Source organism: Petralouisia sp. (assembly GCF_056822245.1).
This window is the reverse complement of the sequence record NZ_JBQIOP010000008.1, coordinates 57,672-107,669: the sequence shown is the minus strand read 5'-3', so window position 1 is coordinate 107,669 and position 49,998 is coordinate 57,672. Positions and strand designations below refer to the sequence as shown.

Annotated in this window: 47 protein-coding genes; 38 read left to right on the top strand and 9 right to left on the bottom strand. The window is 45.6% G+C overall.

All coding sequences use genetic code 11. From position 1 onward, the window contains the following. Positions 1–54: 54 nt before the first annotated feature. The 9 genes from ACTO17_RS05135 (at position 55) to gatB (ending at position 12,630) form a co-directional block, all read left to right on the top strand. Positions 55–1,950 (top strand): retron Eco8 family effector endonuclease, encoded by a 1,896-nt coding sequence (locus tag ACTO17_RS05135; RefSeq protein ID WP_482557131.1) that lies wholly within the window; start codon positions 55–57, stop codon positions 1,948–1,950. A gap of 347 nt (positions 1,951–2,297) precedes the next feature. After that, a complete protein-coding gene (locus ACTO17_RS05130) occupies positions 2,298–3,413 on the top strand; it encodes a reverse transcriptase family protein (protein WP_482557130.1) in 1,116 nt (371 codons plus the stop codon). A 2-nt stretch (positions 3,414–3,415) separates the two neighbouring features. Next, the gene (locus ACTO17_RS05125; protein ID WP_482557129.1) at positions 3,416–4,366 is read left to right on the top strand and encodes a DUF6602 domain-containing protein; all 951 of its coding nucleotides are present in this window, start codon (positions 3,416–3,418) and stop codon (positions 4,364–4,366) included. Continuing rightward, the gene (locus ACTO17_RS05120; protein ID WP_482557128.1) at positions 4,363–5,268 is read left to right on the top strand and encodes an SDR family oxidoreductase; all 906 of its coding nucleotides are present in this window, start codon (positions 4,363–4,365) and stop codon (positions 5,266–5,268) included. Before ACTO17_RS05125 ends, ACTO17_RS05120 begins: the two co-directional genes overlap by 4 nt. Positions 5,269–5,336: 68 nt before the next feature. Next, complete coding sequence (locus ACTO17_RS05115; protein ID WP_482557127.1) at positions 5,337–7,157, top strand: methyl-accepting chemotaxis protein; 1,821 nt, start codon at positions 5,337–5,339, stop codon at positions 7,155–7,157. Positions 7,158–7,610: 453 nt separating this feature from the next. Beyond that, complete coding sequence (gene aspS, locus ACTO17_RS05110; protein WP_172535194.1) at positions 7,611–9,356, top strand: aspartate--tRNA ligase; 1,746 nt, start codon at positions 7,611–7,613, stop codon at positions 9,354–9,356. Positions 9,357–9,367: 11 nt separating this feature from the next. After that, a complete protein-coding gene (gatC, locus tag ACTO17_RS05105; protein WP_172535193.1) occupies positions 9,368–9,715 on the top strand; it encodes an Asp-tRNA(Asn)/Glu-tRNA(Gln) amidotransferase subunit GatC in 348 nt (115 codons plus the stop codon). Between the two features lie 15 nt (positions 9,716–9,730). Next, the gene (gene gatA, locus ACTO17_RS05100) at positions 9,731–11,203 is read left to right on the top strand and encodes an Asp-tRNA(Asn)/Glu-tRNA(Gln) amidotransferase subunit GatA (RefSeq protein ID WP_482557126.1); all 1,473 of its coding nucleotides are present in this window, start codon (positions 9,731–9,733) and stop codon (positions 11,201–11,203) included. After that, entirely contained in the window at positions 11,200–12,630 is a 1,431-nt protein-coding gene (gatB, locus tag ACTO17_RS05095) for an Asp-tRNA(Asn)/Glu-tRNA(Gln) amidotransferase subunit GatB (RefSeq protein ID WP_482557125.1), read from the top strand. The genes gatA and gatB overlap by 4 nt, the downstream gene beginning before the upstream one ends. Positions 12,631–13,074: 444 nt before the next feature. On the opposite strand, the gene ACTO17_RS05090 is transcribed toward gatB, so the two are convergent. Further along, complete coding sequence (locus tag ACTO17_RS05090) at positions 13,075–14,352, bottom strand: IS110 family RNA-guided transposase (RefSeq protein ID WP_172538587.1); 1,278 nt, start codon at positions 14,350–14,352, stop codon at positions 13,075–13,077. 519 nt (positions 14,353–14,871) lie between these two features. On the opposite strand from ACTO17_RS05090, the gene ACTO17_RS05085 reads away from it, so the two are divergent. The 5 genes from ACTO17_RS05085 to ACTO17_RS05065 are packed head-to-tail and all read left to right on the top strand — an operon-like array spanning position 14,872 to position 18,195. Further along, a complete protein-coding gene (locus ACTO17_RS05085) occupies positions 14,872–15,315 on the top strand; it encodes a C-glycoside deglycosidase beta subunit domain-containing protein (protein ID WP_172538391.1) in 444 nt (147 codons plus the stop codon). Between the two features lie 44 nt (positions 15,316–15,359). Further along, positions 15,360–16,346 (top strand): sugar phosphate isomerase/epimerase family protein, encoded by a 987-nt coding sequence (locus ACTO17_RS05080; RefSeq protein WP_482557124.1) that lies wholly within the window; start codon positions 15,360–15,362, stop codon positions 16,344–16,346. Between the two features lie 14 nt (positions 16,347–16,360). Next, positions 16,361–17,314, top strand: coding sequence for a sugar phosphate isomerase/epimerase family protein (locus ACTO17_RS05075; protein WP_172538387.1), 954 nt, complete (start codon positions 16,361–16,363; stop codon positions 17,312–17,314). A gap of 16 nt (positions 17,315–17,330) precedes the next feature. Next, complete coding sequence (locus tag ACTO17_RS05070; protein WP_482557123.1) at positions 17,331–17,795, top strand: alcohol dehydrogenase catalytic domain-containing protein; 465 nt, start codon at positions 17,331–17,333, stop codon at positions 17,793–17,795. Positions 17,796–17,799: 4 nt separating this feature from the next. Beyond that, positions 17,800–18,195: a zinc-binding dehydrogenase gene (locus tag ACTO17_RS05065; protein WP_482557122.1), complete on the top strand. Its 396-nt coding sequence runs from the start codon at positions 17,800–17,802 to the stop codon at positions 18,193–18,195. 92 nt (positions 18,196–18,287) lie between these two features. Here the strand turns inward: ACTO17_RS05065 and ACTO17_RS05060 are convergent, their stop codons facing one another. Beyond that, positions 18,288–19,619, bottom strand: coding sequence for an MATE family efflux transporter (locus tag ACTO17_RS05060; RefSeq protein ID WP_482557121.1), 1,332 nt, complete (start codon positions 19,617–19,619; stop codon positions 18,288–18,290). 264 nt (positions 19,620–19,883) lie between these two features. After that, positions 19,884–20,867 (bottom strand): alpha/beta hydrolase, encoded by a 984-nt coding sequence (locus tag ACTO17_RS05055; protein ID WP_482557120.1) that lies wholly within the window; start codon positions 20,865–20,867, stop codon positions 19,884–19,886. Between the two features lie 336 nt (positions 20,868–21,203). Between ACTO17_RS05055 and ACTO17_RS05050 the strand changes: the two genes are divergently transcribed. From ACTO17_RS05050 to ACTO17_RS05035, 4 genes are all read left to right on the top strand, one after another. Beyond that, complete coding sequence (locus ACTO17_RS05050; RefSeq protein WP_172538949.1) at positions 21,204–21,737, top strand: TetR/AcrR family transcriptional regulator; 534 nt, start codon at positions 21,204–21,206, stop codon at positions 21,735–21,737. A 17-nt stretch (positions 21,738–21,754) separates the two neighbouring features. Continuing rightward, the gene (locus ACTO17_RS05045; protein WP_482557119.1) at positions 21,755–22,420 is read left to right on the top strand and encodes a nitroreductase family protein; all 666 of its coding nucleotides are present in this window, start codon (positions 21,755–21,757) and stop codon (positions 22,418–22,420) included. 34 nt (positions 22,421–22,454) lie between these two features. Next, the gene (locus ACTO17_RS05040) at positions 22,455–22,838 is read left to right on the top strand and encodes a VOC family protein (protein WP_482557118.1); all 384 of its coding nucleotides are present in this window, start codon (positions 22,455–22,457) and stop codon (positions 22,836–22,838) included. Between the two features lie 722 nt (positions 22,839–23,560). After that, complete coding sequence (locus tag ACTO17_RS05035) at positions 23,561–24,748, top strand: SIS domain-containing protein (RefSeq protein WP_482557117.1); 1,188 nt, start codon at positions 23,561–23,563, stop codon at positions 24,746–24,748. 132 nt (positions 24,749–24,880) lie between these two features. Here ACTO17_RS05035 and ACTO17_RS05030 read toward each other — a convergent pair whose 3' ends face one another. Then, the gene (locus tag ACTO17_RS05030) at positions 24,881–26,368 is read right to left on the bottom strand and encodes a hypothetical protein (RefSeq protein WP_482557116.1); all 1,488 of its coding nucleotides are present in this window, start codon (positions 26,366–26,368) and stop codon (positions 24,881–24,883) included. 181 nt (positions 26,369–26,549) lie between these two features. Here ACTO17_RS05030 and ACTO17_RS05025 point away from each other — a divergent pair, with 181 nt between their 5' ends. The 7 genes from ACTO17_RS05025 to ACTO17_RS04995 all read left to right on the top strand — a co-directional run bounded on the left by ACTO17_RS05025 (position 26,550) and on the right by ACTO17_RS04995 (position 32,058). Further along, positions 26,550–26,963 carry a PTS sugar transporter subunit IIA gene (locus ACTO17_RS05025; protein ID WP_172539033.1) on the top strand — a complete coding sequence of 138 codons (414 nt, stop codon included), beginning with the start codon at positions 26,550–26,552 and terminating at the stop codon, positions 26,961–26,963. Positions 26,964–27,041: 78 nt separating this feature from the next. Beyond that, the gene (locus ACTO17_RS05020; RefSeq protein ID WP_172539034.1) at positions 27,042–27,509 is read left to right on the top strand and encodes a PTS sugar transporter subunit IIB; all 468 of its coding nucleotides are present in this window, start codon (positions 27,042–27,044) and stop codon (positions 27,507–27,509) included. Between the two features lie 25 nt (positions 27,510–27,534). Beyond that, positions 27,535–28,320 (top strand): PTS mannose/fructose/sorbose/N-acetylgalactosamine transporter subunit IIC, encoded by a 786-nt coding sequence (locus ACTO17_RS05015; protein WP_172539035.1) that lies wholly within the window; start codon positions 27,535–27,537, stop codon positions 28,318–28,320. Next, a complete protein-coding gene (locus ACTO17_RS05010; protein ID WP_482557115.1) occupies positions 28,310–29,143 on the top strand; it encodes a PTS system mannose/fructose/sorbose family transporter subunit IID in 834 nt (277 codons plus the stop codon). Before ACTO17_RS05015 ends, ACTO17_RS05010 begins: the two co-directional genes overlap by 11 nt. 79 nt (positions 29,144–29,222) lie before the next feature. After that, complete coding sequence (locus tag ACTO17_RS05005; RefSeq protein WP_172539037.1) at positions 29,223–30,236, top strand: SIS domain-containing protein; 1,014 nt, start codon at positions 29,223–29,225, stop codon at positions 30,234–30,236. Positions 30,237–30,509: 273 nt separating this feature from the next. Continuing rightward, the gene (locus ACTO17_RS05000) at positions 30,510–31,289 is read left to right on the top strand and encodes a GntR family transcriptional regulator (protein WP_172539038.1); all 780 of its coding nucleotides are present in this window, start codon (positions 30,510–30,512) and stop codon (positions 31,287–31,289) included. 34 nt (positions 31,290–31,323) lie between these two features. After that, positions 31,324–32,058, top strand: coding sequence for a GntR family transcriptional regulator (locus tag ACTO17_RS04995; protein ID WP_172539039.1), 735 nt, complete (start codon positions 31,324–31,326; stop codon positions 32,056–32,058). 166 nt (positions 32,059–32,224) lie between these two features. On the opposite strand, the gene ACTO17_RS04990 is transcribed toward ACTO17_RS04995, so the two are convergent. From ACTO17_RS04990 to ACTO17_RS04980, 3 genes are all read right to left on the bottom strand, one after another. Then, positions 32,225–32,485 carry a DUF2164 family protein gene (locus tag ACTO17_RS04990; protein ID WP_482557114.1) on the bottom strand — a complete coding sequence of 87 codons (261 nt, stop codon included), beginning with the start codon at positions 32,483–32,485 and terminating at the stop codon, positions 32,225–32,227. 38 nt (positions 32,486–32,523) lie between these two features. Further along, a complete protein-coding gene (locus ACTO17_RS04985; protein WP_482557113.1) occupies positions 32,524–33,324 on the bottom strand; it encodes an MBL fold metallo-hydrolase in 801 nt (266 codons plus the stop codon). A 94-nt stretch (positions 33,325–33,418) separates the two neighbouring features. Continuing rightward, entirely contained in the window at positions 33,419–33,934 is a 516-nt protein-coding gene (locus ACTO17_RS04980; protein WP_482557112.1) for a flavin reductase, read from the bottom strand. Between the two features lie 270 nt (positions 33,935–34,204). On the opposite strand from ACTO17_RS04980, the gene ACTO17_RS04975 reads away from it, so the two are divergent. From ACTO17_RS04975 to ACTO17_RS04915, 13 genes are all read left to right on the top strand, one after another. Then, positions 34,205–35,269: a branched-chain amino acid aminotransferase gene (locus ACTO17_RS04975; RefSeq protein WP_172539043.1), complete on the top strand. Its 1,065-nt coding sequence runs from the start codon at positions 34,205–34,207 to the stop codon at positions 35,267–35,269. Between the two features lie 33 nt (positions 35,270–35,302). Further along, complete coding sequence (locus ACTO17_RS04970; protein ID WP_482557111.1) at positions 35,303–35,923, top strand: NUDIX hydrolase N-terminal domain-containing protein; 621 nt, start codon at positions 35,303–35,305, stop codon at positions 35,921–35,923. Positions 35,924–36,207: 284 nt separating this feature from the next. After that, positions 36,208–36,402 (top strand): hypothetical protein, encoded by a 195-nt coding sequence (locus ACTO17_RS04965; RefSeq protein ID WP_172539045.1) that lies wholly within the window; start codon positions 36,208–36,210, stop codon positions 36,400–36,402. A 122-nt stretch (positions 36,403–36,524) separates the two neighbouring features. Continuing rightward, the gene (locus ACTO17_RS04960) at positions 36,525–37,796 is read left to right on the top strand and encodes a peptidoglycan-binding protein (protein ID WP_482557110.1); all 1,272 of its coding nucleotides are present in this window, start codon (positions 36,525–36,527) and stop codon (positions 37,794–37,796) included. A 110-nt stretch (positions 37,797–37,906) separates the two neighbouring features. After that, positions 37,907–38,446, top strand: coding sequence for a rubrerythrin (gene rbr / locus ACTO17_RS04955; RefSeq protein WP_482557109.1), 540 nt, complete (start codon positions 37,907–37,909; stop codon positions 38,444–38,446). Positions 38,447–38,741: 295 nt separating this feature from the next. Continuing rightward, complete coding sequence (locus tag ACTO17_RS04950) at positions 38,742–39,482, top strand: MurR/RpiR family transcriptional regulator (RefSeq protein ID WP_482557108.1); 741 nt, start codon at positions 38,742–38,744, stop codon at positions 39,480–39,482. Between the two features lie 123 nt (positions 39,483–39,605). Beyond that, entirely contained in the window at positions 39,606–40,526 is a 921-nt protein-coding gene (locus ACTO17_RS04945; RefSeq protein ID WP_172538135.1) for a 1-phosphofructokinase family hexose kinase, read from the top strand. A gap of 4 nt (positions 40,527–40,530) precedes the next feature. Further along, a complete protein-coding gene (locus ACTO17_RS04940) occupies positions 40,531–42,426 on the top strand; it encodes a fructose-specific PTS transporter subunit EIIC (protein ID WP_482557107.1) in 1,896 nt (631 codons plus the stop codon). A gap of 20 nt (positions 42,427–42,446) precedes the next feature. Continuing rightward, positions 42,447–43,298, top strand: a complete 852-nt coding sequence (gene fba / locus ACTO17_RS04935) for a class II fructose-1,6-bisphosphate aldolase (protein ID WP_172536695.1) — start codon at positions 42,447–42,449, stop codon at positions 43,296–43,298. Positions 43,299–43,615: 317 nt separating this feature from the next. Then, complete coding sequence (locus ACTO17_RS04930; RefSeq protein ID WP_482557106.1) at positions 43,616–45,619, top strand: methyl-accepting chemotaxis protein; 2,004 nt, start codon at positions 43,616–43,618, stop codon at positions 45,617–45,619. Positions 45,620–45,631: 12 nt separating this feature from the next. Then, positions 45,632–46,600, top strand: a complete 969-nt coding sequence (locus ACTO17_RS04925) for a sugar ABC transporter substrate-binding protein (protein ID WP_482557105.1) — start codon at positions 45,632–45,634, stop codon at positions 46,598–46,600. Between the two features lie 23 nt (positions 46,601–46,623). After that, the gene (locus ACTO17_RS04920) at positions 46,624–47,505 is read left to right on the top strand and encodes an aldose 1-epimerase family protein (RefSeq protein WP_482557104.1); all 882 of its coding nucleotides are present in this window, start codon (positions 46,624–46,626) and stop codon (positions 47,503–47,505) included. Positions 47,506–47,586: 81 nt separating this feature from the next. Continuing rightward, positions 47,587–47,955, top strand: a complete 369-nt coding sequence (locus ACTO17_RS04915; protein WP_482557103.1) for a desulfoferrodoxin family protein — start codon at positions 47,587–47,589, stop codon at positions 47,953–47,955. Between the two features lie 89 nt (positions 47,956–48,044). Here the strand turns inward: ACTO17_RS04915 and ACTO17_RS04910 are convergent, their stop codons facing one another. Together ACTO17_RS04910 and ACTO17_RS04905 are read right to left on the bottom strand one after the other, a co-directional pair. Further along, positions 48,045–49,166, bottom strand: a complete 1,122-nt coding sequence (locus ACTO17_RS04910) for an EpsG family protein (protein WP_482557102.1) — start codon at positions 49,164–49,166, stop codon at positions 48,045–48,047. 220 nt (positions 49,167–49,386) lie between these two features. Further along, on the bottom strand, positions 49,387–49,980 hold the full coding sequence (locus ACTO17_RS04905) for a hypothetical protein (protein ID WP_482557101.1): 594 nt from the start codon (positions 49,978–49,980) through the stop codon (positions 49,387–49,389). Positions 49,981–49,998 lie beyond the last annotated feature (18 nt).

Below are 49,998 nucleotides of genomic sequence, written 5' to 3'. Positions count from 1 at the left end.
GTATGGAATCACTTCTTTCGTATATTTTAGTGTGCAAACTTATTATACACCCAAGTGTCTCATACGGCATTTTTTTCTATAAAAACTTGTAAAGTGGTGTATTTTTATGAAAATATGATTACCCAACGGCCTTCTTACCGGGTTTTTGACGAGAATAATCCGTTAAATGATCAGGTAGAAATTACGATGGTTTATGACATGAGAGAGATATTGATCCGAAGCAGGAAAAACCGGAAAGAGGGGAAGGATGCATATCTATCTTATTACAAAATGATAGAAAGCATTCAGCAGAATGGAGAAGCAGTTTTAACGATGAAGCAGATAAAAGGCGGAAGAATTACCTGGAATCTGGCAAGTGACAAGAGGAAAGCGCTTTATCATTTATATCCGTTGTACCGGCTGGATGCAAGAGAAATTAATTTGGTGGACTGGGAAGAGCTTTGGGGCTATATTGGAGACTTGCTGAAACCGCAGGCGCAGGTGGGAAAAGAACTGCAAATACATGTTGCTGAAGAAATAGAGAAAAATGAAAGGCTTGGCAGAAGGTTGCAGCAATTAGAAGGCATTTTTGAAAAGCTGCAGATAGAACCTGTCAAATATTCGTTGGGTGAATTTTCTGAAAATCTTGCGAAAATGTATTATAATGGCGCCGAGTTTTCTTATACAGGCCATAAATTGGACGGTTTTTCCAATGGAACCAATAGTTTTAATTATATCAGCCTGTTACTGTATGTACTGAGCGCTATGAGAAGAGCCAAAATGAAAGAGCCGGTGCTATTGATGGATGAACCGGAGATTTCCCTGCATTTTCATATGATAGACGAATTGGCAGACGTGCTGTTTGAGTGTGCAGACGATATTGTAGTTTTGGCTGCAACCCATTCTCCAAGACTTGTAAAAAATGTTTTGGTAAAAGAACAAGATAACTCTTCCATTTATCAGGTGTATAAGCGGGGGGATTATTCCAGGCTGTGTCTGCTCAGCATGTTTGCAAAAGAGGAAAAAAGAGAAAGATATTTTCTCACAGAGCATCATGCCAATGCATTTTTTGCCAGGATTCTGATTTTAGTGGAAGGGGAAACAGAACTGGAATTGCTGCAGAACCCTTATTTGAGACAATTATTTCCGGTATTGAAACAGGCGGAAATTATTAAAGGCATGAGCGATAAAGTGATATACCGAATTGTGGATACAACAACCAGGCATTATAATGTTCCTATGGCATCGTTGCTTGATATGGACAAGATATTGGAATGGGATGCGACGCGAAAAAGGATGGACTGGAAAAAGGATTATCAATTTGCAGACAAAGAGAGTTACTATTATGGTGAAAAAAGAATCGAAACAGTGAAAAGAAGGAAACGGATCGATGCTATGTGCAAAAAATGCTGTTTTGCCAGCCGCCGGCCTTTTTACGCTTCGAATGACAGGAATTATCAGGAACTGCTGAAAGAGATTAAAGAATATTATGCAAATTATAGTATTTTTCCGGTAGAGACTACGATTGAGGGTGTGCTAATCAATGTGAACAATTATCAGCAGATTATTCAGTATTTAGAGCAGACAGGTAAGTGGAAATCTGTGGAAAATGCATTTCAGTTGTTGTATAATGTTAATGACAAGGTGAATTTTTTGCGGCTTCTGTTTCACGGAAAAAGCGACTTTCTCTTAAAAACAAAACAGATCATGAAGAAAAATACGGATATTTATCCGGAATTGAAGGCTGCTTTAGAAAATAATGGAATCCGCAAGACAAATTGGGTGAGTGAATGGCTGAATTATTATTTTTCCGGAAGGACAGGAATCCCTTTGTCAGAACTGAATAGAAGAAGTTTTGAAAAATGGTGCAGCGATACAAAACATTGGAAAGAGTTGCGGATACGGTTCAGTTTTGATTTTGAAGAACTGTCGCAATTTTTAAATATGGTTTTAAAATTACAGGCGTATTGAGCTTTTGGCGATGCCAAGAACATATTTCTCAATGGATCTGTTTTTGAAATAATAAAATATTGTTGACAAATCATTTGGTTTACGGGTGTAAAAATATTAAAACGTATAAAAACAGGCAGGCAGCAATCTGACCTTTCCCGGTAAAAGGCAGAGCCCTGAGGGAGTTACATACCAGAGAGCCAGGGTGTTTTGAAAGTGTTTGATGAGAGCATATATGGTTCATCGTATTCGGATTCGGCAGAGCCGAACGCGCATTACTTCTAACGAATTTTGGAGAGAGTGCCTGCCTGTTTTTATTATAGATTTTGGAAAAACAAAGGATGTAAATGTTGAAATAAGGGGAGATTATGGTACTATATTCTTATGAATATTTTTTGGATAAAATACTGGAATCCACCCAGGAAGAAGTGGAGAAGGCGAAGAGAGAAAAAATATTTGTCTGCTCAGAAATGAAATTGCCGAAACAGTCTGGGTTTCGAAACATTGTTTCAGTGGAGAAAGACAGTATAATGAAGAAATTACAAAAGAACCTTCAGAAGAATTTTTTGGACAAACTGCCGGTATGTCCCAGTGCAAAAGGATTTGTAAAAGGTAATTCCTATATGGATTTTTTGGAAGAACATATAGGGCACGAATATTTTTTGCGAATGGACATTCATAATTTTTTTGATTCCATTGCGGAGGGATTGTTGGATGAAAACCTGAAAAATTTTGTACGGGATGAGGAAGAGATGAGTCCGGATTTGGAAGAACTTGAATCCGGTGCGAAAGGTTCCCGAATTCGGGAGGATATAATAGAGCTCTGCACCTGGCAGGGAAGAGTGCCGCAGGGTTTTTTAACGTCTCCTTCCATATCGAATTTAGTTTTTCGGAGATTGGATCAGCGCATCCGTAAATATTGCAGGGCTTACCAAAAGGAACAGAAACGGGAAATATTTTATACCAGATATGCGGATGATCTGCTGTTTTCTTCTCAGGGTTTTGACTTTAAAAGAAATAAAAATTTTAAACGGATGATTTGCCATATTCTGGAAGATTACGGATTTTCCTGTAATGAGAATAAAACAATCTATCAGAACGGGCAGATTTCATTGACAGGCTATGTGATACGAAAAGATGTGCATTTATCCAGAAAAAAGCTCCGGAATATCAATGAGGTGCTTTATCAGTTCCGTGAAATCATTGAATGCGATGAAAGAGTCAGAAGTGAGAAAATAAAAGCAAATTTGCAGATGATTCTTCAGAACCTGAATCAAAAGAAAATGAAGAAATCAAATGGAGATCCGATATATTTTGCGGATGGGAACAGACTCATACATTATGTGGCTGGTTACCGTTCTTTTTTTATTCAGATTGCAAGGACAGAGCATGGAAATACAGGGTATGATAAACGGATGCAAAGAAAAATACATAAGTTGGAAATAATATTAGAAAATCTTTCTAAAGTGATGGAAGGAATGTAAAGATGGCGGATGAAAGAATCAAAAAATACTGGTCCAGGGAAATGGATGCTTTATTGGAAACTTACGAGCAATTTCAAACGCTGCTTCCATCTGAGAAAGACTGTGGGGCGGCCCACAGGGGAGAGGACGGCAGGTATGTGGAACATTTGGTTCGGGAATATCTGAGACGTTATCTGCCGAAAGATTTGGAAGTGTTGACAGGTTTTATCCTGCGGCCCGCAGTTTTATGCGGGAAAAATAATAGATCCAGAAAAAAGGATGAACATCAAATATCCGGGCAGTTGGACATTATTGTATATGATACTGCTCATTATCCTGTGTATCAGCGTTTTGGAGAAAGTATCATTGCATTGCCGGAAGGGGTTGCGGCGATTTTTTCCGTGAAAAAATACCTGCGTCCGGAATATATAGAACCGGAGGCCGAAAGTATTCTGCATGCAGCGAGGCTGTGTCCTCACAAGTTAGGAAATGGCAAAATGGCAAAAAGTCCTTTTACCGCTTTAATTTCCATAAAAGATAAATATGGAGAACAGAATCAGATACCTTTGACAAAAGAGGAAAAAGGGAAAAAAACGTACGAGAAGCTGTCCATGGTCTACCAAAAAAGAGAAAAACTCTGTTATGATGAAATGCTGGATTTTGTGGGTTCTCTTACAGAATGGGGGTTATATAAGGATTACTTTGGGGGAAAGAAAGAAGCCAAATATTTGTTTTTTGAATATGATGCGGAGAAACGTTCATTTGGATTTCAACTGATGATACAAAAGATTTTGGATGTATATTATCAGAATACTTCAAACCTTATAGTCAGGCCGGGATTTGTAGATAATCGAAAAGAGCAGTTTCACAAAAGTTTTGGCCCAATTTCTTACCAGTGCAGGGAAATAGATCTGTCACGGCGAACCAAACGAAATAAAAAGGCGCCAACTATCCAAACAGGAGGTCAAAAATGAAAAAACTGCTGATTACCGGAGCATCCGGTTTTCTGGGAAATAGAATCGCTGATTTTTATGCCAAAACCTGTGAAATTATTGCGCCGGCTCACAGGGAACTGGACATTACAGACAAAGATAATACAGCTTTGGTATTAAAAAAATACCGGCCGGATGTTGTAATTCACTGCGCAGCCATGTCTGATGTGGGCATGTGTGAAAAAGCGCCCAAACAGTCCTGGAACATCAATGTGACAGGCAGTATTAATCTTGCCAAAGCCGCCGGGGCTGTCAATGCAAAATGCATTCTCTGCAGTTCTGATCAGGTGTATTTTTCCGGTTTGAAATCCCACCGGAATCCGGAGCATTGTCCCACCCACCGGGAAGATGAAAAGCTTTGTCCCGGCAATTTATATGGACAGGAAAAATTAAAGGCAGAACAGGAATGCCTGAATCTCAATCCGGACTGCGTGCTGCTGCGGCTGTCCTGGATGTATGATGCAAAAACAAAACGAAAAGATGAACACGGCGATTTCTTCCGAACGCTTCTGCCTCAGATCGCAGGCGCAGAAATGATAAAGTTTCCCATTTATGACAGGCGGGGCATTACAGATGTCCATGAAGTGGTGCAGAATCTGGAGAAAACATTTGAACTTCCGGGAGGCGTCTATAATTTTGGCTCTCCCAATGAGAAAAATACTTATGGAACTGTCCGTCAGGTATTTGCCAATACAGGTTTGGACACAGGCAGACTGGGAAAAAATGAAGAGGCCTTTTGCGAAAATTCCCGAAATCTGGCCATGTGCCAGGACAAAATAAATCAAAACGGCATATTTTTTTCTCATACGGCCGAAGGGTTATCCCAAAATCTTGCCTGGGCATTGAAAAACGGCAGTGCGAATTCAAAGACGCTGTTTCATTGACTTCGGCTGAAAATTGTGTATAATGGAAGTATTACATAGGAAAGGTGAAAAGTGGAAGGTGGGGTTACATGAAAGAAAAATCAGCTGAAAAAGCAAAAAAAACAAAGGGATACCGCAGTTTAACAGTGATGTTGGTTTCCATCATCTGTATTATGGTTTCCATCCCGACGATCGGCCTGGCAGTTTTGGGGGTCCATTATTTGAAACAGTCCATGGAGGAATCGGCGGAATTGTATGAGGAAACCATGAATGACGGTTATTCCATGGAGATTAAGTCTCAGGTACAGGGGGCCATGTCTCTGGTGCAGAGCTATTATGACAGATGCCAGAACGGGGAATTTACAGAAGAAGAAGCGAAGCAAAGAGCCGCTGAGGCTGTTCGCCATATGCGTTACAGGGACGATGATTCAGGATATATCTGGATTGACGGAGAGGATCACGTATTGGTGATGCATCCGGTTCTTACCGAGCAGGAAGGTACAGATCGGTATGATTTAACCGACCAGAACGGCATAAAAGTAACCCAGAGTGTAGTATCCACCGCGAAAGCCGGGGGCGGTTATAATGAGTTTTATTTTACCAAATCAGACGGAGTGACAGTTGCGCCTAAGATTGCTTATACAGAAATGTTTGAGCCCTGGGGCTGGGCAATTGCCACCGGGAACTATGTGGATGAAATGAATGAAAAGATTGACAGCAGAAAAGATGCGATTCAGAAAGAATTTGCTGATATGCTGACGCTTTACGGAATTGCCGCAGTGGTGATGCTTCTGTTGGCTTTGATAATTTCTGCCCTGAGCGGGACGCGGATTACCAAAGGGATTACGCTTGTGGAAGGGCATCTCCGCCAGGTGGCTACCGGAGACCTGAGCTTTACCATCAGTCCCGCCTTGCAGAAACGGGGAGATGAAATCGGTGAGATGGCCCGTTCTCTGGAAAATGTCCGCCAATCCCTGGCAAATATGATTGGCAGCGTACTCCAGACAGGGGAAACACTGAACCAGAGCAGCGAGAAATTCAGCGAGAAATTCGGATACATATCAGAGAGCATTCAAAATACCAACCAGGCTATTGACGATCTGGCTCAGGGAGCTACCAACAGTGCCAATGAAACAGAGACAATGAATGAAAAGATCACAGAGCTGGGCGGCGTCATTGAAGTTGAAAAAAGCGGCGTACAGAAGCTGGAAGAGGCAGTATCCGCCATGGCAGAGCATTCTGCCGGGGCCTCTGAGAGCATTCAGGAACTGAACCGCATTACCAAAATGACGATAGAAGCCATTGATGTGGTATCAGAACAGACCAACCGGAACAACGATTCTGCGGCTGATATCAATAAGACCATTGAGATTATCAAGGGTCTGGCGGCTCAGACCAACCTGCTTTCTTTGAATGCCAGCATTGAAGCGGCCAGAGCAGGAGAAGCCGGCAGAGGATTTGCAGTTGTGGCAGAGGAAATCAGGAATCTTTCAGAAGAATCTTCCGGCAATGCCCAGGAGATTGAAGGCATTGTAAAAGAACTTGTGGAAAATGTGGAGATTTCTGTCAGCAAGATGCAGGAAGTAACGAACAATGTGCAGAAGCAGCAGAAATGTCTGAAAGAGACAAGGGCGGCATTCGAGAGCCTAAAACGGGAAGTTGCCATGGTGGAGGAAGTGACAAAGGAAATCGGCGGCCAGACAGAGATTTTGAATTCCCTGAAGAAGATTGTTACAGATTCTGCCAACAGCCTGGCCAGCGTAGTGGAACAAAATGCGGCGTCCACGCAGGAAACCAGTGCAAGTATGATGCTTTTGTCCCAGACCATCGACGAATGTACCGAGGATACCCAGGGACTGGTGGAATTGAGCCGCAGGCAGAATGATCAGGCAAGCAAGTTCCAGCTGTAAAAATTAAAATTTTTCTTGCCAAATGGAATAATATGTGCTAATATAACCCATGACTAAGAACGTTAACAAAGTAAAGCAATGAAGGAGACTCTTGTTTTCAGAGGCTGACAGGAATACGGCGTCACCGACTGAGAGCGCCGTTTGGAAGAGAAAACAAAGGGAACACTCTGGAGCAGACTGGCTGAACATGCAAGTAGGTCAGTACGTTTATGCGCGTTAAGCATGGGAACTGAAGAACAGAGCAGCTGTTCCAGTTCTTAAGAGATGGGAACGAGCAGAATTCTGTATCTGCAGTAAATCCGTTCTCAATGCGGGTGGCACCGTGGATCAAAAGAGAGATTCGCCCCGGAATACGTTAGTATTCCGGGGCTTTTTGTATCCCGGTAATGAAGAAAGGCCTTTTGGCTTTTTATATTTTGAGTATCAAATATCAGCAGCGAAGGAGTGGGAATTATGAGTATTAGTTACAGAGAAGTCACGTTGGATCAGGTAAGTGAGCAGGATATTGGAAAAACATTGCGGGTAGCCGGGTGGGTGGAAAATATCAGGGATCACGGCGGAGTGTCTTTCATTGATTTGCGGGATATGTATGCGGTGATGCAGGTTGTAATCCGAAATGGAGAGCTTCTGGAAGGAATCCGCAGGGAACAGGCCGTATCCATTCAGGGATTCGTTGAAAAGCGGGACGAGGATACCTATAACCCCAAAATTCCCACCGGCACCATTGAACTGGAGGCAAAAGAAATCCAGGTTTTGGGCCAGGTATACGCTCCCCTTCCCTTTGAGATTATGGCCAGTAAGGAGGTCAGGGAAGATGTGCGGCTGAAATACCGCTATCTGGATCTGCGGAACCGGAAAGTAAGAGACAACATTGTGTTCCGTTCCCAGGTAATTTCCTTTTTGCGGGAGAAGATGACAGAGCTGGGATTTCTGGAAATTCAGACGCCTATTTTAAGCGCTTCATCCCCGGAAGGTGCCAGGGATTACATTGTTCCTTCCAGAAAATACAAAGGAAAGTTTTATGCGCTGCCTCAGGCGCCCCAACAGTACAAACAGCTTTTGATGGTATCGGGCTTTGACAGATATTTCCAGATAGCGCCTTGTTTCAGGGATGAGGACGCCAGGGCGGACCGGTCGCCGGGAGAATTTTATCAGCTTGATTTTGAAATGAGTTTTGCAGATCAGGAGGATGTGTTCCGGGTAGGGGAAGAGGTGCTTACAGCCGCATTTGAAACATTTGCCCCTGAGGGAAGCGCAGTGACCAAAGCTCCCTATCCGGTGTACAGCTACAGGCAGGCAATGCTGGAATTCGGCACTGATAAACCGGATTTGCGGAACCCTCTGCGGATTCTGGATTTGACAGAGTTTTTCCAGAAATGCACGTTTCAGCCCTTTATTGGAAAAACCGTTCGGGCCATCCGGGTTCATGCGGAAATGTCCAAAAGCTTTCATGGGAAATTACTGAAATTTGCCACGGAAATCGGCATGGGCGGACTGGGATATCTGGAAGTGCAAGAGGACGGCAGCTACAAAGGCCCCATTGACAAATTTATCCCGGAGGAATTAAAAGAGGAATTCCGAAGCCTTGCCGGACTGGAAACAGGAGACACCATTTTCTTTGTGGCAGACCGGGAAGAACGGGCGGCTTATTTTGCAGGAATGATCCGCACAGAACTGGGTGAAAAACTGGATTTACTGGAAAAAGATGCGTTCCGCTTCTGTTATGTCAACGATTTTCCCATGTTTGAGCGGGATGAAAAGACCAGGCAGATTGGATTCACCCACAACCCCTTTTCCATGCCCCAGGGCGGGCTGGAAGCTCTGGAAACCTTAGATCCTCTGGAAATTCTGGCTTATCAGTATGATATTGTCTGCAATGGAGTGGAGCTTTCTTCCGGCGCGGTAAGAAACCATGATCTGCAGATTATGGTAAAAGCATTTGAGATTGCGGGCTACGGAAAAGAGGCTTTAAAGAGCAAGTTCGGCGCGCTTTATCAGGCATTCCAGTTCGGCGCGCCGCCCCACGCAGGCATGGCGCCGGGAATTGACCGCATGATTATGCTGCTGCGGGGAGAGGACAACATCCGGGAAGTGATTGCATACCCCATGAACGGAAACGCCCAGGATTTGATGTGCGGAGCGCCCGGCGAAGTGACAGAGGAGCAGCTTCGGGAAGCGCATATAAAAGTGAGAAACTGAGTTATTTCAGGATGTATATCAGAGAGCAGGAGGAGCAGACATTGCAAGAAGTGGAAAAAAAGCAGGACAAAAACATTATTTCCGATGAAACGATTGAATACGTGGGCATTCTGGCAAAACTGGAGCTGTCTGGTGAGGAACGGGAACAGGCCAAAAAGGATATGAAAGAAATGCTGGATTACATTGACAAGCTGAATGAACTGGATACGGCGGGAATTGACCCCATGTCCCATATTTTTCCGGTGAATAATGTATTCCGGGAGGATGTGGTCAGCAACGGGGATGATCGGGAGAACCTGCTGAAAAATGCGCCGGAAACAAAAGACGGAAGTTATCTGGTTCCAAAGACGGTGGAGTGACGAAAGGAAAAGCCAATGAAAGAAATCAGGACATTCACCGCACGAAAACTTGCGGAGAAAATAAAACAAAAAGAAATCAGCGTTACTGAAGCAGTACAGGCGGCATTGGAACAAATCGGAAGCGTAGAAGGGGAGATCAACAGCTTTGTAACGCTGGACGAAGAAGGGGCTATGAAACAGGCCGCCCGGATACAGAAAGAAATTGACAGCGGAGAATTAAGAGGCCCTCTGGCCGGAGTTCCTGCCGCCGTCAAGGATAATCTGTGCGTAGAAGGGCTGCCGGCCACCTGCAGTTCCAGAATTCTGGAAAATTTCGTTCCGCCTTACACGGCGGAGGCAGTTTTAAATCTGAAAAAAGCAGGCGCGGTAATACTGGGGAAAACCAACATGGATGAATTTGCCATGGGAAGCACCACTGAGACGTCTGCCTTTGGGATCACAAGAAATCCGTGGAATACAGATTATGTGCCCGGCGGTTCCTCCGGCGGAAGCTGCGCGGCCGTGGCGGCAGGGGAGTGTTTTTATGCCTTGGGCTCCGACACCGGCGGTTCTATCCGTCAGCCTGCATCCTTCTGCGGCGTGACGGGACTAAAACCCACCTACGGAACAGTTTCCCGGTATGGTCTTATCGCTTACGGTTCTTCTCTGGATCAAATCGGTCCGGTGGCGAAGGATGTGGCGGACTGTGCGGCGATTCTGGAAGCCATTGCTTCCTATGACAAAAAAGACTCCACTTCCCTGAACCGGAAAGACAGAGATTTTACCGCAGCATTAAAAGATGATGTAAAAGGCATGAAAATCGGAATTCCCAGGGATTATCTGGGCGAGGGACTGGAGCCTGACATAAAGGCGGCCGTTCTGGCGGCGGCGAAAGCATTGGAAGAAAAGGGCGCTTTTGTGGAAGAATTTGATTTGAGCCTGGTGGAATACGTGGTTCCGGCTTACTATGTGATTGCCTGCGCCGAGGCCAGTTCCAATCTGGCAAGGTTTGACGGCGTAAAATACGGTTACCGCAGCAGAGAATTTGAAGGGCTCCACCAGATGTATAAAAAATCACGCTCCGAAGGCTTCGGCCCGGAGGTGAAGCGGAGAATTATGCTGGGCTCCTTTGTACTGAGCTCCGGCTATTACGACGCCTACTATTTGAAAGCATTGCGCACGAAAGCATTGATCAAACAGGCTTTTGACCGCGCCTTTGAAACATATGACGTGATTCTCGGCCCCGTTGCCCCCGCCACCGCGCCGGAAATCGGGAAAAGCTTAAGTGATCCGCTGAAAATGTATCTGGGAGATATTTATACCGTTTCTGTAAATCTGGCGGGACTGCCAGCCATGACACTGCCCTGCGGACTGGATGAAAAAGGCCTGCCCATCGGCCTGCAGCTGATTGGAGACTGCTTTCAGGAAAAGAAGATTCTTACGGCAGCCTATGCCTATGAGCAGACCAGGGAATGGAAAAACTGCAGCATACAGGAGGTGAGCGCATGAGCAGAGAATATGAAACCGTGATTGGTCTGGAAGTTCATGTGGAGCTTGCCACAAAAACCAAAATTTTCTGCGGCTGCTCCACTGCTTTTGGAGGAGCCCCCAATACCCATACCTGTCCGGTGTGCACCGGAATGCCGGGCTCTCTGCCGGTGTTAAACCGGCAGGTGGTGGAATACGCCATGGCGGTGGGGCTTGCAGCCAATTGTTCCATTACCAGATATTGCAGATTTGACCGGAAGAATTATTTTTATCCGGATAATCCTCAGAACTACCAGATTTCCCAGTTGTATCTGCCGGTCTGCAGAGACGGAAGCGTGGAGATTGAAACTCCCGCCGGGAAGAAAACGGTGGGAATCCATGAGATTCATATGGAGGAGGACGCGGGCAAATTAATTCACGACGAATGGGGAGACTGTTCGCTTGTGGACTACAACCGTTCCGGCGTTCCCCTGATTGAGATTGTTTCAGAGCCGGATATGCGGTCGGCCGAAGAGGTGATTGCCTATCTGGAAAAACTGCGGATGATGATTCAGTATCTCGGCGCTTCCGACTGTAAATTAAATGAAGGCTCCATGCGGGCGGACGTGAATTTATCCGTTCGCAGGGCGGGGGAAGAAGCATTTGGAACCCGTACGGAAATGAAGAATCTGAATTCTTTTAAAGCCATTGCCAGAGCCATTGAAAATGAGAAAAACCGCCAGATTGATCTGCTTGAGGAAGGCAGAAAAGTAATCCAGGAAACCAGAAGATGGGACGATGTGAAAGAGTATTCCTATGCAATGCGCAGCAAAGAGGACGCCCAGGACTACCGGTATTTTCCGGAGCCGGATTTAGTTCCTCTGGAAATCAGCGAGGAATGGATTGAAGCAGTCAAATCCCGTCAGCCGGAATTTCAGCCGGAAAAAATGCAGCGGTACAAAAAGGAATACGGCCTGCCGGACTATGACGCGCAGATTCTCACAGGCTCCAAATACCTGGCCGATTTTTTTGAGGCCGTTACAGAACTGTGCAAAAAGCCGAAAAAAGTAAGCAACTGGCTGATGGGAGAAACCATGCGCCTGTTAAAAGAGCAGGAGATGGAGCCGGAGGACATTTCCTTTTCTCCTGAAAACCTGGCAAAGCTCATTGAGCTTACGGAAGAAGGCAGCATTAATGGAACGGTGGCAAAAGAAGTATTTGAACAAATTTTTGCAAAAGACGTCGACCCGGTTTCCTATGTGGAGGAACAGGGCTTAAAAACCGTCAATGACGCCGGAGAACTGAGAAATATTATTCTGCAGGTGATAAAAGACAATCCCCGGTCCGTGGCGGATTACCAAAACGGAAAAGAGAAAGCCATCGGATTTCTGGTGGGCCAGACCATGAAGGCTATGAAAGGAAAGGCAAATCCGGGGATGGTGAATCAGATTTTGCGGGAGCTGCTGTAGGTATTGCTCCGATAGTTAAATATCACAGTATTCTTATAGCTTTGCGTCAATAAAAAGAAGGGGCCGTCGGAAAATGAAATTTAAAGACAATATATGGTTGTGATACCCAAGGAATCACAGGATATATTGTATAAGATTTCCATTTCCCGGCGGCTCCTTTTTCCTGTCAGCAGCTTTGCTTCAATATATAGTGTTTTCACATGTTCAAAATATTTTTAAAAACAGCAAACTTGTCGGCATTCCATAACAAAGATGACATTGAAGAAGCGCGGAACCTCCATTATAGTAGATAAGAACAAGATTTATGAATCACAAGAAAGAAGCAATTTGGTAATATGTCAAGAGAAAAATGAAAAATATTTTGGAGAAATTTCATAAAAAAGGGCGCACTTTACCCATCACACGTCCTTTAGGAAAAAGAACGTATGTTCTAAATGTTATGGATTACCTGCTCTTTTCCGCAGAGTATAGTTGGCTTTTGTCCAGCAGACCAAAAAGCATACGTAAAAATTTACGGGATGTCAACGCGAGTGCCCTTTTGTGCTGATGTGTTGTCACTTCAGCAAATTTCTTTTCATAGAAAGCCCTGTATTCCGGACAGTGGTTAATGACACTTCCAGTTGCTTCTATGATGTAATAGCGCAGGTAGCAGTTGCCGGCCTTGCTCATCGGTGTCTCATCTGCTTCAAATGTCCCTGACTGGTTCTGTCTCCAGACAATGCCGCAGTATTTTGCAAGGGCATCGTCATTTGGGAAACACTGGATGTTTCCGATTTCGGCCAGTATACCGGCGGAATAGACTTTCCCAATCCCGGGGATGGAATTCAGGACGGTATAATCCGTCTCGTTCAGCCCGCAGACAGTCCTTAGGATGGCGGCGTCAATGGCTTTCAGTTCCTTTTCAAAAGAAGAGATACAGTTGAAGGAACAGGAGATGGAGGTGGTCAGCGGGTCATACAGGCACTTGTCCAGCCGGTAGGAGTTTTTAGCGGCTGCCTTTAGCAGCTTTGCTGTTTCTTCCGGGTCAGTGATGCGGCCGCGGCTTTTGCTGCTGATAAAAGCGGCAAGGTCCTCCATGGAAGCGTTTACCAGCTCCTCGTTTGTTTTATATTCTGTGAGGATGGCCTGTGCGGTCGCGCCATATTTGCTGGAAAAAGGATGCTCATCCTTTCCGAGCATGGCGAACTCGCTGAACTTAAGGAAAATGTTGTTCAGCATATAAGTTTTTTCCCTTGCAATGCATTCCGTAATATGCATGCGGTGCCTGGTAAGCCGCTGCAGTGCAAGGTACTGCGGGCCGCGCCACGGCTTAACGCTGATGCGCCCTACGCGGGCAAAGTCAGCGATGACAAAAGAGTCTATGCCGTCATTCTTGTCCAGGGAGTTAAAGGATTTCTTATATCCCTTTACCTCCTTGGGGTTGAGGCAGTAGACATGTGTGGAAAAAACAGCCAGCCTTTCACATGCCGAGAGGTAGTTGGCGATATGTACGCCATAAAACCCGGTGGATTCCATAGCGATTATGAGGTATTTGAACTGGCGGTTCTTTTCAAGCACGTCCGCGATCATGGACTCCATCAGCTCTGCGCCGCCTTGTGCATTGGGGACGGCTTTCATCTTGATAAAGTAATCCTGGTTGAAGTCAATGGCAGAGACAACGTTCGTACGGGAACCGATATCAATGCCGACAAAAAGCGTTGACAGGTAATCGATTTTCTTCATTGGATATCACCACCTTTCATTTATGGATGAAGGAAGCAGTCATGGCTTATCCCAAACCAGCACACCGGCCTAACCCTCGCGTTATCAGCATTCACCCGGCAGAAATACCCTGCTGGCGGCTGGTGCCGGGGATGCAGCATTTGTGTGATAAGTCTTGGTGTGCCGTCCGGGCTGCAGGCTTCCAGGGCAATCACCGAAAGGCGTCGCAGGAGGAACGGGGCAGTAACCACAGCATAGATCCTTATGGATCATTATAGCATTTGGGATGCCAGACATAAAGTAACTGTTAATGATAGATGGGAAAGGATAGAACCAGCGTTTTTGGAGGGGGATTCCTCGGATATGATATTTAAGAATTATCCTCCATCTATATGAATGAGACATGAAACTAAAAACTGTATGGATGGAACGGGATGTGGGAGGAGTTCCCCAAGAATTATCCCTCATCTATATCAAAAAAGAATAAGCCTATAGCCTGTTTTTCTTGGCTATAAACTTATTATACGAGGAGGAACCATCATGGGATTTGTAATGCGGGTGAAATTAACGGAGACATTAAGAGACGGAACTCTCAAAAATTATTTTGAGAATGGAAAAAAGGCAGGATATCAGTTTGATGTCAGACTGGCCTATTACCGTGGGCATTATCTTTCAGTTATTGATGAATTTGCAGTTGAAGTAGATCATGAGAAAGTAGAGGATATGGATATTCGGTTTTGTGTAAACGGGAAAGAATTCATGCCTTGTGAATTAAAAGAAGCATATTATGAATTCTGGAACATCAAAAAACCGGCAACCATCAAAATCAGAAAAGAGGGCGGCCTCACAGCCGGAGAACATAACGTAAAACTCACGCTTATGATCAGGAATCCATATCTTCCGCAGCCAGGGGCAGAAGATAAATATACACCGGTGGACAGCTGCGATGAAAAGGTGTTGGTTTTGCAGGATACAATTGCTTAGGGAGTGTAAGAGATACAGATGGAACAGGAAAGGATGGTATGAATATGAGCAATATTAAATTAGGAGTAACGACCCATTCCTATGTGGCAGAGTGGGTGGATGATAAAGCGACTTTAGAGGATATGGTGCGCCATATTGCAGATTTGGGATGCGACGGAATGGAAATTGTTGCAACCTCCATGTTTCCGGAATATCCGTACGTCAGTGATGCCTATGCAGGAGAAATCCGCAGATATGCGAAGGATTACGGGGTAAAACTGGTTGCAGTCAGCGGAAATATGGATCGGGGAAAAAGATATGATAGAAATCTGACAGAAGATGAAATGCTGTCCATTGTCATACGGGATCTGCAGAATGCCAATAAACTGGAATGCCCTGTTTTAAAATCACAGTTTTTGATTTCACCCAGGGTAATGCAGCGGGCAGCCAAATATGCAGAATACTACGGTGTAAAATTTACAATAGAGATTCATAATCCGGAAACACCCACAAGCAAAATTATGACGGATTACTATAATGCTTTTGAAGAAACCGGCTCCAGTTATTTAGGGTTTGTTCCAGATTTCGGAATGTTTGCGGACAGACCGAATAAAGCGGATATGGATCGTGCCATTGAGGGCGGCGCAAACAGAGATATCGTAGAAACTGCCATTCAGCTCCGTTACGATGGAGTTTCCCGTGAAGAAGGAAGAAAGATTTTGGCAGAGAAAAACGCAGCTCCAATGGAAATGAATCTTTTTGAGTCAATGTATGGGTTTATGCAGTTTTCAAAGAATCCTGATTTTGACGGATTGAGGAAGATTATGAAATATTCTCCCCATATGCATGGTAAATTTATTGACATTCTTGACGATGGTACAGAAGCAACCATCCCATATGATAAAATTCTGAAAGTATTGGATGAAGAAAATTACGACGGTTATATTGTATCCGAGTTTGAAGGTCAGGTAAAACCGGGACGCAGTTCCTTCGATTATGTGAGAAAGCATATTGCCCTTGAGAAAAAGATTCTGGAAGAACTGAACAGGTAGCGGGAGGATGATTTATGAAGTACAGTTTGATGTCACTGATGGTTGACACAGAATTAAAATTAGAAAAACCCAATTTTATTCATATGGCTATCCTGAATGATATGGGTTACGAAGGAAAAGATCCAACCATTGATGAAGTGTTTGAGTACTTAAATGCTCACGGAGTTCCAATGAAAAACGGCACAATGACATTTGAAGATCTTGTAAAACTTGCAAAAGACTGCGGATACGACGGACTGGATCTGATGAGTTTCCATTTCGAGATTCCAGGGGCAGAGGCAAAGAAAATTTTGGAACGGTATGGAATTGTTTTATCTGCCGTTAATCTGATTATGCCCTTTGCCAATGCTTCTACGGAAGAGAAATTCACTGTTATGCTTTCCAGAGCCAAAGCGGCAATTGATCAGGCGTGTGAAGCGGGCTGCCATAATATGCTGGTAATGCCTTCTGTTTATACACTGGACGAAGGAATTACCATGGAACAATCCTTCCGTTATTTTACCAGAGGATTGAAGGAGTGCGTTGCTTATGGGAAATCCAAAGGCGTGACGATCAATACAGAGACATTGGAATCCATAGGGGTGTCTTATTGTACCTGCGGCGAAATGAAGCGTATTTTTGAGGAAGTGGAAGGGCTGAAATATACCCATGACACTGGAAATCCCCTGGTGGGACTGGAAGATCCGGTTGATACATACGAAATGTTTAAGGATAAAGTGGCAGCGGTGCATTTTAAAGAGTTCGGCTATGTAGACACGGAAAACGCAAAAGTTTGCAGAAATGGAAAGAAAGTAGATTCTGTTCCTTTTGGAAAAGGACTGATTGATTTCAGAAAACATCTGCAGGTTTTAAAACGTGATGATTATCAGGGGTATATTACGTTGGAAGGAAGCGTGGAAGCAGCGAACAAGCTGGAAGGCGTAAAAGAATCTATTAAATATTTCAGGCAAATGGAAGCAGAATTGTAAAAGGAGGAAAAGAAAAATGGCACAGTATGAAATTCCAAAAACAGCCAGAGTCACAGTTTTGACAGGCCCAAAAAAAATTGAAATCATGGAACTTCCGGTTCCGGAAATTAATGATGATGAAGTTCTTGTAAAAGTGGAACAGACGGGAATCTGCGGTACGGACGTACATGAATACAAAGGAGATCCTTTCGGATATATTCCCATAGAACTGGGACATGAGGGAACAGGAACAATTGTCAAAATTGGTAAAAATGTTACAAAAGATTATTATGGAAAACCGCTGGCAATAGGAGACAAAGTTGTAACCGGCCTGAAACCGTGCGGAGTTTGTGATGCCTGCAAATACGATCCGGAGCATATTCATTTGTGCGAGGGAGGAGAAATTTTCGGACTTATTCCGGGGGAAGAAGCTTACAAAAACTTTAATGGATGGTTTGGTGAGTATATTAAAATAAATGCAGGCGGCGGAATATACCGTTAATTTCATGAAAGAAGACGCAAAAAAGAGAGTTGATGAAATTACCGGTTCAGGCGCGGAAATGGCATTCCAATGTACAGGTTCTCCAAAAGCTGCCAGCGTTATCTGGAAATATGTGCGGCGGGGCGGAGCTATGTGTGAACTTGGTTTCTTTGTAGACAACGGTGATACAACGTATAATCCCCATCAGGATATTTGCAATAAGGAAATAAAAGTCACAGGTTCGTGGACTTATCAGGCGAAGGACTGGATTCAGGCATGTGAATTCCTGAAAGAAGCGCAAAAGGACGGCCTTCCTGTGGAGGAACTTTTAACCCATAAGTATGCATTGGCTGATATCAATGATGCAATGGAAATGAATATCAGTATGCAGGGATTGAAGATAGTAGTAAAAGGGGAATAGCAATCGTTTCATTCCTTTTGGAAATTGGCGCTCCAGCCCTCTTTGAAAAGTCCTAATTAATAGCAGCCCGCCGGTATATGAAAATATGGAACTTATGAAAAATCCACAGCCCGCCGGTATATGAAAAGAGCGCAGCCCGCTGTCACAAATTCTGAAAAGCAAAAGGCATACCACACGCCGTCCGCCCCGGCAAACCGGCTGAAGCAAAAGGCCGCAGGTATAATTACCAAAGCATAGCGAAGCAGTGAAATCACAAGCGCCGGAGTTCCCTTTCCCAGTCCTTCCAGCGCGCCGGAACTGGTAACGGAAACAGCGGAAACAATAAATCCAAGGCTGATGATATGCAGAGCCCTTATGCCGATTTGAATGGTTTCGGGATTAGAGGTAAACAGCCCGATTAACTGGCCCGGGAGTATCCAGGAGAGCAAGGTTCCAATCAGCATTACGCCCATAATTAATTTCAGGGAAGTCCGGTAGATTTCCTTTACGCGCCCCTGTTCTCCCGCGCCGTAATTATAGCCCATCAAAGGCCGGATGCCCTGGATAATTCCGTTGGCAGTCAGGTAGATAAAGGTCTGCAGCTTGTAATAGGCCCCAAGCACCAGCACATAGGTTCCGGAAAAAGCGGAAAGGATTCCGTTTAACACGGAAATCAGCAGGGAGGGCAGCGCCATGCTTAAGGTGGCGGAAATGCCGATGGCGTACATCTTAAGAATTACCTCTTTATCCGGATGTACTGCGTCTTTTTTCAGTTTTACCGGAATCGGCCGAAACAGATAGAACAGCAGATAAACAGCCAGGGAAAAACACTGTCCGATTCCTGTGGCATAGGCGGCCCCTGCAATGCCCATGGCAGGAAAAGGGCCCAGTCCGAAAATCATCAGCGGGTCTAATACAATGTTGGCAAGAAAACCGCACATCATGCAGAACATGGAAACCTGCATCCGGCCCACAGACTGGAAAATTTTCTCAAAAGAAAGTCCAAGGGTGATAAATACAGCAAACAAAAAAGCCCGGTTGGCGTACGTGAGGGCGAGCCGGATTACAGTTTTATCCGAAGAGAACATCCTTAAAAACGCAGGCATCCCGGCAATGGACAATATGGTAAGGGCGATGCCATGGAGAAAATTCAAAATCATTCCCTGGGTGGCGGCTTTATCTGCCTGCTTCTGATTTCCGGCTCCCAGATAAAAAGCGGCGCATGCGTTGATTCCGATGGCAAAACCGATGGCAATAGCATTGATTAAGTTCTGTATGGGATAGACAAGGGCCAGTGCGGTCATGGCCTCCTCGCTTAATTTTGCCACAAAGTAGCTGTCCACAATGTTGTACAGAGAATTTACCGCCATGGAAATCACCATGGGGAGAGACATGGACAGTACCAGCGGCAGGATCTTTTTTTCTTTCATAAATGTCTGGTTCATAAATTTTTCCTCCATTAAAACATAAAAATAACCACACAACTGCAGCGGACAATTGTGTGGCGAAAAAAGATTGCTCTTGAAAAATCCACGCCCTCAGAGCATGTTTTAAATATGCATTGAGGGTTTTATAGCATTAGTATGGCATATTCCCAAAGAATTGTCAATTAAAGAATGTATGCGTTCTGCCGATATAGAAAACAGATGCTTTATGGACGTAAGGCAGGGATATTCCAAAAGCATTTTATTGGAATATCCCTCTCCAGGCTACTTTTCCGCGGGCATATATTTATTCAGGTATGTCTCTACTGCGTTCATATACTGCTCGTACAGTTTATTGTCATTTTGAAGGCCATGCCCTGAATGGGGCATCTCAAAATACTGATAATCCACGCCGTTTTCCTTTAAGGCGTTTACGAGATGCGCAACAGTCTTAAACGGGCACACACGATCCTGCGCGCCGTAAGCAATGACACTCGGTACAGAATTTTTGTCAATCCACATGAATGCGGAGATTGGTTTTATCAGTTCGTCATAGTTCTCTGTGTCAATGAGCTCCGCATCTATTTCACTTCCAAGCATTACGCTGAATAATGCTGCCGCCGATTTTCTGCTTTCATCGGTATCCAGATCCAGTCCATATGAACCCCAGTCAGAACGGTAAAAGCTGGACGGTCCCACTGCTTCAAACATCATTTTTACCGGTACGGGAGAATCCTTTGCGTCTCTGTAGGCGTAGAGCATGGCAAGCGTACCCCCTGCCGAACCGCCTGATACTGCCATTTTATTTATATGGTATCCGAGCCTTTCTGCTTCTTTCACTACCTCTGGCACAGCCTCTTTGATTTCCAATGACTGTGAATACACGCTTTTGCCGTTTTCATCGGTACGCAGGGTGTAGTTAATTCCTGCCGCAAGATAACCTTTGGAGCACAGCCATGCAAGCATGTCTGCATCGTCCGCTTTATCCCCCTGTGTAAACCCGCCTGCATGGAGATAAACCACCAGGCCGCAGTTTTCTTTGCCTGCATCTGCGGGAATATACAAGTCAAACTTGTTGGCTTTACCGTCTCCATAAGGAATATCTTTATAAACCTTTCCTATTTTATCGGTCATTGAAACGGAATATTTTTTTGCCCAAGACGGTTTAACTGCAATCTTTGAAATAACTCCAATTCCAAAAGAAATAAGAAACGTCAATATACAGATAACGGAAAACATTCTTCTGTCTCTCTTTTTTTTGGTTTTCATAATTACCTCCATCATGCTCAGCCTGCCGTTCGGCGGGCCGCATGGCCATCCTTGCTATGGAAGCCAGGGGCTTTCATAGGAAATTTCCTCCGAACATTGTTCCTCCGACTAAGAAGTTTAAAAATCCCCGGACTGCCAGCCGTCCTGAAACAAAGGCGATAATCATGACTGCAAGCAGTATAAGCAGCCGTTTTTGTGTGAGTGTCATGTGATGGACTCCTTTCTGCATTTGTTATTGAAATTTGTATGTTCTTATGCTATTATTTTTGTGAAACAAATGATTTGTCGATATGATTGTATCAGCAGATTTTCTTGATGTCAATGGGAGGCAGGAAAATGAGACAAACATCGAACTATGTATCACCGATGAGTAACGAAGGGCGCAACGCCTATGTGATCGGGCATTTAACAGAATCGCTTCTGGCTTTATTGGAAAACAAAGGGATTGAGGATATTTCCATCAGTGAATTATGTGAAAATGCAGGCGTTGGACGGGCTTCTTTTTATCGGAATTTCAACAGTAAGGAAGATATTCTGAGAGTGTATGTGAATCAGTTGTTTGACGTATGGAAAAAAGACTGGGAGAAAAATAACAGCCGCCCTCTTAGTTCCGGCATCGGCATGATATTCGGGCATTTTGAACAGCATAGAGCTTTTTACCATCTTTTGAATGAACGCCGCCTGATTTATTTGCTGAAAGATGCTATTTTGGACATTATGGAATTAAAGCCGGATTTGCCGAAAAACGAAGTCTATGCGAAAGCATTTGCTGCGTATAGCCTGTATGGCTGGATTGAGGTATGGTTTCAGAGAGGGATGCAGGAATCAGCAGAAGAAATGAAGCGGCTATTCCAGAATCAAGGGCTGTAAGTTAGGAGGAAACTGACATGATGACAATGAAAGACGCAATGGCGGCAAGGCATACAGTCCGTAAATACACAGACCGGCCCATACCGGGGAAAATCATTTCTCTGCTGAATGAAAGAATTGCAGAGAATAACAGGAAATTTCAGCTTGCAATGAAGCTGAATACCAACGACGCTTCTGCGTTTCCTGCTGTGATTAAATTAGTGCTGGCAAAGGGCGTGAGAAATTATATTGTTCTGGCAGGGCCGGACACTCCGGAGCTGGATGAAAAACTGGGATACGCGGGAGCGGATTTGATGCTGTATGCCCAGACCCTGGGACTGAATTCCTGGTGGGTGGGAGGAACCTTTAACAGAAACAAGTTAAAGGCCGCGGCCGGAAGAAATAAAGTAATCGGCGTGATTGCAGCAGGATACGGAGCCGGTCAGGGAACGCCCCATAAATCTAAAAAGCCGGAAGATACGGCGGTTTATGAAGGTGAAACTCCAAACTGGTTCAGGGCCGGCGTGGATGCCGCTTTGCTTGCGCCTACGGCTTTGAATAAACAGGCATTTTCCATTCGGGGAACAGGAAGTAAAGTGAAAATCACCTGTGAAAACGGCATCTTTTCAAACACAGATTTGGGGATTGTAAAATATCACTTTGAATTGGGAGCAGGAATTGAAAATTTCCAGTGGGAAATTTGAAAATAAGAAATCACACAGATAACAGGAGGAACACATGAAAATAGAACATATCGCTATGTACGTGAATGATTTAGAAGCAGCCAGAGAATTTTTTACCAGATACTTTGATGCAGTATCGGGTGATGGATACCACAACGAAAAGACAGGGTTTCGATCTTATTTCCTGTCCTTTGAGGACGGCGCGAGACTGGAAATTATGAAAAAACCCCAAATGGACGACTGTGAGAAAACGCCTGCAAGAACCGGCTATATCCATCTTGCCCTTTCGGCGGGCAGTAAAGAAAAGGTGGACGAGCTGACGCAAACGCTGAAAGAAAACGGATATGAGGTGCTCAGCGGGCCAAGAACAACCGGAGACGGATATTATGAGAGCTGCATTGTCGGAATTGAGGGCAATCAGATCGAGATAACCGTTTGATTTAATGGTTAATTTGTAATCTTTGATATTGATATAAGATAAGGATAAAATTTTGAATAAAGGCATATTGAAAAACATTTTTGCATATGCTATAATGCCAATAGGCAAAAAGAAATGAAAAGTCCACGTCGACGAAAGAATGAATCCCTAAACTGTATGGCCGTACAGTTTAGGGATTCTTCTTTGCTTTTATACTGGCAAAGCTCCCAGTAGGTTATTTGTTGCCCTTGTCATCGCTGTCTAACCATTTGATGATGTAGTGGCAAGCTACACCAGCCGCAACAGCGATAAAGAAAGAAATGAAGAATTCCAACGCCGACACCTCTTTTCTGTTGCCAGGTTTCGGTGAGCAACGTAAAAATTATAACATATTGTTTGATATTACTCTATTCTTAATTTAAATCCCCTGTGTATCAAGTTGAATTTCAGCTGCACAGGGGAAAATTATCAAATTCAGCAGGAAAACTGGTGTCATTTTTCACAAAATTGGTATTTGAAAGAGAACCAATTAATCAAAAAAGAGAACCAAATCAACAATTTATATACAGGCGAGATATAGGAAACCCCAGAAATCATCAGGGGTTTATGCAAATTTACTAATAAAATTTGATGTGGTATAGTAATTCCAAAAATTGGTATTGCAATATCTGAAACTTGTGGTACAATAAAATCAATAAGTGGATTACTTAGAGAACCAAATAAACAAAAAGGGAGGAATGTCCGTGGAAAAAGATATGAGATATTACGTGGAAATCTCAGGCCGGAAAATGGAAGAAAATCTGAAAGGGCGGCAGGAACTGCTGTCAGAACTTACCAGTCTGTACCGGCAGAGCGAAAAGAAAGATATCTGCATCATTGCTTCCGGTTCGTCTCTGAACGGGGCAATGGCCGCAGAAAGTTTTATCAGGAAATATTCCGGAGGCAGGACGCTGATTCTAAGCTCCTCGGAATATCTGGATTACCGGAGGGAAGAAGCGGGAAACTATTTCTGTATTGCGGTTTCTCAGAGCGGCTGCAGCACCAATACCATTCAGGCAGTAAAGAGAATGAGGGAGGATGGGGTTCCTGCAATTGCGCTGACCGGAAACCGGGAAGGGAAGCTGAAGGATTATGCAGAGCATTTGTTGGAATATGGAGTGGGAAATGAAGCGGTTGACTATGTGACTCTGGGGTTTTCTGTCCTGATGGAATATCTGATGCTGTTTGCGTTAGAGGCGGGAAGGCTTAACGGCAGACTGACAGATGAAACATATCAGGAGCTTTTGGAGGAACTGAGAATGGGCTGCCAGGCAAACAGTGAGATGTACCGGCAGGCAGAAGCATTTACCGGCAAATATTTCAGGGAATTTCTGGAAATGAAAAAGGTTATAATCATCAGTGACGGAGCAAACATGGCAGTAGCCAGGGAAGCGGCGCTGAAATTTGGAGAGACTTTAAAAATTCCTGCACTGTATTACGAAAGTGAAGAGTATATTCATGGGCCGAATATGCAGCTTACGCCGGATTATGCAGTATTTTTTATTGATTTCAATGAAAAACATAACCGGATGCAGGAAATCTTTGCGGCAACCGGACTGGTGACAGATAATATTTATCTGGTTACCAATAAGGAAATAAAAGTTCCGGAGCAAACGTGTATCTGCGGCGGCAGCGGAGTATCTGAGCCGGCCGGTAAAAAGAAACTGACAGAACGGGTGTGCAGCGTAAAGAGCCGAATCAGAAATGAAATAACTCCCTTGTTTACTGCAGTGCTGTTTCAATATATTGCAGCAGTGGTGACAAAAGAAAAGAACCAGTTCAGGTGCCATCCGCTGTTTGAAAAATTTGAAGAAAAAATCCATTGCAAAACAGAGAATTATAAGGAAATAATGAAAGCAAAAGAAGAAAATAACTTTTCGGAATCTCAATGAATGAGATACCAACTGAAATTTGACAACTGAATATCGTGCAGGAAAAGAAATTTGAGAAAAATGGACATAAACATTGGACATAGCTGGTACTATGCCTTGAAAAATCTTATGGAATCGCTTAAGATATCAATATTAGGCGGCTAATCCTAATAATGATTCCTGAAATGCCTTAGTCGATGGCATTTCCCAGGCATCAAGATGTTGGAGCATCATGATGCCGTAGAGGCGGCAGTACCACATTTTTGTAGAGCGGTGCCTGCCGTCTTCTAATTTATAGTCCTCTTTCTCACGCTTGTTGGAGCGTTCCACAGAAGTTCTCGCGCCGTATTCCTTTTCCCATGCTTTACTGTTTCTTGGCGGTATGTTAAATAACCTTGGATTATCATCCGTAAAGATATGTACGGTTCTGCCATATTTTGCGGGTGAACAGGGATGTTCACAGAAGCAGCCGCGTTTTCGGTTAGACTTCGGACACCGGTATTTCGCCCGGTGTTTGGCAGCCTCATATCCATCTTTGTGCATACGTAAGCCCTGTTTACAGATTGGGACACCATCACCATCAATGGTGAAATCATCCTTATAAGTGAAATGTCCGGTATGTCCAGGGTTGAGGTCAATAAAAGGAGTGATATTTTCCCGTCTGCAGTATTCATAAACAGCGTAAGCGTCATGGGCAGAATCCAGAAGGAGTTTTTCAATATGGAACTCAGGAAGATAAGCTTTCATCGTGAAAAAGGAATGGAGAAAGGAAAGCATATCATGCCGGGAAGCCCGCTCTAAAATAGGGAAAACAGGAAGGTCACTGTAGGAATCGGAAGCCACATACATGTAGAGGTGGTAACCGAAAAAATAGCATTCCCGGTGGGAATCCCAGCCCCAGTTGCAATCGGGCTGGGAATAATGACGTTTACAGCCGCAGGAAGAACAGCCCTTTTCTTTACAGTCACAGATCCGTTTTTTCCGCTGCTGGGCGGCAGTCCGGACGGGAGTGCCGTCACCGGCAAGAGCCAGATGATGTGGATCGATCAAGCCATTGCGGATGGAACGGTCCAAGAACTGCTGCTGATAAAGCCGGAAAATGAGGAAAAAGGGATTCTCAGGCTTTAAGTGCCAGCGTTCCAGCAGGGGAAGAAGTTTTGAAGCAGTGCTGGAAGAATCGCAGGGAGTCTTATCGCCTTTCTTCTTCCCCCTGGGAGTTTTCTTCATCTTAGGGAAGCGGTCTTTCGGGGAAAGGTTATTGGAGTCATACTGCCAGATGCGGGAAAAGAAATCATAAAAAGTACCGACACCAGGGGTATCACCGAAAGAGAAACCGCTGAGGATGGCATAAAGGGGAGTTTCTTTGAGCATACGGCACCAGACAGTGATTGAAGTTACTTTCAGCTTCAAGGCAAGCAGGTAAGAACGCAGCATACAGGAAGGGAGCCTTGGTTCAGGGCCAAAAACAGAGTAGCACTCCTGCATGATGGAATCTGTCTGGGAAAGATCCAGATACCAGAACTGCACGATATAATCCCAGGTGCTTTTAGAAAGCACGAAGGGATCAGGATAAAATTTCAGAAAATCGGATACGAAAGTATCCTGATAGTCGGCATGGCCGCCAGGATTAGTAGGTAACAAAGAAATCGCCTCCAGTCGATTGAAATAAAATATAATCAATCGGCTTCGCCGCAAATTTTGAGCGATTTGTCAAGCGTTTTTTGAAAAAAAGTGGGTGATTTTTTGAGATAGGGGTCTGAAAGCCTTATAAAATCAAGGGTAAAGATTCCGAGAAGTTATGAAAAAGCAAAGGAGGAAAAAGATGCGTAAGTATGTAATTGCAACCCATGGCAGAATGGCCGGGGGAATCCGCTCTACAGCGGAACTGATTGCAGGGCCCCAGGAGAATTTAATCTGTATCAATGCCTACACCGAAGAGTGCCGGGACCCAATGCCGGAATTCAAAAAAATCCTGGAAGAATTTCCGGAGGAGGAAATTGTAATTATGACAGACTTGATGGGCGGCAGCGTCAACAGCAATGCGCTGATGCTGACGGGGGAGAAGCGGGTGCATGTCATCACGGGAATTTCTCTGGCGCTGGTATTGGGGATGCTGCTGTCAGACCCGGCGGCAGACACAAAAACTGCGATTGAAGAAGCGCTGCAGGAAGCCAGGGCGGGCATGATTTACTGTGAAAATCCAGGGGAAGGAGAACTGGAAGAGGATGATTTTTAACTTACGAAACAACGGGAGCAAAGGGGTGCAGAGAGAAAGCGTCAAGGAACAGTGAATTGGAAAAAGGAGGACAAAAGTATGGTTAAAGCAACACGAGTGGATTACCGGTTGTTACATGGACAAGTGGCAGTTTCCTGGACGGCGGCCCTTGGGGCGGATTGCCTCTTACTGGTCAGCGATACGGTGAAAAACGATCCGATGCGGATGAATGCGTTAAAACTTGCAAAACCGGCCGGGGTAAAAGTAGTTGTCAAGAACACAGAGGAAGCGGTGGAAGCGCTGCAAAGCGGGGTGACAGAGAAATACAAGCTGTTTATTATCTGTGAAACTCTGGAGATTGCCGGAAAAATTATGGAAGCTGCCGGAGAAAAAGAACTGAATATCGGCAATACACCATACCGGGAAGGAACGAAGCAGTACGGCAAGAGCGCCCATCTGCTTCCGGCGGAAGAAGAACTGGTAAAAGATATGCTTGGAAAAGGATGGGATTTATTTATCCAGATGGTTCCTACGGAGAAAAAGCTCAAGTGTGAAGGGCTGTTTTAACCGCAGATGAAGAGGAGGACAAGGAATGATTATAAAAACGATATTGATATTCCTGATCGGCCTGCTTGGCTATTCCGAGTGGCTCACCGGAACCAGCTATCTGCAGCGGCCCATCGTGTTAGGCCCGCTGGTGGGGCTTGTGCTTGGAGATATGCAGGCAGGAATTATCATGGGCGCAACGTTGGAGCTTGCAATGATCGGGGCGATTTCCGTTGGGGCTTATAATCCGCCGGATTTGATTTCGGGAACGGTGCTTGGAGTATCTTTGGCAATTCAGGCCGGAGCTGGGCCGGAGGCTGCGCTGACTCTGGGGATTCCCATTGCAACGGTGATGCTTGCGGTGAATACGGGACTGGGACAGCCGCTGATGCTTTTGTTTATTCATAAATGCGACCAGGATGCGGACAACTGCAATGTGAAAGCGTTTACCAGAGATATGCTGATAGCCGGATATATGCAGAATATCTGGGGAATTATCTGCATTCCCATTGCCTTTTATTTCGGGGCAGATGCAGTAACTAAGGTGCTTGGGGGAATCCCGGAATTTGTGCAGACCGGCATGGATATCACGGCAGCGCTGCTTCCCGCCCTTGGATTTGCAATGCTGGCACAGACTATGATGAATAAGAAAGTGGCCCCGTTTTTCTTTATTGGATTCTTTCTCGTGGCATATCTGGGCATAACTACCACGGGAGTGGCAATTTTTTCCATCTGCCTGGTGCTGATAATGGTGATGTTCGGGATGATTGGGCCGAAACCGGCGGCAGCTTCTGCAGAGGATGAATCGGGAGGTGATTTTGATGAGTTTTAGCATACACAGCGATTATAAAAATAAACTGACCAAACAGGATCTGAAAAAAGTGTTCTGGCGGTCTATCCCTTATGAGCATTCCTGGAACTATGAGCGAATGGGAAACGTGGGATTTGCCTTTGCAATGCTTCCGATTTTGAAGAAATTGTATCCGGACAAAGAGGATTTGTCCAGCGCCATGAAACGGCACCTGACGGTTTACAATATTACGCCTTATATCAGTACATTTCCCATGGGAATCAGTGCGGCCATGGAGGAGGCCAATGCCACCCAGGAGGATTTTGACGAGGAAGCAATCAGTGATGTAAAAACGGCGCTGATGGGTCCTCTGTCCGGCATCGGGGATGCATTTTTCTGGGGGACTCTCAGGGTTATTGCCACAGGAATCGGATGCGCCCTTGCCATGAAAGGCAATCTTCTGGGGCCGATTCTCTTCCTGTTAGCCTTTAACGTTCCCCATTATATTCTCCGGTATCTGGGCACTTTTCTGGGGTATAAGCTGGGCAGTGAATCCATTGCCAGGCTTACGTCCTCCGGTCTGATGAACAGCGTGATGGAAGCGGCTTCCATTGTGGGCATGATGGTGGTGGGCGCCATGACCATGGAAATGACCTCCATCAATTTTATCACCCGGATAGGAAGCGGGGAAGAGGCTTCTACCCTTCAGGATGTCCTGACCGGAATTTTCCCGGGACTTCCGGTACTGGCTCTGTTTGGAGGAGTTTACTGGATGCTGAAGAAGAAAATAAACCCGCTGCTGATCATGCTGATTCTTCTGGCCTTCGGCATAGCAGGAGCAGGGCTTGGATTTTTGGGCATATAAGAAAATGGCATGAAACGGCCAGTCAGCAATTGAAACATTGAAATTTAATAAAAATACATAAAAACAGGAGGATAAGAATATGGCAATGAGAAATTTCAAACTGGAAAAATATCTGCAGGACGGAGAAAAAACCTACGCATTAAGAGGAGAAATTGAAAAAGTAGTGGATGAACTGACGGCAAAGGAATATGACAGCGTTTGCATGTTGGGAATCGGCGGCACCTGGGCCGAGTGGTATCCGGTAATTGAAGTGGCAAAGAAATACACAGATTTCCCCATTTATCTTGAGAATGCGGCGGAATTCATGATTAAGGACAAAAAGCACCTTTCCGACAAGACATTATTTTTTACCTCATCGGCGTCCGGAGATACCAAGGAAATTTTGGATGCAGTTAAATTGTGCAGGAGCAATGGATGGAAAGTTTATGGATTTACCAAAGATTCCACCACGCCTTTAGCGGAACTTTTGACAGATCCCATTTACAATGCCTGCGGAGACTGTGAGCATTCCTATCTGATTTACTATTTTGTCATGCTGCGGATTTTAAAGAACAGAGGAGAATTCCCTCAGTATGACAGATGGGCCGACCAGATGAAAAATATTTTTAAGGTGTTGGTGCAGGTGAGGGAGCAGTTTGAGCCCCAGGCGGCAGAAATTGCAAAAAACTATGCCCATGAGCCCTACACCATGTTTACCGGTTCCGGCGTTCTCTGGGGAGAAACCTATCTGTTTACCATGTGCATTTTAGAAGAAATGCAGTGGGTGAGAACCAAGGCGGTAACTTCGGCAGATTTCTTCCATGGGCCGTTGGAGCTGGTGGACGACCGGGTTCCGGTATTTGTGATTATCGGAGAAGATGAGTACCGTTCTTTGGATGAACGGGTGGAGCGGTTTGTGAAAAAACACACCAAAAAGCATGTAATTATCGACACCAAAGACTTTCCGCTGGAAGGAATTGACGATGAATTCCGGGTTCTCTGTTCCCCCATGATTATTACGGCAATCCTGACAGAGCGTTTGGCGATCCACTATGAGCTGAATACCGGACACAGCCTGGAATTCAGAAGGTACTACCGTCAGTTTGCATATTAAAATGATAAAAGCAGTTATTTTAACGCGGACGGCGTGCTCATGGACGGTGAGCCGGTGTAAATTGTAAAAGGGGACTGCTGCAAAACAAAGTTTTTTTCCTGTTTTGCGGCAGCCCCTTTTGGGTTGTTTTTTGCAGCAGCGGATGCAGAGGACGGCATTTTAATTTAGAATGGATTCAAAACCCTTGTGAAATCTGGTACGTTTTTTGGCAAAACAGGTTGTCAAAGAGAACCAAATCTGGTATATTGATTTCAACAGGGAGGAAAAAGGGATATGAAGTTGCTGAACAAGGATGAATTTCTTGCCAATGAACTGAAATTTTATTTTATTCAGGAAAAATTAAAAGAAGGGGATAAGCTGCCCTCAGAGCGGGAACTGGCAGAAAAATACGGCGTCCAGAGGGTTACGGTGCGCTCCGCCTATCAGATATTAGAGGAAGAGGGGATTATTGAAAACCGAACCAGAAGCGGCCGTTATATGGGCCATGGGCGCATCCGCACGGATTTGTGCCAGATTCAGTCTTTCAGTGAGAAAGCTCAGGATTTAGGCATGGATAAGGAAAACAAGCTGCTGGCTTTTGAACTTGTGGAGGTAGACAAGCGCCTGTCTAAGAAAATGAAGCTGCCCATTGGAACCGTTCTAAATAAGATTACAAGAGTCCGCAGCGTCCGAAGGGGGAATGAGATGTTCCCGGTGGCCATTGAGTATGCCTATATTCCGGAAGAAATGGCGGGAAAATTGATGAAGTATGATCTGGAGGAGCGTTCCCTGTTTCAGATTTTATCCGAGGAATACGGCCGGGTTCCCAAACGGGAGGAACAGGTGGTAGAGATTGTATATGCCGATGAATTTGAAGCGAAAACGCTGCAGGTGGATCAGCGGACTACACTGGTGATGAAAGAAGGCATTACCTATGACGACCAGGGCAATATCCTGCAGTTTCTCCATACGGTGATGAATAAGGACTGGGTGGCTTTCGAACAGGGGAATGACAGGATTCAGAAGAAAATGGAACAGGCAGCCCGGGGATTTGCCGAATGTATGGAAGTGTGAGATTGGAAGCTCAGGGAATTAAAAGAGGTGGCATATGGATTACAGAATGCCTTTGTATATACAGATTCAGGACATTATTGTAAAAAAAATCGAAGAGCGAAGTTTTCTTCCCGGGGAAATGATTCCCAGTGAGCGGAAGATGGCGGAGACTTACGGCGTCAACCGGATGACGGTAAAGCGTGCAGTGGGAAAACTGGTGGAAGAGGGGTATCTGGTGCGGAAACCCGGTTCCGGTACTTATGTGGCAAAGCGTGACAGTAAGAAAATTGATTATAATGATGCTTTACAGGGAAGCAATGTGGGCATTACCGCCATGTTTAAACAAATGGGCGTGGAGCTGACAAATCAGGTGCTGGGAAGCGGAGAAATCTGCGGCAGCAGGTTTTTGAATTACCAACTGGGGCTATCTGAACAGCAGCCTGTCTGGGGGCTGCACCGTGTCCGTCTGGGAGACGGATCGCTGTTTGCGGTGGAATATACTTATCTGCCCAGACATTATTTTGAAGATGTGGAGAAAATGGATTTTGGAAAAGTGTCGCTGTATGACTATATGGATGCCAAGGGGCATCTGCCCATTCATTTTACCATCCGGCTTATTGTCTGCAGCGCCGGCGGAAAGGTGGCGGAACATCTTAAGGTGAAGCGGGGGACGGCAGTGTATATGCTGGAATATCAGGGAGCAGATAAAGATTATAATATTGTGGAGTATACCAGAAGTTATATGAATCCGGCCTTTGCAGAATATCGGTATAATGCGGAAGGAAAATAGCGGATGGCTGCAAAATATCGGTATAATGCGGAAAGAAAATAGCGGATGGCTGCAGAATGCCGGTATAATGGGGAAGAAAAATCACAGACGGCTGCAGAGTATCAGTATAAGCAGGAATGGGAAACAGCAGGCAGAAGGCAGAAAAGCTGTTTCCCATTTTTCAGATTCAGACATTTTTGTAAAGCACATAATAATCAGAATCAGCATTTTCCATCATCTGGGAAAACCACTGCTTTGCATCATCTAACGCCCTGTTATATATGATGGGCGCCAAATGCTGCTCAAATAACTCAAGGAGCTGCATTTGCTCAATCATGCCGATTTCTTCTCCCCGCTGATCCAGGTAGAATGCTTTGATTTCTTCGTTCAGCTTTTTCTTTTGCGCTTCAGACAGTTTGATCTGTCTGAGGGATTCTCTTCTTTTCATGGCCGCAGACTCCTTTTGCATGAAATTTCAAACATGGTTTACAGTAAAAAAGTTTCTAAATCGTCCGGAACATAGAGATTTCCGTGGAAATACCTGCTTCCTTCTTCCTGGTACAATTTTTTCCGCTCCGGCAGGCTGCTGTCCTCTGCGTGATAGAGAATCAGGTTGCGGACGCCAAGCTGTTCTGCCGTTTCGCAGGCGTCTTTGACGGTGGAATGGTGTTTTTCGTAAGGGGAAAACAGCTCTGCCTGCCCATACAGGCAAAAGGCTTCATGGAGCAGCCATGCGCTGTTTTCGGCATATTTCTTTTCGCAGGGGCGGTAAGGCTCGTCGCCGCAGCAGGTGAGTTTCTCTCCTGTTCCCAGATCCATGGAAAAGCCGAATTGTTTTTCTTTTACGGACTGGATATCGAAAAAAGTTACGGTTCTGTCCAAGATTGGCCGGCTCTCCCCGTCTGATACAGGGAAAAAGCAGAAGCGTTCTTCCATTATTTTCCGCTGCTTTTTTAAAAGAAGTTTCTGCAGCAAATCCCGGATCAGGGCGATGGCTTCTTCATGGGCGTAAAGATTCAGTTTTCCGGTGTATTCGCCTTTTATCATCTGCTGACAGATGGCGCGGGACACCCAGATTATGCCGAGCAGGTGGTCAATGTGCTTATGGGTGATAAAGATATCATGAATCTGGGCAGGCGGGAAGCCGGCCAGCTTTAACTGGCGCAGAACAGCATTTCCGCCTCCGCCGTCCACTAAAAAGCATTGGTTCTGTTCACTGATTGCAAAGCATGTATTGTAACATTCCGTTACCATTGCGTGTCCTGTTCCCAACATGGTAAGTTTCATAAGATTGTCCTTTCCGCTATGGCTGTGATTCTGTTATAAATCTGTTGGTGGACGGCATATGCCTGAAAGGAGCTTGTGTATCATTATGGCTGCTTTACCGCGCCAGTATTTCAACAATTTCCCCTACATACATGGTGTGGAAATTGTTTTCTTCCTTGCCGGAGTACCATTTTTCTTTAATGTCAGGCTTCAGAAAATGGGCTTCTTCAATGGGCACCGCCGCCGCCTTTTTACAGAGCAGGACGAAATTTCCTTCATCTACATATGGAATGTCCTTATAGTAATCTACATTCAAACCGGAGGTTTTAAATTTATCCTCCTGTCTGCCGGATACGATGCCGAAATATTTCAGATCGTTTTTGAATTTCCTGTCAAAAAATGTGCAGGAGAAATATTCTCCGTTGTCAATGAACTCTTTGGTGTATCTGTTTTCACGGACAAAGATAAAGGCAGTATTCTGCCCCCAGAGAACGCCCACTCCTCCCCAGCTTGCCGTCATGCCATTGACTTTTTCCTGATTGCCGGAGGTGATAATCATCCATTCGTCTGCCAGTTTGGTAAAAGGATTGATTTCCAATAAATCAATTGGATAAGGTTGAAACTGATGCATAATAAGTCTCCTTTGCTGTTTACTGAAAACTTTGGTTTCGTATAACATCTTTTCTTATTATATCATAATTAGAATATGCAGAAAAGTTATTAAAATCACATAAATATATAATAAATAGTTATGGAAAATATAAGCCCCGAGAATAATCTTGACAGCCGCAGAAAAAAGTATAATAATTGTTATACTCAAGAGCGTACTTGTCAGGATATTCAGTTTTATGGAACAAGAGGAAGCCCTGTGGGAGAGTGAAAACAGGATGGAGGATATGTTATGGAGATTAAATTTGTAAAAAGAGACGTATTAAAAGAGAAACCCGATCAGAAGAATCTGGGATTTGGCAAATATATGACGGATTATATGTTTGTGATGGACTGGGATCAGGGAATTGGATGGCATGACGCCAGAATTGAGCCTTACGGCCCTATAGAGATCAACCCATCCTGCGTAACGCTGCATTACGCCCAGGAAACCTTTGAGGGACTGAAAGCATACCGTACCAAAGACGGCAGGATTCTTCTGTTCCGTCCGGAAATGAATGCGAAACGGATGATCACTTCCAATGAACGTCTGTGTATGCCGGGATTTCCGGAGGACATGTTTGTGGAAGCCATTGAAGAACTGGTGAAGGTGGAAAAAGACTGGATTCCTTCTGAACCGGAGACTTCCCTGTATATCCGGCCTTTTGTGTTTGCCACAGAGGCTTCTCTGGGAGTGCATCAGGCGATTTCCTATAAATTTATGGTAATCTGCTGTCCGGTAGGCGCTTACTATCCGGAAGGCATCAATCCGGTTAAGATTCTGGTGGAGGATCAACTGGTGCGCGCAGTACAGGGCGGCACCGGCTTTACCAAATGCGGCGGCAATTATGCGGCTTCCATTCTGGGTCAGGTAAGGGCAGAGGAAAAGGGCTGCACCCAGGTGCTCTGGTTAGACGGCGTAAACCGGAAGTATGTGGAAGAAGTAGGCACCATGAACATTATGTTTAAAATCAGCGGGGAAATCTATACGGCTCCCATTGAGGGAACGGTGCTTCCGGGCGTTACCAGAGATTCCATTCTCCATATTTTAAGAGACTGGGGCTATAAAGTGAATGAGACGCATCTTTCTGTCGATGATTTGATGAAGGCCGGACATGACGGCACATTAGAGGAGTCTTTCGGCACAGGAACCGCGGCTGTGATTTCCCCGGTAGGAGAATTTGTCTACAAGGATGATGTTGTCACTGTGAATGATTTCAAGATTGGGGAGCTGACCCAGCGGCTGTATGATTACCTGACCGGAATCCAGTGGGGAAATGAAGAGGACAGGTACGGATGGACCAGAGAGGTAAAATAGGCTTGCGGCCAGAGGCATCCCGGAGGAATTCTTATGAAGGTGAATGATAAAGTCAGCCAATGGGCCATAGAGCTGCAGAGCCTTGCCCAGACCGGCCTGTTCTACAGCAAAGACGTGTACGATACGGAACGGTATCAGCGGATACGGGAAATAGCTGCGGAAATGATGGCGGAGCGGACAGGGCTTTCGGCAGAGAAAGTTTCACATCTGTTTTGTAACGACGTGGGCTATCAGACCCCCAAGGTTGATACCAGAGCGGCTATTTTCAGAGATGGGAAAATACTTTTAGTCCACGAAAGAGACGGAAACTGGTCTGTGCCCGGAGGATGGTGCGATCTGAACCAGTCTCCCATGGAAAATACCGTGAAAGAAGTGAAGGAGGAAGCCGGGCTGGACGTTGCGGTCTGTTCTGTAATTGCAGTGCAGGACAGGGATAAGCACAATGAGCCTCCTTATGCTTACGGAGTAGTCAAGATATTTTATTTGTGCCAGGTTTTGGGAGGAGCTTTTGTGCCCAACAGTGAGACTACAGAGGCGGAATATTTTGCAGAAGAGGAGCTGCCGGAGCTGGCAGAAGAGAAGTGCTGCCGGGAGCAGATACAGATGTGCTTTCAGGCGTATCGGTCGCCGAACTGGATGACGCAATTTGACTGATAGATAGATTACTCCGGCGGTTAAAGATCACAGTAGATTATTTGTCCAAACCTTCATCTGCTGCGAGATTGAACCGCCGGAGTAATAAGTTCCCGTATGGGTTTTGGGCCTGTACGGGATTTTTATGTCTCAGGGAATCGTTTTGCAGTCTGCCCAAAGAACACATGCCAGAGACAGGAGTTTTATATTTATTTAAGAAAAAAGCAGGTCGAAATTAAAGATTTTTTCACAAACAGATGGTATGATATCACAGTAAAATGCAAAATAAATGAAAAGAGGTACCTATGAGAAGAAAAAGAGACGAGTTTGAATATATCAATGAGAAGAAAAAGAAGGGAAATACGCTGGTGCTTACGGTAACAATTTTAGCAGTCTGTTTAAGCGGCATTTTGTATGCATGGAAACTGCAGATGGATGGGAAATACCTTACCTATAATATGGATGGCTATGGGGATTGCAGCACGGCAGACTGGGCATGATGGGGCTGTCGTGGAAGTTACAAAGGCCAGAGATAAATGTATAAAAAAGAGACCGTTGGAGATGGTACTTTTTGCGTGATTTTACATAAACTATAAATAAGTGTAGAAATTCAGAGGTGTTTATGCAGAATCGACAATTGCGGGCAGCGCAAATCAACCATGTGGATAACGGAACCATGCAGGTGCAGGTGACTTCCGCTGTGGGGATGGTTCCGGTGGAGGACGCAAGAGTGACCATTTCCTATACGGGAGATCCGGAGAGTAAGCTGGAGCAGATTTCCACAGACGCAGACGGGCAGTCAGAGGTTCTGACTTTAGCGGCGCCGCCCCTGGAATACAGCATGGAGCCGGAGCAGCCAGTGCAGCCTTATGCGGAATATACGGTGGAGGTGGAGGCCGAGGGCTATCAGCCTGTCAGTATTGAAGGGGTAGATGTGTTTTCCGGGGAATTATCTTTGCAGAATGTAAGGATGGAGCCTTTGGAAGTGTCAGAAGATGAACTGAAAAATATTGTAATTCCCGCCAATACGTTGTTCGGGAATTTTCCGCCTAAAATAGCGGAAGCGGAGATTAAGCCTATAGATGAAAGCGGGGAGATCGTATTAAGCCGGGTGGTCATTCCGGAATATGTGGTAGTCCATGACGGGACGCCGGGGGATTCCACAGCGGGGGATTACTATGTAAAATACAAGGATTATATTAAAAATGTGGCTTCCAGTGAGATTTATGCAACCTGGCCGGACAGTACCATACGGGCCAATATACTGGCGATTATGTCTTTTACATTAAATCGGGTGTATACGGAGTGGTATCGGAACAAAGGCTATGATTTCACCATCACTTCCTCCACCGCCTATGACCACAAATGGGTGTACGGAAGGAATTATTTTGCCAGTATTTCCCGGGTGGTGGATGAGATGTTTACGAATTTCCTTTCCAGGCCCAATGTCAAACAGCCCATTCTGACCCAGTACTGCGACGGCCAGAGAGTCACCTGCCCCAACTGGCTCAGCCAATGGGGTTCCAAATATCTGGGGGATCAGAATTACAGCGCCATAGAAATCCTCCGTTATTATTATGGAAGCAATATGTACATCAATGAAGCAGAAGAGATTTCCGGTATTCCTGCTTCCTGGCCCAGAGAAAATCTCCAGATTGGTTCCAGCGGGGATAAGGTGCGTCAGATGCAGGAGCAGTTAAACCGGATTGCCCAGGTCTATACCTCTATTCCCAGAATTACGGCGGACGGCTCCTTCGGGCCCGCCACGGAACGGGCGGTCAAAAGATTCCAGTCCGTGTTCGGCCTGCCCCAGACAGGGGTAGTGGATTATTCCACCTGGTATAAAATTTCAGAAATTTATGTGGGAGTTACCAGAATTGCAGAGTTAGTATGATAAAAAGTTTGACAAATCCTGGAAAAGAAGGTACAGTAGAAGCACCGAATATGAAAAGTTTACTGTAATACTTAACCGCCAGAGTAATAAGTTACAGAGAGGAGAAAGAAATGGCAGATTTGAAAGGAACCAAAACAGAGAAGAATTTAGAAGCGGCATTTGCCGGAGAATCCATGGCAAGGAATAAGTACACTTATTTTGCAAGCAAAGCCAAAAAAGACGGCTATGTGCAGATTGCCAGTATTTTTGAAGAGACGGCGGCAAATGAGAAAGAACATGCCAAAATGTGGTTTAAGCTGTTAAACGGCGGAGTCGGCACCACCGAAGAGAATTTGAAGGCAGCTGCCGAGGGAGAGAACTTCGAATGGACCGATATGTACGCTCAGTTTGCAAAAGAGGCAAGAGAAGAAGGATTTGATGATATTGCAGAGCTGTTTGAAGGCGTAGCCAAGATAGAGAAAGAGCATGAAGAGAGATACCGCAGACTTTTAGACAACGTAACCGGCAAAAAGGTATTTTCCAAAGATGGAGACGTGATCTGGCAGTGCAGCAACTGCGGGCATATTTGCGTCGGAAAAGAAGCGCCGGAGCAATGTCCGGTTTGCGCTCATCCCCAGTCTTATTTCCAGGTGAAGGCGGAAAACTACTAGAACTGCGAAGGACGTTTTATATTTAGATTCGGACAGAACTACCGGATTGCCCAGCTTGTGTGTCAAAGGGCAGTCCGGTAGTTCTTGTGTGTCGAAATATAGATTGTTTGTGTGTCAAAGGGCAAGTCGGCAGTTCTGTCCGTATCCCAATACAAAACATTCGTTCTGGCGGCAGCCTTAGCTATTTTTATAAAAATACCGGATATTTTCTCCATGCCATGGAATTATGGACAGATTTATTGTAAAATATAAAAAACGAGGCATATGGGGGATGCAGCAGAAATGGAGGATGCCGATGTTAATAGAACTGAATAATGAGATCACAGAATGTCTGTCCAAAACAGAACTGGAAATTGTCCGGTTTATCAATGAAAATGAAGAGAGAATGCCGAAGCTGTCCATTGTTGAAATTGCATTCGACACATTCACTTCCCCGTCCACTGTTTCACGGGCTATACGCAAATGCGGACTCAACGGCTTTAACGAGCTGCGGTACCGCCTGACTGTGAAAGCAGAAGAGAAAGACATTCAGAATATGGGGGAAGTGATGAACAAATCCCTGATTGAAGCCCAGCGGGTGATTGAGCAGATTTCCGTTTCGGGAATTCTGGAGATTATCCAGTATCTTAAAGAAGCCAGCCGGATTTTTGTGTTTGGCCGGGGGCTGACGGAGTATGTGGCGGAGGAATTTACCCTGAAGCTGCAGCTTTTGGATTTTAATGCAGTTTCGGTGCGTGATCCGAATATTATGCGGAATAAGACAAAGCGTTTAAAGGCGGATGAGGCAGTGTTTAACTTTTCTTTAAACGGCATGACCCAGGAGTTGATTGAATCGGCCAAAAACGCCAACCTCTGCGGAGCCAAAGTGCTTACCTGCTGCTGCAATGATCAGTCTCCGCTGTTGGAGCTGTCGGCCGCGAGCCTGGTGGGATACCACCACAGCCATAAGGCCATCAAAGAATTTGAAGTGTCCTCCCGGGTGCCTCTGCAGATCATGGCCCGTCTGATTATTGATTATCTCACTTCTTATGAATAAAAACGCCGCAGTGACGTCATAGTATAAGATAGGAAATAGATGAAAACCGTTTTCAATTTTGGAAAAGATTTTCATCTTTTTTTGATGTAAAATGAACCCATCAAAAAACAGGAGGAGGTAAAAATGCTCTATACATTAACAACAAACCCGGCAATTGATATGAATGTTTCGACACGGGGAATCGTTCCGGGCGCAGTGAACCGTACATTTGATACGGTGTATACCCCAAATGGAAAAGGGTTGAATGTAAGCTTTGTATTAAAGCATTTTGGGGTGGAGTCAAAAATCCTTGGTTTTTTCGGCGGGTTTTCCGGGGATTATATTGTAAGCGAATCCAGGAAAAAGGACATTGAAGTGCTGCCGGTTCTCGTGGAGGATACCACAAGAATCAATATTTTCCTAAATGACGGCGCTCAGGAATTCAAGTTTGTCAACGAAGGCTCCCTGGTAACCGAAGAAAATCAGAAGGAAATGACAGAGCTGCTGAGAAGCCTTAAGGATATGGAATATTTATCCATCAGCGGCAGCCTGCCCAGAGGCATAGGGACGGATTATTACGATGAAATTCTGTCAATTTGCAGAGAAAAGAACGTAAAGGTTATTTTAGACATCAGCGCGCCCAAGCTAAAGGAGCTTTTAGCATACCGGCCCTATTTAATCAAGCCCAACGATGAGGAGCTGAAAGAAATTTTTGGAATCACCGTTTCGGGAGAAGAAAATATCGGAGAAATCATGGACATTTTACATGAAAAGGGAGCGCAGAATGTACTGCTGACCCTTGGAGAACGGGGATCTTATTTCTCCGACGGAAACTTTGTGTATTATGCCAGCGCACAGCCGGTAGAGCTGCGCAGTTCCGCCTGTGCGGGGGATTCTGCCCTTGCTGCGTTTATGAGCGAATGGCTGGAGCATCCGGACCGGGTGGAAGAGGCGCTGAAAAAATCAGCCGCTACCGGAGCCAATGTGGCAGAAAGCGATGCAATCGGAGATTTGAAAAAAGTAGAAACATACAGGAAGAATATTCAGGTCAGAAAGGTGAGATAGAAGGATGGCAAAGAAAATATTAGGCGTAACCGGATGTCCGACCGGAATTGCCCATACGTTTATGGCAGAAGAGGCATTGAAAAAAGCCGCTGCAGAACTGGGATGCGAGATTAAGGTTGAGACTAACGGGGCAATCGGGGTGGAAAATGCCCTGACTGCAAAAGATATTCAGGAAGCAGACGCAATTATTGTGGCATGTGATAAAAATGTGGATTTGGAGCGTTTTAACGGAAAACCGGTTCTGGAGGTTCCGGTTGCAGACGGAATCAGCAAGGCCAAAGACCTGATTCAGAGATGTCTGGACGGAAACGTGCGTGTGAGACAGGGAAGCGGAGCCCAGAGACAGGCGGCTCCCGAAGAAGAATTGTCCATTGGCCGTCAGATTTACAAACATCTGATGAACGGCGTTTCCCATATGCTGCCCCTTGTGGTGGCGGGCGGTGTGCTGACAGCCATTTCATTCCTCTGGGGTATTTATTCCTTTGACCCGGAGTCCAGTCAGTACAACGAAATTGCAGCATTGCTTAAATCCATCGGCGGATATTCCATGGGACTGATGGTTCCGGTTCTGACAGCATTTATCGCCCAGTCCATTTCCGGCAGGCCCGGTATGCTTGCAGGTCTGGTTGCAGGCATGATTGCCTCTGAGACGGGTTCCGGCTTTATCGGCGGTATCATCGGAGGATTCCTGGCAGGTTATTTCGTGCTCTGGCTTATAAAAGTGTTCGGCAAACTGCCCAGACAGTTAGAAGGACTGAAGTCGATTTTTATGATACCCATTGTATCTGTGGGAGCCGTTGGGGCAGTTATGGTATTGCTTGGAAATCCCTGCTCCGCGTTAAACAACATGATGATGGAATTTCTGGCAAATCTGCAGAACTCCAATCCGCTGCTTTTGGGCGTTGTAGTGGGATGCATGTCCGCATTTGACATGGGCGGCCCGGTAAACAAGGCGGCATATGTAACTGGCACCATGCTGTTAGGTCAGGGAAATTATCTGTTTATGGCAGGCGTTTCCGCAGCCTGCATTACCCCGCCGCTGATTATTGCATTGGCAGCCACCTTCTGGAAAAACCGTTTTACCAAAGACGACAGGGTGGCAGGACTGATTAACTATGTATTGGGCTGCACCCATATTACTGAGGGCGCAATTCCTTTTGCAGCAAAAAATCCCCTGAAAGTGCTTCCGGTACTGATGATTGGTTCCTCTGTTTCCGCAGTGCTTTCCTACCTGATGGAAATTGAAGTGCCTGCGCCTCACGGCGGATTCCTGATTCTGGGACTGGTAAATAAACCGCTTCTGTGGGTGGGATGTATCCTGGTCGGCTCTGCCATCGGAGCAGTTCTGTATGTACTGGTAACTCCGAAGGTTGCGGAAGCCGCAGAAGCGTCTGCAGGTTCTTTGGCTGTCTCCGGCGGGAATGCAGGAACTGTAAGCCGGACAGAGGCAAAACCGGCCCAGAGCCTCTATCATGCAAATACAGTGACTCTGCAGGTAAAAGGCAAAACGAAAGACGAAGTAATTGAAGAGATGGCGTCTCTGCTGGAAAAAGACGGAACGCTTACCGATAAAGAAACCTTTAAAAAAGCGATTTATGAAAGAGAAGCTATGTCCACCACAGGAATGGGTATGGGAATTGCAATTCCCCATGCCAAGACAAATGCAGTAAAAATTCCCAGAGTGGCCGTAGGAATTTCCAAGGAAGGATTTGACTTTGCATCTGAGGACGGAGAACCGGCACATCTGGTATTTATGATTGCCACCAATGAAAACGGCGGCGATCTGCATCTGAAAACACTGGCAGAACTGTCCGGCAAACTGATGCATGAAGAATTTACAGACAGTCTGATGAATGCGAAATCCAGAGAGGAAATTGTCCGTCTGTTGGAGAATAAATAAGAGTTCAGGAGGGAATTGCCATGGCATTGGTAACGACAAAACAATTGATGTTAGACGCTCAGAAGGGCGGTTATGCAATCGGTGCATTTAATGTGGAAAATATGGAAATGGTACAGGCGGTCGTGGCAGCGGCAGAGGAGCTTCGTTCACCGGTGATTATGCAGACCACGCCCTCGACCGTAAAATACGCTGACCTTTCTTACTTTTATGCAAATGTAAAGGCAGCGGCAGAGCTGGCAAATGTACCTGTGGTTCTGCACTTAGACCATGGAAACAGTTTTGAACTGGCAATGCGCGCGCTGCGCACAGGCTATACATCCATTATGATTGACGGCTCCCACGACAGCTTTGAACAGAATATCGCAGTGACAAAAGCAGTGGTTGACGCCTGCCATCCATCCCAGGTTCCGGTGGAAGCGGAGCTTGGAAAAGTAGGAGGCAAGGAAGATGATTTGGACGGCGGAGAAGGCGGCGGATACACCGTGCCTTCAGAAGCAGTGGAATTTGTGAATGCCACCGGCATTGATTCCCTGGCAGTTGCCATTGGAACCGCTCACGGCGTTTACAAAGGAACCCCCAAACTGGATGTGGAGCGCTTAAGCGAAATCCGGGAAGTCGTTTCTATCCCCTTGGTGCTTCACGGCACCTCCGGCGTGCCGGATGAGGCAGTCAGAGAATGTATCCGCCGTGGAATCTGCAAAGTCAATTATGCGACGGATTTGCGGATTGCATTTTCCGATGGAGTAAAAGAAGTGCTGAATGAAAATCCGGACACCATTGACCCGAAGAAGTATAATGCCTGCGGAAGAGACAAGGTGAAGGAATACGTAATGGGTAAAATGGAAGTGTGCGGCAGCGTGGGAAAAGCATAATAGATTAGTTTATTACTCCGGCGGTTAAAATTCGTCGACATTTAACCGCCGGAGTAATAACATAGGTACAAATATTCGGGATTGTTCTCCTTTATAAATTTGACAGGCAGCGGAGTTTGTCTCCGGCAAGAATTGCCTGTCAGGGAGGACAATCCCGAATTTTTGGGTGATCGAGATATATTCTGCCCCAGTCTGTTCGATTCTGTAAAAAAATAACCCTTTTTATAAACTTTTCTTGTATAATCTGCCGAAACGTAATAAAATAGAAAGAGATAAAATACAGGCCTGCATGCAGCAGTGGGAAAAGGAAGGGGTTTATGGAAAAGAAAACACAAATGAAAGAAAAACAGGGAATCATATCCATTCGAATGAAGCTTCTGGCAATTATCGTGCCGATTGTCATACTTCTGATGGTGGCAATGGTATTGGTGGCTTACAACACATCAGCAGAAATCATTGAGAATTATTCGAAGAATCTTCTGGAATCCTCCGTAAAAAACCAGTCTTTTCATATCGAAGGATGGCTGAACGAGAATATTGAGGCATTTCAAGCCGTAAAAACAGCATTGGAAAATATCAGGCCGGAGGGAGAACAGCTTCAGGGCATATTGGATACATATTATAATTATAATTCCAATTATCCCCAGGGAGTGTACATTGCCGATGAGGATGGCAAAATGTATAAAGCGTCGGAGTCGTCTCTGAACGAGCCAGATCCTCTGAACAGCACATGGTATCAGGAGGGTCTTACCAGAGTCAATATGGCGGTGGGTTCTGCTTATGTCAACGCCCAGGGAGAAAATGTAATCAGCGCCTCCGGGATTTTAAATGACGGTTCCGGCAGGACGAAAGTAATTTCCGCAGACATGACCCTGGATCGCATTTCGATTATCGTCAACGGTTTTATGGAAATGAAAGATGCGGAATCATTTCTGGTGGACGGCCGGGACGGAACGATTCTGGCCAACCGCGACAATGCACTGATTTCCACCAGAATCGGCAGTGATTCAGGCAATACTTTTCAGAAGCAGGTGGGAGAGAAAATTGCCGGCCGGGATTATGAGTTCAGCGTTCTGGACGGGAACATGACAGTATTTGAAAAAGTGTCCGGAACAGACTGGATTCTGGTTTCCTATGTTCCAAAGCATGTGGTTATGGCGGATTTGGCAAGGCTGCGCACCATTATGATACTTATCAGCGCAGTATCCATTCTGATTCTGTGCCTGGTGATTGAGCGTGTGACGCATATTGTCATCAACCCGGTGAAGAAGCTGACAAAAGTGATTGCCGCAATGACAGACGGGGACTTTACGGTGGAAGTGACCAGTAAAGGCAATGATGAAATTGCAGTGATGAGCCGGAGTGTGGAGCAGTTTATCCGTTCCATGAAGAGAATGATTGCTTCCATGGGGGATATTTCCGGAAGGCTGGGAACCCAGGCGGACGCCAGTGATACCATGTCCAGGCAGATGCAGTCGGCGGCGTCTATCCAGTCGGAGTCTATGGGAGAATTGAATTCCACCGTGGATCAGCTTTCTCTTTCCGTATATGAGATTGCAGAAAACGCCACGAAGCTGGCCGGCGTGGTGGCGGACACCAAGGAGGACAGCGACAATGTGGAGCATAAAATGCAGGAGACCGTGGAAGTGTCCCAAAAGGGCAGACAGGATATGGAGCGCGTGGGAAAAGAACTGGAAAGCATCAAGGCTTCCATCCATAACCTGGAAACAGCCGTAGGCAAAGTGGGGACAGCCTCCGGTGAGATTGTGGCGATTGTCCAGCTGATTGGAAATATTGCCGAGGAGACAAACCTGCTGTCTTTGAATGCGTCCATTGAGGCGGCAAGAGCCGGAGAAGCAGGCAGAGGATTTGCGGTAGTGGCTTCGGAAATCGGAACGCTGGCCAATACCAGCGCAGATTCGGTGGAGCATATTTCAACCTTGATCCAGCAGGTCAGCGAGCTTGTAAAAGACGCGGTGCGCCAGACAGGCGAGAGCGCGGAGGATATCGGCAGAAGCAGTGTGATGATACAGGAAGCCATTGATACTTTTGAGAAAATTTTTGAAAACATTCAGGAAACCAGTGAAATGATCGGGCATATGGTCAGCAAAATCAATGAAGTGGACGAGGTTGCGGCGAATGTGGCGGCCATCTCCCAGGAACAGGCGGCAAGCTCTGATGAGATTCTGGCTACCTCGGAAAATATGCTGGAGCAGGCCAAAGGAATTGCCCAGAACAGCGCAAGCGCAGCAGATGAATCAAGAAGCCTGACAGCCTCGTCAGAAGAACTGGCAGAGCAGGTAAAATTATTCCGGATTTAAGGAGGGGTTGTAATGAAAAAGATAACAGGCTTACTGTTGGCAATGGTAATGATGTTCAGTCTGTGGGGCTGCGCAGGAACAGGCGGCAATACTGCCGGCGGAGGCAATGTGAAGATTTATCTCTCCCTGTCCTCGTCAGATACCTTCCGTACTGTTCTGGTAAACCGGGCGAAGGAAACGGCAGAGGAGCTGGGGGCAGTTTTGGAGGTGCATGAGGCAGAGGAATCCATTGAAGTGCAGGTGGCCCAGATTAAAAATGCCGTAGAAGAAGGGTTCGACGTGATTATGTGTTCTCCGGTGGATACCGACACTACTCTGGAGCTGGAAGCAATTGCAGGAGATGTACCCATTGTATTTTTCAACAGCTGTCCCGATGACTCCTGCCTGGAACCGGACAAGTATATGTATGTGGGTTCTGACGAGGGAGTTGCCGGCCAGTATCAGGCGGAATACATTCTGGAAAATATGTCGGGCAAAGAGGAGATCAATGTGGCGATATTAACAGGCCCGCCCGGTCATTCCGCCACAGAAGGAAGAACCGGTCAGCTGAAAAATACACTGAATGATTCCGGAAAGAAAATCAACTATGTATTTCAGGATCAGGCCGACTGGGATCAGGGCAGGGCAGAGGAATATTTTAATATATTCCTCAGTACGGGAAGGGCATTTGATGTGGCGGTGTGCAATAATGACGCCATGGCTCTGGGCGTCATTGACGCCTGCAAAAAGAATGGAGTTAAAGAACCGGTCATTCTGGGAATTGACGCTACTGCAGACGGGTGCGCGGCCATTGTTGCGGGGGATATGGCATTTACCGTCTATCAGTCAGCCACCGGCCAGGGAGAAGCGGCAGTAAAAGCAGCCATTGCCCTGGGAGCCGGCGGTTCTGTAAAGGGACAGGAAGGACTTTCCGAAGATGGAAAATATGTCTGGGTTCCTTTTGAAAAAGTAGACAGTTCCAATGTGGAGAAGTATCAGTAAAAAACATAAAGGAGTGTAAAACTATGGTGTATGAGTTAAAAAACGAGAAGCTGACCGTTCAGTTTTCCGATCAGGGCGCAGAAATGCTTTCCCTGAAAAGCAATCAAACGGGACAGGAATATTTGTGGCAGGGCGATTCTAAGTATTGGGGGAGGCGTTCTCCGGTTCTTTTTCCGGTGGTGGGCAGGCTGATTCAGGATCGGTATGTGTATGAAGGCAAAGAATATCCCATGTCCCAGCATGGATTTGCCAGAGATATGAAATTTACATGCGTTTCCGAGAACAGAGAAGAAATCTGGTTCGGGCTGGAGGCGACGCCGGCAACCAAAGAGAATTACCCCTTTGAGTTTTGTCTGGAAATCGGTTATCGGCTCAGTGAGGAAACAGTTACCGTAATCTGGAAAGTGACCAATCAGGAGAAGGAGCGGGAGATGTACTTTGCCATTGGAGGCCATCCGGGATTTTTATGCCCTCTGAAAGAAGGAGAAGCCCAGAGCGAATACAGCATTTGGATGAACCAGGAGGAAGCGCTGTTTTCCCAGATCAATCTGGAGACAGGACTGATGCGCAGCTATAAGAATCTGCTGACGCTTCCTAAGGGCAGACGGATGCTGGAGGACGGATTCTTCGACCAGGGAGCCTATATTCTGGAGGATTATCAGGTACAGAAGATTTCTCTGGTCAATCCGGATAATGAACCTTATCTCACCGTGAGTTTCCAGTCTCCTTTGGTGGGAATCTGGTCACCGGAGAAGAAAAATGCGCCTTTTGTCTGCATAGAGCCCTGGTATGGAAGATGTGACAGAGAAGGATTTTCCGGCACGTTAAAAAACCGCGAATGGAACAATATGCTTGTGCCCGGAGGCGTGTTTGAACGGTCTTACCAGATTACGGTGGAGCAGTAATCAAAGGAAGAATGAAAATTTAAAAAAGGGATATAATAAAAGAAAAGCCTGAACTCAGGGCAGAGAAAAGGAGACAGTTTTATGAATTTTTTTAAATGCAGGGAATGCGGCAGCCTGGCAATGGAAATTGTTTCAGGAGATCATGACAGCGCAAAAGTTTTTCAGGAATTAAAGGCCAATACCACAGACGCTTCCGGAGAGAAACATGTGCCGGTGGTGGAATCAAAAGACGGAGCCGTTTTGGTAAAAGTGGGAGAACTGGAGCATCCTATGCTGGAGGAGCATCATATCATGTGGATTTATCTGGAAACAGAGCACGGCGGAATGCTGAAAAAACTTTCTGCCGGAGAGAAGCCGGAAGCGGAATTTCTGGTTTCTCCCGATGATAAACCAGTGGCGGCTTATGAATACTGCAATCTCCATGGACTGTGGAAAGCTGAAATCAAATAAATAAGATGGGCAAAAAGGCAGCGGCCGGGTTTCCGGCGGCTGCAGATTTGCCCTGACGGGCTTTTGGAACAGGAGAATCAAGCTTATAGTTATAACTCCGGCTGCGACAGACTTTTGTCCAGTAAGCTGACATAGGGGTAGACCCGGTGGAAGCCTTCGGCTGCGGCAAACAGGAACCAGGCCAGACCAAATAATAAAAACAGCAGCAGGACGCGGCGGTAAGTCAGCGTTCCTGTTTTTTTATCGGGAGATTCCGAAGCGTTTTCGGTTTCCTGCCGGTAGGAAGCAATGATTTCCGGAATTGCCAGCAGGGAAAATACAAAGGGATAAATTGCAAACCGCTCCAGAATAAAGTGTTTGGTGATAAACAGGTTGATAAGAAGCTGATAGAGCCCGCTGTTTAAGTAAATGGTTCGTTGCTCAGCTGCAATGCGGTTTCGGAAGAGATAAATGAGCAGGCAGTAAACTGCAGGCGGCAGTACATATTCAAATCCATTGGCATTCCAGAAATAGCTGCCCTGGTAATTGGCATATCTCGGGGGAAGAATTGGCGCAAGTAAACGGAAAATGGGATCAAAGAAAACATATGTCAGGCCGGCGCCTAAAAGGAGAACAGCCAGGAATTTCCTGCTGTGCTTTTTAGGCAGAATAAAATACAGGGGCCAGACAAACCACAGGGAATTGTGGAACATCCCGCCCAAAACCGTGAGGACCGTATAGGGCAGAAGCCTTCTGTTTTTCAGGTAAGGGTATGCCAGCAGGAAAAAGGCGGCGGCAATGGACTGGCGGATTAAGTTCATATTATAGGCCAGAAACTGCAGCGTAAGGTAGAGATAGACGCTGACCCAGGGAATTTTGGAATTGCGGGAAATAAAATGCATGGCGGCGGCCATCAGAAAGAGGTTGATAAACAGCAGAAACACAGGAAACGGGCAACCTGTCAGCGAAAACAGCTTGCAGGCCAGATAGTAAAAGGGCTCGCTTCTGTGATACAGGAAAATATCGTGAAAAGACCAGGGAATAACCATGCGGTAAATATTCCGGTAGGAAAAATAATCAAAGCCGATGGCATACCGGAACGAGGCCAGAAAAGTGAATAACAAAAAGGCAAAGACAAGATAACAGGCATTCTGCTTTTGGCTTTGTTTTTTGTGGGTAATGAAATATCCAAACCCTGTGACCAGGGACATTGCAGCGTAATAAACAGTCATGCTGAGACTCCTTTCTTCTGTGACAGGGCAAAATGTCCTTACAGTTCTAATGCAGCCGCTTCCGTAAGAAATGGGAAAGCGGCTGCGTGTTCTATATTCTATTCTTATGAAATTTTCTGATATTCCATAAGGTACAGTACTGTGCCAGATGCGGACTAGTTAATCTTTTGTTTCAGTTTCCTGTGTGTCAGCGGATTTCCCCTGGGGAAATTCTGCCGTACTAATTTGTAATGGTTGTTTTGCTTACCACAAAGGTAGGCGTAACATTAAAGGTTGCGCTTTCAGAAACATCCTGTCCCAGTGTGCCTACTACATAGAGCGCGCCTTCCTGGTTGGAATTCAGAACTAAAACGTTCATATCCTGACGTTTGTTGGCTTGCAGCCATCTGGCATTTGACAGGTTTTCAGGCATTTCGCCGGGAGTTTCTTCCTGTTTTAATCCAATGGCAATCTGATTGGCAGTAACAGCGCCGGTGTTGCTCCAGGTGGTGTTTTTCAGTTTGCTGATGTCCACATTGGTATAAGCCACGTCTACCTGTACCGGTACATTGGAGTTATTTTTCACGTTGATTCTGGGAGAAATAACCTTGTTCTGGGTGGAAAGGCTGTTGCTGATGTTAAAGGGAACAAAGGTCGGCATGGTAACAGAGAGAATGGTTGGCTCAATGGTACCTACCATTTCTACCTGTCCGGAACCGCCTACCGGAATATCCCTGGTGGTTGTCACATCAGAAGCGTGAACGGTGGTGGAAAATGTGGAAGCAAGTAAAGCTGCTGTTAATGCAAGTTGTAAAAACATATTTTTTTTCTTCATAAGTATCCCTCCATTGCG

Bases quoted from the DNA above. Each gene is read 5' to 3' on its own strand.
- ACTO17_RS05130 (WP_482557130.1), top strand. From the start codon at position 2,298: ATGGTACTATATTCTTATGAATATTTTTTGGATAAAATACTGGAATCC.
- ACTO17_RS05125 (WP_482557129.1), top strand. From the start codon at position 3,416: ATGGCGGATGAAAGAATCAAAAAATACTGGTCCAGGGAAATGGATGCT.
- ACTO17_RS05120 (WP_482557128.1), top strand. From the start codon at position 4,363: ATGAAAAAACTGCTGATTACCGGAGCATCCGGTTTTCTGGGAAATAGA.
- ACTO17_RS05115 (WP_482557127.1), top strand. From the start codon at position 5,337: ATGAAAGAAAAATCAGCTGAAAAAGCAAAAAAAACAAAGGGATACCGC.
- aspS (WP_172535194.1), top strand. From the start codon at position 7,611: ATGAGTATTAGTTACAGAGAAGTCACGTTGGATCAGGTAAGTGAGCAG.
- gatC (WP_172535193.1), top strand. From the start codon at position 9,368: ATGTATATCAGAGAGCAGGAGGAGCAGACATTGCAAGAAGTGGAAAAA.
- gatA (WP_482557126.1), top strand. From the start codon at position 9,731: ATGAAAGAAATCAGGACATTCACCGCACGAAAACTTGCGGAGAAAATA.
- gatB (WP_482557125.1), top strand. From the start codon at position 11,200: ATGAGCAGAGAATATGAAACCGTGATTGGTCTGGAAGTTCATGTGGAG.
- ACTO17_RS05090 (WP_172538587.1), bottom strand. From the start codon at position 14,352: ATGAAGAAAATCGATTACCTGTCAACGCTTTTTGTCGGCATTGATATC.
- ACTO17_RS05085 (WP_172538391.1), top strand. From the start codon at position 14,872: ATGGGATTTGTAATGCGGGTGAAATTAACGGAGACATTAAGAGACGGA.
- ACTO17_RS05080 (WP_482557124.1), top strand. From the start codon at position 15,360: ATGAGCAATATTAAATTAGGAGTAACGACCCATTCCTATGTGGCAGAG.
- ACTO17_RS05075 (WP_172538387.1), top strand. From the start codon at position 16,361: ATGAAGTACAGTTTGATGTCACTGATGGTTGACACAGAATTAAAATTA.
- ACTO17_RS05070 (WP_482557123.1), top strand. From the start codon at position 17,331: ATGGCACAGTATGAAATTCCAAAAACAGCCAGAGTCACAGTTTTGACA.
- ACTO17_RS05065 (WP_482557122.1), top strand. From the start codon at position 17,800: ATGAAAGAAGACGCAAAAAAGAGAGTTGATGAAATTACCGGTTCAGGC.
- ACTO17_RS05060 (WP_482557121.1), bottom strand. From the start codon at position 19,619: ATGAACCAGACATTTATGAAAGAAAAAAAGATCCTGCCGCTGGTACTG.
- ACTO17_RS05055 (WP_482557120.1), bottom strand. From the start codon at position 20,867: ATGAAAACCAAAAAAAAGAGAGACAGAAGAATGTTTTCCGTTATCTGT.
- ACTO17_RS05050 (WP_172538949.1), top strand. From the start codon at position 21,204: ATGAGACAAACATCGAACTATGTATCACCGATGAGTAACGAAGGGCGC.
- ACTO17_RS05045 (WP_482557119.1), top strand. From the start codon at position 21,755: ATGATGACAATGAAAGACGCAATGGCGGCAAGGCATACAGTCCGTAAA.
- ACTO17_RS05040 (WP_482557118.1), top strand. From the start codon at position 22,455: ATGAAAATAGAACATATCGCTATGTACGTGAATGATTTAGAAGCAGCC.
- ACTO17_RS05025 (WP_172539033.1), top strand. From the start codon at position 26,550: ATGCGTAAGTATGTAATTGCAACCCATGGCAGAATGGCCGGGGGAATC.
- ACTO17_RS05020 (WP_172539034.1), top strand. From the start codon at position 27,042: ATGGTTAAAGCAACACGAGTGGATTACCGGTTGTTACATGGACAAGTG.
- ACTO17_RS05015 (WP_172539035.1), top strand. From the start codon at position 27,535: ATGATTATAAAAACGATATTGATATTCCTGATCGGCCTGCTTGGCTAT.
- ACTO17_RS05010 (WP_482557115.1), top strand. From the start codon at position 28,310: ATGAGTTTTAGCATACACAGCGATTATAAAAATAAACTGACCAAACAG.
- ACTO17_RS05005 (WP_172539037.1), top strand. From the start codon at position 29,223: ATGGCAATGAGAAATTTCAAACTGGAAAAATATCTGCAGGACGGAGAA.
- ACTO17_RS05000 (WP_172539038.1), top strand. From the start codon at position 30,510: ATGAAGTTGCTGAACAAGGATGAATTTCTTGCCAATGAACTGAAATTT.
- ACTO17_RS04995 (WP_172539039.1), top strand. From the start codon at position 31,324: ATGGATTACAGAATGCCTTTGTATATACAGATTCAGGACATTATTGTA.
- ACTO17_RS04990 (WP_482557114.1), bottom strand. From the start codon at position 32,485: ATGAAAAGAAGAGAATCCCTCAGACAGATCAAACTGTCTGAAGCGCAA.
- ACTO17_RS04985 (WP_482557113.1), bottom strand. From the start codon at position 33,324: ATGAAACTTACCATGTTGGGAACAGGACACGCAATGGTAACGGAATGT.
- ACTO17_RS04980 (WP_482557112.1), bottom strand. From the start codon at position 33,934: ATGCATCAGTTTCAACCTTATCCAATTGATTTATTGGAAATCAATCCT.
- ACTO17_RS04975 (WP_172539043.1), top strand. From the start codon at position 34,205: ATGGAGATTAAATTTGTAAAAAGAGACGTATTAAAAGAGAAACCCGAT.
- ACTO17_RS04970 (WP_482557111.1), top strand. From the start codon at position 35,303: ATGAAGGTGAATGATAAAGTCAGCCAATGGGCCATAGAGCTGCAGAGC.
- ACTO17_RS04965 (WP_172539045.1), top strand. From the start codon at position 36,208: ATGAGAAGAAAAAGAGACGAGTTTGAATATATCAATGAGAAGAAAAAG.
- ACTO17_RS04960 (WP_482557110.1), top strand. From the start codon at position 36,525: ATGCAGAATCGACAATTGCGGGCAGCGCAAATCAACCATGTGGATAAC.
- rbr (WP_482557109.1), top strand. From the start codon at position 37,907: ATGGCAGATTTGAAAGGAACCAAAACAGAGAAGAATTTAGAAGCGGCA.
- ACTO17_RS04950 (WP_482557108.1), top strand. From the start codon at position 38,742: ATGTTAATAGAACTGAATAATGAGATCACAGAATGTCTGTCCAAAACA.
- ACTO17_RS04945 (WP_172538135.1), top strand. From the start codon at position 39,606: ATGCTCTATACATTAACAACAAACCCGGCAATTGATATGAATGTTTCG.
- ACTO17_RS04940 (WP_482557107.1), top strand. From the start codon at position 40,531: ATGGCAAAGAAAATATTAGGCGTAACCGGATGTCCGACCGGAATTGCC.
- fba (WP_172536695.1), top strand. From the start codon at position 42,447: ATGGCATTGGTAACGACAAAACAATTGATGTTAGACGCTCAGAAGGGC.
- ACTO17_RS04930 (WP_482557106.1), top strand. From the start codon at position 43,616: ATGGAAAAGAAAACACAAATGAAAGAAAAACAGGGAATCATATCCATT.
- ACTO17_RS04925 (WP_482557105.1), top strand. From the start codon at position 45,632: ATGAAAAAGATAACAGGCTTACTGTTGGCAATGGTAATGATGTTCAGT.
- ACTO17_RS04920 (WP_482557104.1), top strand. From the start codon at position 46,624: ATGGTGTATGAGTTAAAAAACGAGAAGCTGACCGTTCAGTTTTCCGAT.
- ACTO17_RS04915 (WP_482557103.1), top strand. From the start codon at position 47,587: ATGAATTTTTTTAAATGCAGGGAATGCGGCAGCCTGGCAATGGAAATT.
- ACTO17_RS04910 (WP_482557102.1), bottom strand. From the start codon at position 49,166: ATGACTGTTTATTACGCTGCAATGTCCCTGGTCACAGGGTTTGGATAT.
- ACTO17_RS04905 (WP_482557101.1), bottom strand. From the start codon at position 49,980: ATGAAGAAAAAAAATATGTTTTTACAACTTGCATTAACAGCAGCTTTA.